This is a genomic window from Rothia sp. HMSC072B04 (assembly GCF_001813725.1).
Classification (GTDB): domain Bacteria; phylum Actinomycetota; class Actinomycetes; order Actinomycetales; family Micrococcaceae; genus Rothia; species Rothia mucilaginosa.
This window is the reverse complement of record NZ_KV813802.1, coordinates 90,562-148,232: the sequence shown is the minus strand read 5'-3', so window position 1 is coordinate 148,232 and position 57,671 is coordinate 90,562. Positions and strand designations below refer to the sequence as shown.

The window sequence follows — 57,671 nt, the reverse complement described above, 5'->3', positions numbered from 1 at the left end:
AGTGTTTAGTTGAATGCCTGAGTGCCGGTCAAGCCGGAAGCGGCAGAAGAGGTACTGCCGCGGGTGAAGGTTACTTGCCTTCGGACAGGATCTGAGTGAGCTGGTGCTCTGCCACGGAGAAGTCAATCGGTGCGTCGATGTCGACGCCCTCGACCTCGTCCAGCATGAACAAGTCAATGGTACCGCCGGGGTAGCCCGCCAGGCGGTTGTGGTGGTCCATGTACACGTGGGTCTTGGTGATGTACATCGAACCGTTCTCACGGTAGCGGAAGGTTTCCTTGGTCAGCTCCTGGCGGCGCGGACGGTGCATAATCTCGAAGGCTGCGGTGGGTTCCCCATCGGCGTGCCAGGTCCAAATGAACGGACCGATCGGGATCACGCCGACCATGGAGTCCTTGTCGTTCTCCGCGAACTGGCGGACCGCACGAGCCAGAGTACCGGGCAGACGCACCGGGCTGGTTGCCTGCAGCAGCATGACAGCCTCGGGTTCCCAACCGTTTTCGGTGTAGAACTCGATGGCGTGCTCGATGACCGGCTCGGTTGCGGTGGTGTCTTCAGCCAGGTGTGCCGGGCGCATGAACGGCACCTCAGCACCGTACTCGCGGGCGATATCAGCCAGTTCAGCATCGTCGGTGGAGACGACAACACGTAGCTCGTGCTCACCAGCTACTTCTTCCTTAGCAGCCAGTGCCTGCTCGATGGTCCATGCGACCAGCGGCTTACCCGCAATGGGGCGCAGGTTCTTACGCGGAATGCCCTTTGAGCCACCGCGCACGGGGATGACGCAGAGAATACGCATTATGCCTCCAAAGTTTCAATCATTAGTTCAGCGATACGCTGTGCCGGTTCCTTCTTCGGCTGAACAGGCGCCGGGGTCGGTTCCTGACCCCACTGGTTCATGCCGTAGCGGCCCCAAAATTCCACCAGCCATGCCGGCGGTGCCGGGTGGTAAACCCAGGCCGGGATACCGCGGATTGCAGCCTCCAGAACGCCGGTAGAGAAGATGGACACCACCGGGTTCGGTACCTCGTTCAGCGGGGTACCGGAGCGGTCAATGCGGATACCTTCCTTCTCCCACAGCTTGTGGGTCAGCACCGACAGCTTATCCTTCTCGCTCGGGTGCGGGCGGTAGGTTCCACCAAACTTCTTCAAGAAGGAGTGCGAAGCGTACGCGAAGGATGCGCGCGGCAGTTCCGCACCGTGCATCTGTCCCAGGAAGATCGGTTCCAGGTCGTTCTGCTTCTGTGCCTCAGCACCGGCAGCCTTCTGCGCCGCGAGGTAGAGCAGCTGCGAACCCACCGCGTGAGTGGTGACATCGCGGCGACCCGATGCCCAAAATTCTGCGTCAGCTTCGCTGAAAGCCAGCAGGGTGCATCCGACCGGTAGCGGCGGCGCCTGAGGCACCAGCAGGCCGTGCTGAACCACCCAGTACTCAGCGCCAATCGCGCGAGAGAACTCGTAGGCTGCCGCACCGCGTGCCAGGTAGTGGCCCAGGGAGAGAACTACGCGCACACCGGGCAGGAGCTCCTGCAACTGGTCTCCTGTCGCTTCCTGCTCGCTCCAGGCATCGCGGTCGTAACGTTCAGTGGCGTACTGGCCGTTGAGGTACTCCGAAGCGTCCTCAGGGACCCACAGGGCCACACCCACGTTTTCGAGGTACTTGAGCGGCTCCAATAGGGAGTTACGGCTCGTCGGCGTGAACGAATCGAGCACGATGAGCACGCGGGGTACGGCACCGCGGGTGTACAGCACGCCGCCGACGGGGCCTTCCTGTTCAGCCGCGCCTGCGCGCAGACGTCCCACAAGAGCGCGAGCCTCGCTCTTAGCCCAGCGCAGGGTGTTTTGACGCTTCTGCCAGGCAGCCCATGCATCAATATCAACGGGATAGGTTAGGCCCATAGCTGCTCCAAAATCTTGACACGCTGATCGAAGGTGTGCTCAGCCAGAGTACGCTTCTGACCGGCTTCACGAATCTGACGAGCCCACTTCGGCTCACGGAAAATACGGGTACAGATCTCAATGAGCTCATCAATGCTCTCGTAGACCAGAACCTCTTCGCCAGGGATGTAGTAGCGATCCACATCAGCACGGTCAATCACCTGCAGAGCGCCCACACCGGGAGCCTCAAAGGTACGCATGGTGAAACCATCCTGATTATTGTGGATGTTCAGCGTTGCCGGGGAGGACGCCATAATGCCATACGCCTCAGAGCGGTCAATATCGCGGCCTGCGGGCACGCCGGAATCCTTGAACTGCTTAGTGCGCAGAATATCGTAGGGGTGACGCGACCAAGCACGACCGTAGGCACGCACCGGCAGACCGGCAGCGACCAGCGCCTGCAGGGTCTCCTCACGGTTGGGGTACTTAGCGCCGACAAAGTTGATGGAGTCCTCGCGCATGGGGACAACCGGGCAGTGGGTGTCGTAGGCGTTAGGCATGTCGAGCACCTCGAAGCCCTGCTCACGCAGGTGCTGTGCATCCAGCGGGCTGTAGCTTGCCAGCGCGCCCAGGTGGTGCAGGTCCTCTTCGGTGTAGCTCATGCGGCGCATTTCGTCGTAGAGCCAGGTGCCGTAGCGAACGCCGGAAGTCTCCAGCAGGTCCCACCATTCGCGGGAGAGCATATCGCCCTTAATGACCAGCACAATATCGGGGCGGAATTCGTTGAAAGCGTCAATAGCCTTACGGGTTGCCTGCGCTGCGAAGCTTTCGGGGCGGTACTTCTCGGGCAGTTCGTGGGCAAGCTTGTTGAGGATGCGCTCGGGCAGAGTACCCGGGGCATCGTAAATGTGGGTGCGCACTTCGTATCCGTGCACTTCCAGGGATGCCTGAATTGCCTTCCAGTACCCGTGGAACGCGGGTGAGAGCAGTAGAAGTTTGGGCTGAGTCATATGAGGATTGAATCCTGTCGGCGTTTGCTATATGAACCCGCAGGGTAGAACCGTGCGGTGCTATGTGTTGGAGTGAAGAGGAACGGAAAGTTTCACCTGCTACTTAGAGGCAAAACATACCTATTGAAATTTTACAACGAAAGCAGGAGACGACACACTCGAGTGCACTGTGTCGCCTCCTACGTTCTATGTGAGCCTTCTTATGAAGAGTGCTAGAAATCTTGCGGAACTACCGCTGTAGATTCCGCACGTTTCGCGCCTAGTTCTCGCGGCGCTCTGCCTTGGCGATACGATCCAGCTCGGTGGCGAGGAATCCACGAGCGTCCACATCCTTATTGCGCAGGCCGCGCACCGAGTTCACCAGGAAGTTCGCGTAGCTGGTAGCACGCAGAGCAACAGCAAGCTTCTTCTCCCAGCCCCACTTATCCGCATAAATGAAACGAGCAGTGGTCAGCCACTGTACACGGCGCTCGGAGGGTGAAGACCCGCCTCCCTCGTGGGTGACGGTTACCGAAGGAATCAGGTAACGATCCACACCAGCGTTCGAGAGGCGGTACTGGAAATCCACCTCTTCGCTGTTCATGTAGAAACGCTCATCCATGCCACCAATGCGGTTGAAGGTCGCACGAGGAACGACCATGCATGCGCCCATAACCCAGTCGACCTTCGCGTCCGAGGTGCCGGTGCATGCCTCAACGTCGTGGCCAACGCCGCGGTGCCACCAGTTAGTCGGCTTGAAACGAGCCAGCGGAGTGAACCATTCCCACGCAATATGCGCTGCGGTGGGGAACTTGCGTGCGACCCACTGCTGCTTGCCGTCGTGGCCAATAATCTGCGGGCTAGCCAGCACCTCGCCGTGGCGTTCCACGGCTGCGAGCATGCGCGAGACGAAGGTGTTATCCAGTTCCAGGTCGCTGTTGAGGATGAAAACCCATTCACCGGTCGCGGCAGCAACACCGGAGTTCACAGCTTTACCGAAACCACCGTTAACAGGGCGGCGAACCACGGTCACGCCCTCAACCTCGGGGAAGGGGGTGGGCGAAACGTCATCCGAGACGACGATTTCAATATCGGCGGGGTCAACACCCTGCTGAGCACGCAGAGTGTCAATAATGGCAAGAACCGGCTCCGGCTCGCCGTAGAAAGGAATAACCGCAGATACGCGGGGGGTATGAGTCACAATATGTCCTTTTGAGTGAGGTGCCTGAAAACACAAGCTATAGAAGGCTAAATATGGGGGCGACCGTATCTATATCTCTATACGATCACCCCCATAGTTACAATTAGTCGGGCAGCTGGCCCAGGCGAACGAGGTTCGCAAATTCTTCGTTTGCAGCCTGAACTTCCTTGAAAGTTCCCTTATTCGCGATGCGTCCCTGGGAGAGGTACACCAGCTGATCAACGTTACGCACCGTGGAAAGACGGTGAGCAACAATAATCACGGTTATCTCCTTGGAGATGCGGTTAATGGTCTGAGTAATCTTGTGCTCAGTCTCATTGTCCAGTGCACTGGTTGCCTCATCCATAACCAACAGGCTCGGGTTGCGGTACATCGCACGCGCAATACCCACACGCTGACGCTGACCACCGGAAAGGCGGTTACCATTCTCACCAATCGAGGTGTTGATGCCGTCTTCCAGGGTCTCGACGACGGGCATCAGCTCCGCCAGCTCGAGGCAGTAGATCACACGGTCATCATCAATGTGCTTTGCGGGGATACCGAAGGCAACTGCCTCACGCAGCGTGCCGTTACCCAGGTAGGGGTCCTGAGGGACATAACCAATCTTCTGGTACCAGGAATGCAGGTCAGTATGGATGTCCTTACCCTGGCTAGAGATCGTACCGTTCGTCGGGGTCAACAGACCAAGAATCAAGTCAACCAGAGTAGTCTTACCCGAGCCGGAACCACCCACGAAAGCAACCGAGGTACCAGCCGGCACATCCAGCTGAATGTCCTTGAGAACGTCCTTATCACCGTCCGGGTAACGGTAGACCAGGTTATCGATCTGAACATCCACGGGCTCAATACCCGAGTTAATGATGGTTGCCGGATCAATTTCATCCTTGAACTCAACCATCTGCAAACGCTGCTCTTCCGGGCTCATCGAGCGAATAACCTTAGCAACCTCTTCACTAGCGAACTCGTTCGCGCGAATACCACCCAGGGAAGCAATCATACGGGTCGCATTCGGAAGGATGCGGATACATGCGGTTGCGAAAAGCATGAGGAAAGGAAGACCATCAGCACCCTGAGTTGCGGTCACCAGAGCCAACAGACCTGCGATACCCACAATGAAAATAACTTCAAGGGAGTACTTGGGGAAGTCATTCAGGAACGAGAGGTTAACGTCGCTTTTAACGCTTCGTGCTGCGGGCCCGCGGTACTGCTCGATAGCAGCCTTGTGTGCATTCGTAATACGAATTTCGCGGAAGCCCCTGATGTCATCCAAGAGGAAGCGCAAAGCGTCTCGACCCGCACGTGCCGTTATCTCACCATACTTCGCGTTACCGCGGCGCAAGAAGAACTGCATGACAGCAATGGTGATGCCGAAGTATGCGAAAGCAATCAGCGCCGGAACCGGCATGACGCAAAGAATCATGATGAGCAACACAATGATAGACAGGAAATCGCCCACAAAGTTAATAATCGATCCCACAAAACCGCGGTATGCAAACACCACGTAGGTGCTAATCAGGAATGCGGTTTCTTCAGGCTGAGACTTCCTGTGGTTAAAGTAGCTATCCTTCATGTAATGATTGAGGATTGTCGTCGACGTCGCCAACTGCTGGTAACCCGTAAATTTCAGGCTCCAGCGCTTAAAGAGGAGTGCAGCAATACCTTTAATAACAAAGGCGAGCACCAGAACGATACCCAGATAGACCACCAAATCAGAACGCTGAGGGTTGCCGAAGATATCGGAAAGTACAGCCAGGTAACCGGTAAGTTCCGCACCCATCGCAATATTCACAATGGGAAGAATTGCAGCAACACCAACCATCTCCATCAAAGATAGGAGGAACAGGCCGATCAGGTTAAAGACAAGCAGCGTAAAGCTTCGTCCCGGGAAAAGCAGGCGAAGCTTAGTATAAATACTCTTCATTGGTCCTCGTTGGTGGGTGTACTCGCTGGCTCCTGAGTGAGAAGAAGACCAGCATTTCACGCCAATTTTAGCACGCACCCTCTAAACATTTTCGGCATCAAGCTTGTACTTTTGGTCATCTTTAGTCGAAAGAAGAACCTCTACTTCATAGCTAAAACATAAGACATTTATGGGTATTCGCCACACACAGGAAAAGGAACCGCTGAAGGTGCAAGTAACTCGGTATGATAGATACTATTCATTCAACCAACCCGACACTTCCGGCTTCCCTGTTCACTGTTGGGTACGTCAATTAGAAAAGGCTTTTTGATGGGCATCTTCAACATTAAGTCCCTCAAGGACAAGTACGCGTGGGGCTCCTCCGAGGACAAAACCAACTCCGCAGAAACCGCTGAGGAGCACCCGGCGACCGTTGCTTCTTCCTCCGCAAATATTGCCGACGGAGTCCGTTCCCTCATTAAGAGCAACCCCGAACTGGCGGGCAAGAACCGCCGCGGGGTAGCCAGCCGTACCATCACCCCCGACGGTTCGCTCCGCGAAGCCATCGAAGACTACGAAGTCCGTTCCCCCGCCGAGGTAGCCAGCCAGGAAGTCACTCCCGAGGAAGAGCTCAGTGCCGACGGCACTGCAACCGTCTCCGCACAGCCCCTCACCCACACCAACATCGAGGCCACCCCCGGCGACATCCTCGACGTAGACGGCAAGACCACCGGCCCCAGCATCATCCGCGTGGGCCACCACAACGCGCCCACGGTCGATGCCGAAGAGCTCGCCGACCCCGAAGAAGCCAACAACCAGAGCGCAGGAAACGTACAGTCCTCCCCCGCTACTGACTCCCGAGGCGAGCGCACCCCGCTGTTCAAGCTCTCCCCCAAAACCCTCAACCGTACCGGCAGCACGAGCGGCGACGGCCCCTTCGAAGCTGTCTTCGTCTGCACCGGCAACATCGCCCGCAGCGCATCCGGCGAGGTCATCTCCAAGCACCTTGCCGCCGAGTACGGTCTGGAAGACAAGTGGATCTTCTCCAGCGCAGGAACCGGCGCCCTCGTCGGCCACGGCGTCTACGAACACGTAGCTAACGAGCTCATCAAGCGAGGCTACAACCCGGAGGGCTTCGCATCTCGCCAGCTCAACGAGCAAATTATTGAGAACGCCACCATCATCCTGGTCGCTGAGAAGGTACACGCCGACTGGATCGTGCGCGAGTGGCCCCAGCACCACTCCAAGATCAAGTTGCTCAAGCAGACCGCACGTATCCGTGAGGAAGCGCGCCGCGCCGAGCCGCTTTCCTACCTCCACTCCTACGGTGCCCGCCCGCTCGATATCGACAGGTTGGAAGACCCCTACCGTCGCGGCCCCGCAGCAGCAAAGGTTGCAGTGGATGAAGTGGAACAGTCCCTGCGTGTGATTCTGCCCTGGCTCGCACAGGCACACCGCTAAGCACGCGGCGCTAAATACAGCACTAACCCGGCAGGAACAGATATCTATTCCTGCCGGGTTAGCTTTAGCCTCATACAACAGAAAGTCCCCCACCGACCTAACGGTCAGCGGGGGACTTTCTTTAGGCTTTAGAAGCTTAGTGCTCGAAAATCTCGGTCACAGAGCCCTCATCGAAGACCTCGCGAATAGCACGAGCAATCAACGGAGCGATGGAGAGAATAGTCAGGTTATCGAACTGCTTATCTTCCGGCACGGGCAGGGTGTTGGTCACAACGACCTCCACGGCACCGCACTGGGACAGACGCTCAGCAGCCGGATCGGAAAGAACCGGGTGAGTTGCCGCAATGATAACTTCCTTCGCTCCCTTATCCATGAGAACCTTCACCGCACCAGCAATGGTGCCGCCGGTGTCAATCATGTCATCAATCAGCACGCAGGTACGACCCTCAATGTTACCCACAACAGTCTTAGAAACAGCCTGGTTGGGGACGTTAATGTCGCGGGTCTTGTGCACGAACGCCAGAGGCGCGCCGCCCAGCAGATCAGCCCAGTGCTCAGCCACACGCACACGACCGGTATCCGGGGACACAACGGTCACGTTGGACAGGTCATCCACGCGCTCACGGATGTGCTTAGCCAGAACCGGAATCGCGAAGAGGTGATCCAGCGGACCGTCGAAGAAGCCCTGAATCTGCGAAGTGTGCAGGTCCACGCACATTAGGCGGTCAGCACCTGCAGTCTTGTACAGGTCCGAAATCAGACGTGCCGAGATAGGCTCACGACCCTTGTGCTTCTTGTCCTGACGAGCATAGGGGTAGAAAGGAGACACCACGGTAATAGAGCGAGCAGATGCACGCTTAAGTGCATCAATCATAATGAGCTGCTCCATGAGCCATTCGTTGATGGGTGCCGGGTGCGACTGAATCACGAAAGCGTCCGCACCGCGCACCGACTCCTCAAAACGGACGTAGGTCTCGCCATTGGCGAAGGTGTATGCGGAGGTGGGCAGCAGGTCGTGGTCAAGAGCCTGTGCGATCTCCTCGGCAAGCTTGGGGTGTGCTCGACCGGAGACCACTACAAGCTTGCGCTCACCGGGGTTGGTAATCTCGCTACTCATGGTGTTGTTCTTTCCTCGAATTAGGATTCTGCCGGTTCCTGAGCGCCAGCAGCCTTGGCGGCTTCGGCGGGTTCGGTACCAGCACGGTTCTTCAGGACCCAGCCTTCGATGGTGCGCTGGGAAGTCTCAGAGTAGGCGAGGGCGCCCGCAGGAACATCCTTACGGATGAGCGCGCCCGCGCCAGAGTAGGCACCGTCACCAACGGTAACAGGTGCGACGTAAATACCCGCGGATCCCATGCGGGCATGTGCTCCAATAACGGAGCGGTTCTTCACCAGACCGTTATAGTTCGCAAAAATAGAGCCTGCACCAATGTTTGCGCCTTCACCGATGGTGGCGTCACCAACGTAGGACAGGTGCGGGACCTTGGCACCATCACCAATCTGCGAGTTCTTAGCCTCGCAGAAAGTGCCAAGCTTAGCGCCCTTGCCCAGGGCGGTACCGGGGCGCAGGTATGCGAAGGGTCCAACAGTTGCACCTTCGCCGATGACAGCACCGAAACCGTGAGCGCGGATGACAGTAGCGTCAGCCTCAACGGTCATATCGGTCAGGGTGGTGTCCGGGCCAATGGTGGCACCGGTAGCAACGGTGGTGGAGCCATGCAGTTGTACGCCGGGTAGCAGGGTCACATCGTTCTCAATGGTGACGGTAACGTCAATCCAGGTGTTCTGCGGATCAACGATGGTCACGCCGTTGCGCATGTGTGCCTCAAGGATACGGTTGTTGAGCATACGGCCCAGCTGAGCCAGCTGCACGCGGTCGTTAGCGCCTTCAACCTCCCAGCGGTCCTCAATAGCCAGAGCGGAGGTACGGTGGCCCTTCGAACGGGCAATGGACAGCACATCGGTAATGTACTTCTCGCCCTGTGCGTTGTTGGTGGTCACCTCGAGCAGTGCCTCACGCAGAACAGCGGCGTCAAAAGCGTAAATACCGGAGTTGATCTCGGTAATTTCGAGCTCTTCGGGGGAAGCGTCCTTCGCCTCAACAATAGCGGTCACTTCGCCAGCCTGGTTACGGACAATACGACCGTAGGCGCCGGGCTCATCAATGTGGGTGGTCAGGACGGTTACGGAGTTCTTGTCTTCCTCGTGGAAGGCAATCAGTTCGCGCAGAGTCTCGGGGCGCAGCAGAGGAACATCGCCGTAGGTCACCAGGACGGTGCCAGAGACGGGTGCCTGCGCATCCAGAGCGTTCAGACCGACCTCAACAGCGCGGCCGGTACCCGGAATCTCATCCTGATCAACGATGGTTACCTCAGGGTCAAACGCAAGCACATGCTCAGCGACCTTATCGCGCTGGTGGCGTACCACAACAGCGAGGCGCGCAGGGTTCAGATTGCGTGCAGCAGCGACAGCGTGCTCAACCATGGAACGACCACCAATGCCGTGCATGACCTTGGGGGTCGCGGACTTCATGCGCGTACCAGCGCCTGCGGCGAGAACGATCACTGCAGAGGGTGCCAGTTCAGTGTTCACTGGGAAGACTCCTTAGACGAGGTTGTAAGAGTGAGGAGTGAGCGCGGACCGCCAACTCTCTATCAACGGTGCCGTTGAGTGCTTACGCTCCGCCACTAGGACTCGAACCTAGACAAACGGCTCCAAAGGCCGCTGTGCTGCCATTACACCATGGCGGATTATCCATACATTCATATGAGTTCCCAGCTACGGGCCCCCATTGTCATTGACCGCCATTTTGGGCACAGAACAGCGCAATGCAGGAAATGCTTTCCTCAGTTTATCAAATATCTGTGCTCAACTTAGCCGCGCACCCCGCAATCCCCACAGCTTTTCTCAGCACCGCCAAGTACCCCCTCATCAAAGCTTGGAGCGCTACTTGAACTGAAGGCTCACCCTGTACCCTAGAAGGCGTGGCACATCTACTTGGCGGCGAATCGCTGCACCTCGAATTCCCTACCCGAACCATCTTTGAGGGCATCACGGTCGGTCTGAACGAAGGCGACCGCATCGGCATTGTCGGTCGCAACGGCGACGGCAAGTCCACCCTCATGAAGATCCTTGCTGGCCGGCTCGAACCGGACTCCGGCCGCGTCACCGTGCGCGGCGGCACCCGCATCGGCTACCTTGACCAGTCCGATGTTCTTGACGACGACCACACGGTTGGCTACGCGATTGTGGGCGACACCCCCGAGTACGAGTGGGCCTCGCAACCCCGTATCCGCGACGTCATCTCGGGCCTGGTTTCCGATCTGCCCTGGGATGCACCCGTCTCTTCGCTCTCTGGCGGTCAGCGTCGACGCGTAGCGCTCGCCTCCCTGCTCGCGCAGGAGTGGGACGTGCTCATGCTCGACGAGCCCACCAACCACCTGGATGTTGAAGCCATCACCTGGCTCGCTAACCACCTGAAGTCCCGCTGGTCCAAGAATGCTGGCGGACTCATGGTCGTCACCCACGACCGCTGGTTCCTCGACGAAATCTGTACCGACACCTGGGAAGTGCACGACCGCATCGTCGAACCCTTCGAGGGCGGCTACGCGGCGTATATTCTGCAGCGTGTGGAGCGTGACCGCCAGGCAGCCGCAGCGGAGGCGAAGCGTCAGAACCTGATGCGCAAGGAGCTCGCCTGGCTGCGCCGCGGTGCGCCCGCGCGTACCTCTAAGCCGAAGTTCCGCATTGATGCCGCCAACGCCCTCATTGCGGATGTCCCGCCGGTGCGTGACACCGTGGAGCTGAAGAAGATGGCAGTCTCCCGCCTCGGCAAGGACGTGGTCGACCTCGAAAATGTCTCCGTCGTCTACGACGACCCCTCGATGCCCGACGGCAAGCGCCCCGTGCTGAAGAAGGTCACCTGGCGTATTGCTCCCGGCGAGCGCACCGGCATCCTGGGCGTGAACGGCGCGGGTAAGTCGACTCTGCTGTCGCTGGTGACCGGCGACCTGAAGCCGACCGAGGGCCGCGTCAAGCACGGTAAGACCGTGAAGATCGCGACCCTGACCCAGCAGCTCGACGAGCTCAACGAGGTCGCTAACGACCGTGTCTCGGATGTGATTGGCCGCAAGAAGCGTAGCTACATTGCAGACGGCAAGGAGCTGTCCCCCTCGCAGATGCTGGAGCGTCTGGGCTTTACCAGTGCGCAGCTGTCTACCCCGGTCAAGGACCTTTCGGGTGGCCAGAAGCGTCGCCTGCAGCTCATGCTGATTCTGCTGGATGAACCGAACGTGCTGATTCTCGACGAGCCGTCCAACGACCTGGATACCGATATGCTCGCCGCGATGGAGGATCTGCTGGACACCTGGCCGGGTACCCTGCTGGTGGTCAGCCACGACCGTTACCTCATGGAGCGCGTGACCGATCATCAGTACGCCGTGATTGACGGTTCATTCCGACATCTGCCCGGTGGTGTGGACGAGTATCTGGCGCTCTCGGCGGCAGGTGCTGGTGGCTCCGCGGCAGGTTCCGCGCAGGCGCGTTCCGCCTCCCCGACGCAGAAAGCTTCAGCGCAGGAGGCTGAAGCATCCGCTAAGCCGAAGGTTTCTGGTGCCGAGCAGCGTGCGGCGCAGAAGGAATCTGGCGCGATTGAGCGCCGCCTGGCGAAGCTCGCCACGGAGCAGGAGAAGCTCTCCGAACAGATGAGCGCCCACGACGCCTCGGACTACGCCGGTTTGGCGGCACTCGGTGAGCAACAGCAGGCGCTTCAGAACGAGATTGACGAGCTAGAAATGCGCTGGCTCGAGCTCTCCGAGATACTGGGCTAACGTCTACTTTATGTGCTATATATAACAGTGGGTTTCTTATCTACTTCTGCGGGATATCGCCTCGTCGGGGCGATATCCCGCTACCATTAGATAGTAACCTTTAATACTTATAGGGAGCATTTTTCCCTGCCCACCCTTATGAAGGTATTCATGCTCAACACTCTCAAACAGCTCAAGCATCAGCATTTTCTGAAGCAGAAGACTAAGCGCCGCGCGGCACGCATCGAAAAACTCCGCGCCGCCGGTGTCTCCATTGGTGATAGCACCTACGTGTGCCCCACCGCCGAGATTCTTCCAGGGGCTCGGATTGGCTCCGGTTGCTGGATCAACCGTGATATCTTTATCGACTGCGCAGTCCAGATAGGCGACCGCGTCTACCTGGGCCCGCGCGTCACCCTATGCACCGCAAGCCACGAGATGGGCCCCTCACGCCAGCGTGCAGGAAAAAATGTTGAGGCTCCCATCGTGATTGGTGACGGTTCCTGGCTCGGCCAGAACGTGTCCGTCATTGCTGGCGTCACCATCGGCGCGGGATGCATGATTGCCGCAGGTGCTGTGGTGGTCTCCGACTGCGAGCCGAATGGCCTGTACGCCGGTGTCCCCGCCCGCCGCGTCAGGGAACTCGGTGAATAACATGAGCGAACAGTACGCGTACGAAGCCTCCGTCGTGATTCCTGTCTACAACGGCGCCGCATTCATTGAAAAGCAGCTACAAGCCCTGGCTGAACAGCAAACTAGCCGCTCTTTCGAGGTGCTGGTCAGCGACAACGGTAGCACTGATAATACCCGCGCACTGGTAGAGAGGTTCAACGCCCCCTACCCGTTGCGTTGGGTAGATTCCAGCAACATTAAGGGCCCCGCTAATGCCCGTAACGTTGGTGCGTTGGAAGCCCGAGGCAAGATTCTTGTCTACTGTGACTCGGACGACTACGTGGAAACCGGATGGTTGGAAGGCCACCTAGCGGTACACGACAGGCACAGCCCCGCGCTCGTTTCGGGAGCTAACCTGCACAATACCAATCCCACTGAGGTGCTCAAAGCCTACGGCGTGCCCCTCGATTCTGACGAGAAGGTCTTAGAGAACAGCTCCCTCGTGGAGACCGAAGACCAGGTACCTCCCTTCGCGGGTTTCCTGCCCTCAATTACCGGTTGCAATTTCTCCGTCCCGCGCGATGTATACATACGTAACGGCGGCATGGATTGTAGCTACATCGCGGGGTCCGAAGAGACTGATTTCTCCTGGCGCGTGAGCCTAAGCGGCGTGCCCTTCTATAAGACCTACGCCTCGCTGGTACGCTACCGTCTTCGCTCCACCCCAAAGCAGATTTTCCGTCAGCAACGTAACTACCAGCACTACCGCATGCTCCTCTGGGCTCGTTTCAAGGACCGGGGTATGACCGGCCCGAGCATCAAGTACTCGGTTATTGCCCTGGCGAAGTCCCTACCGCTGCTACTCTTCCCTGCTACTCGTTTGGTGGGTGCACGAGAAGCCGGTGCAAACCTAGGCGCTCTCAAGGGGATGCTCCAATACCGTTTCCATGCGGTCCCGGAACGTCAGCTCATGGGATAATAACGTATCTTTCGATGCACCTCTAATGGTTAGCCTGCAGAGGATATAGAAGAATGCCGGTTCTAGATTAAATCTAGAACCGGCATTCTTCTATATAAGCATTCCTCGGTGCTTACAGCTAACGGTGGATAGAGCCAAAAACCTTCTCCCAACACTGAACAATATATTCGGGAGAGAAAATAGAGGACTTCTCAACACACAAAGCAGATTTTTTAGCTCTCAATTCATCATCACCTATAGCCAGGCGTAGCTGCTTCGTCAGCGCCTCAACGCTACGTTCTTCAGCGAGATAGCCGAATTCAGGCAAATAGTCCAACAATAGATAGCTGGAGGGATAAGAAACCAAAGGCGTACCAACGCGCATGCCCTCTTGCAAAGACATGGGGCCACCCTCAAAATCAGAGGCACAAATGGTCAATGATGCTTCAGCATAGGCTTCAAGCACCTGCTCGGAGCTCAGGGGTCCACCCACCACGATACGCTCGGCGAGGGCAGGTTCAAGGGTCTCGAGAAGTTCATGCATCTGACGCTCAGTCTCGTCATTTCCGCTGCCGTTGAGCTTCAAAGTCCATTCAGGGAACTCCGGCGCACACGCAATGAAGCTCTCCAGAATGCGCATGAGACCCTTCTCAGCCCCATAGCGGCCAATATACTGAATAACTGGCTTCTTCTGCTGAGCTATGCCCATAATCTTCTGCTGAATCTCAGGGGTGATATAAACGTTAGGGTTAAAGACAGCGTCAACCGGGCGGTTCAGCCATTCAGCAAAGAGGCGCGCGTCTCCTTCAGAAAGCGCGATGAAGGAGTCGTAGTAGCGCCCAATATCCTTAAGGGTCTTTTCACGAGTTGTGCGGTGAAAGCTGTCGAAAGCGCTGTGGAATTCGTAGAGATACCCGATCCCCTGCTTCCGCCCCTGTCGCGCATAGTCCACCAGATACTCAGCAATGTCGGTCATCGAGGTCAGAACAACGGTATCTTTGCCCAGCGACTGCAGGTAACGGCGGGTGCGCACTGCGTTATAGCGGTCCCACAGGACGGTAAATGCCTTCTTAGCCGCCAGCACGGCACCCAGCGGTCCGGGGTTGTTGTACACCAGCTTATTATGGGTGGTCTTCGAGACAAGCGAACCGGCGCGGATCACAAAATCCGGGGTCACAGCGTCAGGGTTATCTCCCGTATTGTCGTAGAGCGCCAGATAGCTAACGTTGTACCCGGCTTCTTTAAAGGCCCTGCCCAGGATCCTGTTAACGGTCGTAATACCGCCAAGAAGGCTAAAACGGTCCTGGGCGATAACAATATTTTTAACCTTCATAAGATTCTCCCTTTCCGCCAGAGAATAATAGAAGTCAGTGAGTGATAAATCGTTATCTAGTGTGACAGATATATGAGCTACGCACTAGTAACTTCGGCAGCTACGGCGTGGTGGCCCTCAACACGGAGAGAGGTAGCGAGAGCCTCTGCTCGTGCTTGAGAAGAGGCCAGTAGCAGCACGGTCGGACCGGAGCCAGACACCAGAGATGCGTGCACTGCCCCGTCATTGCGCAGGGCCAGGGTTTCAGCCAGCTGCGGGGCGCACGAGACTGCGGGTGCCTGCAGGTCGTTACGCAACAGGGCCGCTAGGGAGGCGAGCGCCGCCTCCGAACCGTCATAAGAGTTCAGGGCTTCCAGAAGCTCTAGGGGTTCCACCAGCTCGCCGGAGGCGGGATACTCACCGGCGGCACGGCCCGCGTCCAGCTGCTTGAATACGCTGGGGGTGGAGAGGCCAAACTGCGCGGCAACAATCACCAGGTGCAGAGGTTCCCGAGGCGCCGCAATATTCTGCAGCTCGGTACCGGTCCCCTGCCCCAGTGCGAGGGCCTGCCCGAGCGCGGCACGCACGCTAAAGGGAATATCGGCGCCCAGTTGCGCGGCAAGACGTTCATAATCCGTCTGGGTCAGGAGCGCACCGGTGCGGCCGGTTGCGTGCAGATAGCGGTCCGTAGCAATGAGGGCGGCAGCCGCGTCCGCTGAACCGCCCGCCATGCCACCGGCCACGGGTACAGCCTTCGCAATGTGCAGGTGCAGCGCCGGCGCGGATTCAACGCCGTGCCCAGAAATACCGTGTTCGGCAAGAATCAGCTCGGCGGCACGGTATACGAGGTTCCGCTCGTCCATCGGCACGTCGGCGGGATCGAACTGGCCAGCCTGCATCTGCTGATCCACCAGGGAACCGGGCACAATATCCATGCTCAGGCTCAGGCCCTGAGTCTGCCCTTCAGAGACGGTGACGGTCTCGGTCAGAGAAACCGCAGCAAAAAGCGTGGTCAGCGGATGGTAGCCGTCCGGGCGAACGTCCCCCACAGCAAGGTACAGGTTTACCTTTCCGGGGGCATCAACCGAAATAGCAGTCTGGGAGGCGGTACTCATCAACGCATACACCTTTCGCGCGGAAACTCGCTTAAGAACATCAATGAAAAATTCGGTGCAGGAGGAAACTACTCTGCGGCAGGCTCAGCCGGGACGGTCAGCGAAGCCTCCGCGATACGGATAAAGCCGTGGATGTCCAGCTTCTCACCGCGCTCGGTCGGGGCGATACCGGCAGCCACCAAAATCTGCTCCGCACGCGCACCCGAGCCCGCCCAGGAGCTCAACGCAGCGCGCAGGGTCTTACGGCGCTGGGCGAAGGCCGCATCGATAATCGTGAACACCAGGTCACGGTCCACGGTTGAGAGAGGCTCCTCGCGCATGCGGAAGCCCACCAAACCGGAGTTAATCTTCGGGGCCGGCCAGAACACATTCTTGCCGATAACACCCGCCTTGTACACCTCGGCGTACCAATTGGCCTTGACCGAGGGAACACCGTAAATCTTCGAACCCGGAGTCGCCGAAAGACGGTCGGCAACCTCGTCCTGAACCATCACCAGCGCGTGACGGATGCTCGGGAACTGCCCGAACAGGTGCAGGAGCACCGGCACCGCCACGTTGTAGGGCAGGTTCGCTACCAGGGCGGCCGGGGTGCGGGGAAGCTCGGTCACCTTCAGCGCATCCATCAGCACCACATCGATATCACCCGCCTTCTCGGGACGGAACTTCTCAATGGTGTGCGGGAGTTGCCGAGCCAGCGGCGGATCGATCTCCACCGCGACCATGTCCTTCGCCGCGTCCAGAATACCGAGGGTCAACGAGCCCAGACCCGGGCCGACCTCCAGCACCGTCTCCTCAGATGAAATCTCCGCGGCATTGACAATACGACGAATCGTATTGGGGTCAATCACAAAGTTCTGCCCAAGAGTCTTCGTGGGTCGAATGTCGAGGCTCTCAGCGAGCTCGCGAATCTCGGCCGGTCCGAGCAGGGGCAGATTGTTCACAGTATTCCTTCGGTTAGGTGGAGGGTGCTACCTTCCAGGTTACCGTGCCAGGCGGTGCTTCACATCTTCAACGGTAGACAACCAAGCGGTCTTAGCTATGGCCGTACGTACCTTCAGAGCCAGCAGGACACGCGGGAAATCAACGATATTGTTCGTCTATAGACCTTAGACGGCGTTTCAATATGGCGAATATTTGAGGTCGGTGATGAGGCGCGGGATTATTCCCAGCCGCGCAGATTGGGCTACGCGTAGCGCACATCCGCGCCCAATGCTGAATACAACATGCACCAATCTCAGATGTTCCAAGAATAAGACGCCATATGTTGCAGCTCTACTGGTGCCTAACAAACGAGTACCCCCTCCCTATCGTGTGTGCGATAGGGAGGGGGTAAAAGTCAGGCAGAAGCCCCACATATCAATTTTTATGTGATAGCAGTAGCCCATTCCGTCTCTGGGTTACCGTCCCAGGTGCCGCTTCAAATCCTCAAAAGTTGCCTCCAGGACATTCTTTGCATTCTGCAAACGCTTCCTCGGCGCCAGGGCGATGCGCAACCGGTCGATAAAACCGGTACCATACTGCGTGCTCTTGAGACTTTCCAAGTGACGAACGCCAGAAGTTTGAATGAGGCTAGTACCTTCCCAACCGCATAGACCGGGCTGCACCAAATATACGTCTACTCCCCATTCTCGGTAGAGAGAATAATCGTCAGCGACAACGCCGGGAACCGTCTCGCCATAACATTCTACGAGTCGTTCAGCCCCAGAACGCGAAAGAAGATACAAGGCAGCACCATACAGAGGCTTTGAACCATAGGCACGACCCATACGGTACTTGCCGTACACAAAAGGAGCAAGCAACGAAAGACGGGGATAATCAACCTGCGGGTTGAGCTTGCCAGCTTCAGAAGCGTAGATATCGCCCAGGTTAACCATCTGCACGTGAGGATACTTTTCGATAATCCTCTCCACTACAGGCTGCAGGTCAGGGGAAATGAGGACATCGTCCTCTGCTAGCAAAGCCCAGTCGGCATCTGAAGCGAGGAAGTCCTTCCACATGTGGTAGTGGCTCAAAGCGCAACCCTTTTCGGCAGGCCTCGGCTCTTTACCGTAACGAGTCAAGAACAGCTTGCTATCGAATTGTGCATCAGTGAGGTGATCATCACGGTTATCCACCGCAGAATAACGCTGGAAATCTTGAGCAGGTGCCCCCACCGAGAAGAAAGAATCAAACCGGTTAGCGCCGTCCAGTCCCAGAACGTATTTCAGAATTTTTGCCATGAATTTCCCCTTTACTCCGCCTTACCCAGGCGGTGCTTCACCTCATCAAAAGTGGCTTCCAGAGCATTCTTAGCATTTGTAATACGCTTCTTAGGCGCCAAAGCAATACGCAAACGGTCAAGAGGGCCAGTACCGTGTTGGAGACTATTCACCTTATCCAGATGACGCTTACCGGATTCCAGAATAACGCTACTACCCTCCCAGCCGCACAGACCAGGCTGCACAAAACGCACATCCACGCCCCACTGCTGGTACAGCTTATAGTCATCAGCCACAGTACCCGGAACCTTACTCTCGAACTGCTTGAGCAACAGCTCAGCACCCGATCGGGAAATCAGATACAGGCCAGTACAAACCAAAGGCCAGCTACCGTACGGCTTACCCATACGGTACTTGCCGTATACGAAGGGAGACAACAACGACAAGCGAATATACTCCACGTGCGGATTCAATTTGCCAGCGTCATTCGCAAAAGAATCACAAAGGTTCACCAGTTGTACCTGCGGGTACTTCGTGATAATTGCGTTCACCACCGCCTCAGCGTCAGGAGAAATAAGGATGTCGTCTTCAGCAATCAGCGCCCAATCAGCGTCACTAGCGACGAAGTCACGCCACATCTTCACGTGGCTGAGCATACACCCCTTCTCAGCGGGGTTAGGGTCACAATGCCAACGACTACGGAAAAACTCTACGTCAAACTCTTCATCGGTGACGTGGTTATCGCGGTTGTCCACCGCGGAGTAACGGACAAACCCCTGTGCGGGAGCGCCCACAGAATAGAACGAGTCAAAACGGTTAGCACCATCCAGGCCCAGAACATATTTAGTAATTCTCATCAAAAGAATTCTCCGATTTCATGATGACGTCGCATGGGGAGCACATAGTGCTTAGAGGGGAACCCGGACATGGCACATGTCGTGCAAACGTCAGGTGGTTGGGGTATCTCTGTCTACGACTTCCGGAAGAGAATATTTATTATGAGAGTGAATAATATGAAACTATCACAGAAACATGCACATTCGCTAATAAAAAGATAATGCACAATTGCAACTGTCATAGAACATCGTACTGAAAAATACACTCGCCTCATAACCTAGCAGACTGATCAGCCTACCACTGACCGTACACACGCTCCGAATTTTCGCGAATGCGGCGGCACAACGCCTCCAGCTCCTCACCGCGGTGAGCCGCCATAAAACGCACTGTGTAATTTGTCATATAAGACGCATTCGGGCGACCACGGAACGGATGCGGGGTCAAGAACGGCGCATCCGTCTCAGCCAGAATCAACTCGGGACGAGCCATCGCCAGCGATTCCTGAATACCCTTCGAGTTCTTGAAGGTAACCGTACCCGAAAAGCTCATGTACCAGCCGCGCTCGTTACAGATTGTGGCCAGCTCGGGCCCACCCGAGTAGCAGTGGAACACGGTACGTTCCGGCGCACCCTCTTCATCCAGGATCCGCACAACGTCCTCGTGCGCGTCACGGTCGTGAATCTGCAGCGCCAGGTTGTGCTTCTTCGCAATGCGAATATGCTCGCGGAAGCTGTAGTGCTGTGCTTCCTTACCCTCCTCGCCGGTGCGGAAATAGTCCAGGCCGGTCTCACCAATAGCGCGTACACGGTCGGCGGTGGCGAGCTCGTCGAGGGTGGCTAGCGCCGCCCCCAGCTGACCGGCTGTAGCCAGCTCGGGGGCGGTATTGGGGTGAATCGCAATGGCGGCGAGGACACGCTCATCAGCCTGCGCGGCGGCGACCGCGTACAGGGAGGAGGGGATATCATATCCGACCTGCACAATGGCGGCGATGCCGAGCTTTTCGCCGGCGTCGAGTGCATCGCGGGCGCTGATTTCCACTTCGCCGTCGAGCAGGTCCATGTGGGTGTGGTTATCCACGATGGGGTACGGCAGCGGCTCGGGGGCGGGAGGGAAGACCAGATTGCGGCTGCGGCCGTTCTCGCCGGTGGTGGAGCGACGGCGGGTGCCTTCTCCCCCTTCGGCGTCGCTGATGCCGGTGTAGAGTTCCGCCTTATAGGGTGCGGGGACTTCACCGGGGACAGGCGCCCAGCCGTTAGGCAGGGCGGTTGCCTGAAGTGCCGCGGGGGTGGGCAGGGTGTAGTTCGCCAGGGCGGCGAGGGAGTTCAGGTACTCCTGGGTGATTTCAGGACCGGGATAGCTCTGACACATTGATAAATCCTCGGGATAAAACAGCGGGGTAAAACTTAGGGGGTAAAATTGCGCGGTGATTCTGGGCTATTCGGAGCGGGCAGCCAGTGCCGCCTCATACAGGTCGCGCTTGGAGGTGCCGGTCTCAGCGGCAACCGCGGCGCAGGCGCTCTTGAGGCGCTCGCCGCCAGCCACGCGGTCGAGGACCAGTTGCACTACGTCCTGCGCTTCGGGGGTTTCGGGGGCTTGTGCGCCCTCAACAATAATGACGATTTCGCCGCGGACGCGCTCAGACTCAGCCCATTCGGCAAGCTCTGCCAGGGTACCGCGTCGAACCTCTTCGTGGAGCTTGGTTAGCTCACGGCTGACAGTTCCACGGCGGTCGGCGCCGAAGGTTTGCACAAAGTCCGCCAGGGTTGCGGCAGTGCGGTGCGGGGATTCGTAGAAGATCATGGTGCGTTCCTCCGCCGCTAGCGATGCGAGGCGGCGGGTGCGCTCGGAGCCCTTGCGGGCGAGGAAGCCTTCGAAAGTGAATCGTCCGGTGGGCAAACCGGAGAGCGCGAGCGCGGTCAACGCCGCGGAGGGGCCGGGCACCACGGTGACGGGCAGGTCGGCTTCCGCGACGGCTGCGGCGGCAACGTAGCCGGGGTCGGAGATGGTGGGCATGCCCGCATCCGAGAGCAACAGCACGCGCTGGCCGTCCTGTACCGCCTGCACGATGGTTTCGCTACGTTCGGTTTCGTTGTGGTCGTGGTTGACGATGACGCGACCGCGGGTGCGCACGCCAAGCCCGGAGGCGAGGGTGCGTAGCTTGCGGGTGTCTTCAACGGCGATGAGGTCTGCGGTGGCGAGGGCTGAGCGCAGTCGATCGGAGGCGTCAGCGAGGTTGCCGATGGGGGTGCCGCCGAGGATGAGCACGCCGCCTTCTTCGGAGGTGACAGCGACGTCAGCGGTGTCAGCCTGGGGTGCCTCGACCGTTTCTGAGGGGTCGGTGGTTTCTTCGGTGTATTCTGCGGGTGCGGTCATGGCAGGCCTCGTGTCTGTGTCTGGTCTTCGTGTACCCACTAAGTGTAACGCCCGCGCTCAATCCGGTGCCGGGTGGGGTGGCGGGTAATAGGTGGCTGGTGTGGGTGGGCTTCCGGATGCGTCATATATGCCGTTCACGGGCTGAAATGGTGCATCGTGCGTTCTGACCCTTTAGGATTGATGGGGTGAAGATACCTAAGCTACTTTCTCCCGCATCTGCTGCTCCGGTTGGTTCGGCCCGTTCTTCGTCTGAACGCGGTCGTTACGGCCTCGATTCTCTGCTGGATGCGCTCGCTGTTGCCTATATTCGTGCCCCGCGTTGGGGTTGGTTGGCGCCTGCATTGATTGTGCTGGTTGCCGGTATTCTGCGTTTTTATAATTTGGCGCATCCGAATGCCATTGTTTTTGATGAGACGTACTACGCCAAGGACGCCTACTCATATGTGCATTATGGCTATGAGTTGAGCTGGTCGAAGGACGCTAATGCCTCTTTCGCGGCGGGTCACCCGTCGGGTCTGTTGACGGATTCGCCGGAGTATGTGGTGCATCCGCCGTTGGGTAAGTGGATGATTGCCGCGGGCATGGCAATTTTTGGTGATAATAATCCCTTTGGTTGGCGTGTTTCTGCTGCGGTGATTGGCACCCTGTCGGTGGCGTTGATTGCGTATGCTGGTTGGTTGCTGTTCCGTTCGATGACGGTGGCGACTATTGCGGCGCTGCTGGCTGCGGTAGATGGTCTGATGCTGGTGGAGTCTCGTCTGGCGCTACTGGATATTTTCCAGATGTTCTGGATTCTCGCGACTTTTGTGTGTCTGGTACTTGACCGTATTCAGGCGCGGCGCGTGTTGGCGCGCAATATTGCGGAGGCGGCACGCCAGAATAGCGGTGTGCTTCCGCCGATGCCGTGGGGTCCGAGCATGGGTCTGCGCCTGTGGCGTTTCGCTGCCGGTGTATGTGCCGGTGCCGCGGTGGGTGTGAAGTGGAATTCGCTGTTCTTTATTGCGGCGATGGGTCTGCTGACGGTGTTCTGGGATATTAATGCTCGCCGTATTGTGGGCCTGGACAAGTGGGGTTTGACGGCGCTGGTGCGTGACGGCATCCCCGCGTTCTTCCAGATGATTGGTGTGGGTCTGCTGGTGTATTTGAGCACCTGGGCAGGCTGGTTCCAGTCGTCGAATGCGTATTTCCGCCGTTGGGCTGTTGAAAACCCGGGCAAGGGTGTCATGTGGCTTCCTGAGGATCTGCGTTCCCTGTGGGAGTACCATGTGTCGGCGTTTAAGTTCCATTCTGGTTTGAGTAGCCCGCATACGTATGCTTCGCAGGCGTGGCAGTGGCTGGTTTTGGGTCGCCCGACCTCGTACTACTATGAGTCGCCGAAGCTGGGTTCTTCGGGTTGTACCGTGAAGTCCTGTTCCGAGGCTATTTTGAATATCGGTAACCCGGCGATTTGGTGGGCGTTTATTCCGGCGATTATTGTGGCGCTTCTGGTCCTGCTGTTGAAGCGTGATTGGCGTTTTGGTGCGCTGCTGGTTGTGTTCGGTGCGGGCTATTTCCCGTGGTTTATGTACCCGACCCGCACGATGTTCTACTTCTACGCACTGTCCTTTGAGCCGTTTCTGATCCTGCTGTTGGCGGGTGTTTTGGGTCTGGCGCTGTCGGGTGCTCGCGGTTCGGTGTTGCGTGCCCGTTTGGGCGTGACGCTGGTGGCGATTTACCTGGTGGGCGTGTTGGTGTTGAGCGCGTACTTTATGCCGCTGTGGACTGCTCAGGTGATTCCGTATGAGCAGTGGTATTCGCATATGTGGTTTAAGTCCTGGATTTAGGCTCGGATGATGCAAGCCGGATGATACGTGCTTGGGTATAGCAAAGGGGGCTGGGTTCTACCGTATGGGTAGATGCCCAGCCCCCTTTGTTGTGCCCTCTGCGCTCTAACGCGGGGAGCGAGAAGGCTTATGGAATTTAGTTCTCGCCGACTCGTGCGGAGGCGAGCTTGACGCGCAGTTCCTGGCGCTCCTGGCGGCGGCGTTCTGCCTTGAGCTTGCGGTATTTGGTGGGCCAGGTGGTCACGAGCAGGAGGGTAATCTGCGCTGCCACGAGGACCGCTACGGCGATTGCCGCATCAATCCAGAACTGCGGCGGGTAGAGGCGGATTAGGGAGCTTCGTACGGAGAATTCCCAGTTGCCCTGCGGGAAGAACACCTGATGGAAGGTGGTGAACAGCCATTCCCAACCGAAGGCGCCCACAACGCCGAGCACCACGATGAGTCCCAGGGTAATCCAGGTGCCGGCAAAGAGGCTGCGGCGGATGGTTCCGGGGGCGCGCTCGCGCAGGGAGATGCTGCTGAAGAGCGTCACGAGGAAGAGCACGGCTACAGCTACGGTTGCGATGAGCAGCACCCACTTCACGTCGTGCATGTGGTTCACTTCTGCCTCGGTGAAGGCGAGGGTGTTGTCGGCACCGGTGGTAACGCGGGCGAGGTATTCTCGCGGCGCGAAGTTGTTGATGTAGTCCACGCCGTAGGAGCCCAGGCGCATCCTCTCGACGAGGTAGTAGCCGTAGCTGTCTTCGGGGAATCCGGGGCGGTGGTATTCGAGCCAGAGGAAGGGCGCGGAGGCTACAGCGCGGATTGCGATCATGAGTACGGTCAGCGGTACGGTGAGCGCGATGAGGGTTGCGCGGAGCTTGAGGAAGCGCGGGGTGTCTTCCACAGCGTCTTCGCGTGCCGCGGCGCGTTCTGCGGCTTCGGGCGAGGCCGCCAGGGAGGACAGCGGCGCGTTGGGGTCTGCGACCGCGTGGGTGTGACCGGTGCGGGTGGTTTCGGTGCGGTACTTGCGTCCGGCGGTGGAGGCGCTTGCCGCCTCCGCTGTGGCGACGGTTTCTGCTTCAGCGGCTTTTTCGGCTTCTGCTGCTGCTGCTTCTGCTTCTGCTGCCCTCTGCATGGTTTCGCGGTTGAGGTCGCTGAGGGTCGGGTTTTTGGGGGTGCTTTGCGAGTCGCGAACGAGGGGCACGAAGCCGGTGGAGACGTTGGTGCGGGTGCGCACGCGGGTGCCGACGCCCTGTTCGCGTAGTTTGCTGCGTGCGGGTACGACGGGTACGGAGCCGGTAGGCAGGTCGGGTTCTTCGGCGACGGTGGGTACGTCTGCTGCGATGCGCCCGAAGGCGCCGGTGTGCGGTGCCGGTTCGCTGGTTTTAGTTTCGGTGCGTCGGGCGTGGAGTAGTTCTTCGGCACTGGTGCGGCGGATGGCCGGGCGCAGTGCGCCCCACATTCCTCGGTGTGTTTCTTTGCTCATGGATCTCGCGTTCTTTTCGAGTGAATGGTGTTTGAGTGAGTTGCGGGTGTCTGTACTATCTGCCAGTTTCTCATACGCAAAGAACCTTCCGTGTGAATTCACGGAAGGTTCTTTGCATTCGGGTGTTTAAATCTTGGGTCCGAATTCTAGGATTCGATGGTGTCCGCACCCTGGACGGGTACCTTGTAGACCACTCGCCAGCCCTGAGGTGCCGTCAGTCGTGCGGCGTGATCGTCGCAGAGGTCGTAGGCGTGGGGTTCGCGGAATTCAGAGAGTGCATCAATGAGTGCCGTGGAATCTGCGTAGGAGTAGTGGAGAGTAACAGTCGCCTCTCGCTGGCAGGTCTGGCGGGAGCACAGTCGTGCGGTCTGCATGTAGATGGTACCTTCCTGGCTTAGCTCGCCTGCTTGCGCAGTCGGCGGCGTTCACGTTCTGACAGCCCGCCCCAGATTCCGAAGCGCTCGTCATTGTCCATTGCATATTGTAGACATTCTTCGCGCACGGGGCATACACCGCATACCCTTTTGGCGTCTCGGGTGGAGCCGCCCTTCTCGGGGAAGAAGGCTTCGGGGTCGGTCTGGGCGCAGAGTGCTTCAGCTTGCCAGGCGAGTTCTCCGTCTTCGCCTTCGGTTCCGTAGAGTCCTGCCGCTGCGGTCCATACGTCGGTGCAGGCAGGCATGTTTCGTTCTGCGTCTGCGAGAAAGGCGTCGGTGGCTTTTTCGAGAGATTGAGTGGGATTCATGCTACGGTGCTGAGCGCCTGATGCGCGCGCGGCCGCGATGGAGCGGTCCGATGCAATGTAGGAGCCCATGGGTTTTCCTTCCGTGTTCTCATTGTGAGCTTAATGAGTCTGCGGATCCGTCGTCGACGGAATCTTAGTGTGTATGGTGTGGCATGGTTCGCTTTGGCCTCTACGGTCCCTCCAAGGCAAACACGCTTATATATCTATTAGACGTGCGACACGCCGTTTCGTCAAACTAGACTTAAACAATATTTAGATGTATGTGTTAGGGGCGTCATATTTAATGTAAATTTGACCTTTATATATTTTCCCACGCACCACTTACCCTCGCTCACACCTAAGGGACACCCAGGTTTTCCCTTCTCCAGGAGTGGTTTCCATCGCCCGCAAATTCCGCATCCTGACTGCAAATATAAGGGTTCATGACGACCATCCCACACGCCCCATCTCGAGTATAGGGAAAGATTCTAATAATTAGATAAGAAAAACTTATCTTTTTCACCATGCGGTTTCTGAATATTTTTCGAGGCATTGCGAACCATTTACATTTCCAATTTATATTTATGCCACATTCCAAAATGAGACATTAGGGCTGTCAAACATTTTGAGCCATTAGATTTTTTAAGGCATCCTTAGGCGTTTTTACTTTACCCCTGTATCTTTTACTCCCGCGTCGGCTTCTCCACGCGCCCCACCACACGGTGCGGTAGAGTAAAACCCATGGTTACTCTCTCCCCCACCGGCGCCTCCGTGCCCACAACTCTGAACCGCTTCTTTGAGAAGCTCAGCAGCCAGCAGACTCCCGCCCTCATCTGGTATTCGGTAAATGGCGAGCGCATCGAGCTCTCCGGCAGGGTCCTCATGAATTGGGTTGATAAGAGCGCAAACCTGCTGGTTGAAGAATGCGAACTGGAGCCTGGTGAGGACTTTGACCTTCAGGCTCCCCTGCACTGGCGCACTATTGTTCTGGGCTTGGCGGCGCTGCGTGTGGGCGCTCTGCTGAACCAGGATGAGCCGTTGGTTGCCGCAGTCTGCACCGAGCAGGAGGCTGGCTACACGAACGACCCCGCGTACCTTCTGGCGGTTGATCGTGCCCCGCTGGCGCTTTCTTACACCGGTGACCTGCAGGCGCTGTCCTCCTATGCCGATGAGGTGCTCGATTATTGCGCGCTGGTGCGTAGCTTTGGCGACCAGTACTCGGGTCTACTTCCCGATGATTCGGTAGAAATCATTGAGGGTTTCAGCTACGCGGAAGCCTACGAGCAGGCTCTCACGCAGGCACAGGCCTATCGTACGGCGGGCTATACGCTACCTTCGGGGCAGCGTGCGCTCGCTTTGGAGTTGAGCCCCGACTACGGTTTTGATGCCTCGGAGGCGACCTTGAGCGCCCTGCTGGAGGTTCTGGCGATTTTGCTCTCCGGTCATGCGGTGTTTGTGGCTGACCCGAGTGTGGACTGGCAAGGTGAGCAGCTTGCATCCCTGATGGCGTCCGAGCGTGCGGCGGAGATTCCCCGCGGCGAGTGATTCTTCCAAGTTTCCTGGATTTTAAAAAACTTATCCCCCGATACGCGCCGTATCGGGGGATAAGTTTTTAGAACACGTCTTAGCTGATGGTCGGTGTTAGGCGGGGTCTAGGATTTCTGCGAACCGGGCTTCGCCTGCGACTCGGGTGCGGCTGCTTCAGAGGTAGCCTTACGTGCTGCAGGCTCTTCGCCGTCGAGAATGGCGGCAGCTTCGTCAAACATTCGGCCGAGCTCTTCGTGGTCAGTGCCTTCACCTTCGTCAACCTTCTGGCGGTGCGAACCGTAGACCCAGAAGCGGTAGAGGAAGTAGCGAAGAATGGTACCCAGGATGGTACCGATAATCGTACCGGAGATGAAGGACGCCTCGGGGGTGCGCAGGTTCAGCACGTAGGTACTGAATGCCACACAGCCTGCCTCAACGAGGATGCCGAGCAGGTTCACCAGGCCAAATTCGATGGCTTCGCGCTTCCAGTTTTCGGAGCGGGAGTCGCGGAAGGTCCACAGACGGTTCATGAGCCAGGAGAAAATAGTTGCGACAACACTCGCTACAACCTTCGCCTTGGTGTGGGATTCCGACATGATGGTCATCATCAGCACCCACACCGTCACAGAGTTCACGATGAAGGCGGCGCCGCCCACGGTACCGAATTTGAGAACCTCAATACCGTAGCTGTCCCAGAGGGATTTCAAGCGTTCGGTGAGGGTCGGTTTCGTCTGTGCGCTCATGCGGGACCTATCTAGCAGAGATTTATTGGGAAAAAGGGAAGATTAGCGCCGGTTGGCGTTGGAAACGCAATGTCCGACGGTTGTTTCCCCCTCTTTTACAAGCTCTTATATGTTATTACAGTCCCGGTTGGTTGTTTGTACCTTTGAGAGTTTTTCCACAGACCTCCCAGCTAACGAGACATTCCCTTTCATCTCACGTTGACTGGGCAGAAGGCAGGTTTTTACGATTTCTTCCGGCTTTTACGCCCAAATATTGGGCTCTGCCGCCCAGTTAAACCCATTCTGTGACCTTAATGTGGTCTTGCTCCCACAGGCTCTCCAAACCCGGTACACTTAGGTGCTGTGACTTACCCTGTGACTGGACCCGTAATTGGCGTCATCGGCGGAGGCCAGCTGGCCCGCATGATGGCACCCGCAGCAACTAACCTTGGCCTGAACCTGCAGATTCTCGCGGAGGCGCCCACCGTCGGCGCCGTGGCAGCGGTACGTACCGCCCCCGTCGGGGACTACAAAGATCTGGACACCCTCCGCGAATTTGCTCGCGGCAAGGATGTCATCACTTTCGACCATGAGCATGTGCCCACCGAATTTCTGCGCACCCTCATGGCGGAGGGCGTGAATGTTCAGCCCCGTCCCGAAGCTCTCCAGTACGCTCAGGACAAGCTCCTGATGCGCGCCGCTATTGAGCGTCTGGGCCTGCCGAACCCCCGCTGGGCTAAGGTTTCTACCCTGGACGAGCTGCTCGCCTTCGGCGATGAAATCGGCTGGCCCGTTGTGCTGAAGACCCCGCGCGGCGGCTACGACGGCAAGGGCGTACTCGTTCTGGATTCCCCCGAGGAGGCTCGCGAGCGCAGCGCCGAGTGGTTCGAGCAGCTGCCTTCCCGCACTGATTTCTCCGCTCTACTTGCCGAGGAGAAAGTGCCCTTCACCCGTGAGCTCTCCGCTCTAGTGGCTCGCCGTGAAAGCGGCGAAGTGCGCCCCTGGCCGGTTGTTGAGACCATCCAGGTGAACTCCATCTGTGATGAGGTTATTGCACCCGCGCAGGACCTGGACCCCGAGATTGCTGAGGCTGCCGCAGCCGCTGCGGTGACCATTGCCTCCGAGCTGGGCGTGACCGGTGTAATGGCGGCTGAGCTTTTCGAGGTTCCCGGCTCCCCCGCCGGCTTCTACATCAACGAGCTGGCGATGCGCCCGCACAATACCGGCCACTGGACTCAGGACGGCTCGGTGACCAGCCAGTTCGAGCAGCACCTGCGTGCGGTACTGGATCTGCCGCTGGGTGATACCTCCGTGCTGGAGGGTGTTGCCGTGATGAAGAACTACCTGGGCGGTGAGAACGAAGATATTTTCGGTGTCTACCCGCTGGCGCTTTCGGCTGAGCCGCGCGCAAAGATCCACTTCTACGGCAAGGAAACCCGTCCGGGCCGCAAGATTGGTCACGTGAATATTTCTGGCACGGTGGCTGAGCTTGAGGCGTTGCGTCATAGCGCCGCGAATGCCGCCTCCATTTTGCGTGACGGCCGCCCCCTGTAGCCCCTGTTTTAGCCGGTGCGTGGGGTGAGAGCATCCTGCGTATCCGACGCACCCTATTGATGGTGGTTCGCCACCGCATCCTGAAAGGATATGAGGATTATGTCTCAGTCTCCCTATAATTCTTCCCAGCCCATTGTTGGCATTGTGATGGGTTCGGATTCGGATTGGTCGGTCATGGAGGCCGCCGCCGAGGTTCTGGACGAGTTCGGCATCCCTTACGAGGCTGATGTTGTTTCTGCACACCGCATGCCCGAGGACATGATTGAGTACGGCAAGAAGGCTCACAGCCGCGGTATTCGCGTGATTATTGCCGGTGCCGGCGGCGCCGCTCACCTGCCCGGTATGCTCGCTTCCGTCACCGCTCTGCCCGTGATTGGTGTTCCGGTGCGTCTGAAGAACCTCGAGGGCATGGACTCGCTACTGTCGATTGTTCAGATGCCCGCCGGTGTTCCGGTAGCTACCGTCTCCATTAACGGTGCTCGCAATGCGGGTCTGCTGGCTCTGCGTATTTTGGGTTCGGGTACCGATGCGTTTGCTCAGCAGGTTCACGCTGATTTGCGTCAGTTCTCTCAGGATTTGCGCCAGACCGCAATGGACAAGGGCGCGGCTCTGCGCACCCGCGTTGCCGAGGCGAAGGCAAAGGCAGCGGCCGAGCGCGAGGCGGAGGAGAGCTCCTCCGCACCCCGCCCCGCTTCTGCTCCCGAGGCCTCGTCGGAGCCCCAGGCTTACGTTCCCTAAGCTCGGATACACTAGAAGAATGAGCAATATTCTTCAGTCCGATATTTGGGCACGTTTTCAGGAATCTAATGGTCACACCGTGATCCGTAAGAGCGGTAACGGCTGGTCGTACCTTGCGACCGTTGAGGGCGGCGCTACCGGCCGCTACCTGTACAGCCCGTACGGACCGGTCGCCTCCAGCGCTGTGGCTTTTGATGAGGCTCTCGCGTCGTTGAAGGAAGAAGCTGCAAAGCATCGTTGCCTGTTTGTGCGCATTGAGCCGACTGAATCCGCTATTTGGGGCGATCAGGATGCGGCTGCTTTCTTGGCTCGTCGCGGTGCAGTTCTGGCTCCTCGCCAGGTGCAGCCTTCGCACACTCAGATTATTGATCTTTCGGGCTCTGAGGACGAGATCCTCAAGGGCATGAAGTCCAATAACCGCAACCTACACCGCAACATCCACAAGAAGGGCGTGACCATTGAGGTGTCGACGAATCCTGAGGATTTGTCGATTCTGTTCGCGTTCTTGGATGAGACTGCGGACCGTAACGGTTTTAACCGTCAGCAGGATGAGTACCTGATGCAGGTTGCTCGCGTGCTGATGCCCGCCGGTGCGGCGTCCCTGTACATTGCGAAGCTGACCGATGAGAACGGTGAGAGCACCCCGATTGCGGCGGCGTTTGTGTACGATTCGGATGACACCCGCACTTACGCGCATGCGGCGGCTTCTTTTGAGCATCGTCGCCTGTCCGCGGGTATTCCGGTGGTTACGAACTTCATCCTGGACGCTAAGCGTAAGGGTCTGAAGTACGTTGACCTCTTCGGTATTGCGCCGGAGAATCAGCCGGATCACGAGTGGGCTGGTTTCACGAAGTTCAAGAAGTCCTTCGGTGGCGAGTCTGTGGAGTACCCGGGTACCTGGGATGTTCCGGTGACCTCGCTGGGTTACCGCGCCTACACCCTGGCGTACAAGGCTCGTCCGGCGGTTCGTGATGCTGTGTCGAAGGCGAAGGCGAAGGTTCAGTCTTTCCGCTCTCGCTAACGGGTTCAGGCGCACCGCTACTGGGGCCTATCCTGAGAACTAAAAGCTAAATATACGAGGGAGCCGCCCTCACCGAGTTCTTCGGTGGGGGCGGCTCCCTGTGTATGTATGTGCAATGTTTGAGGAGTCTCGCTAAGACTCCTCAGCCCTTGCGGGGGCGAAGATTACTGCCCTTCGAAGACTACTGCTCTTCGGGGCTCTTGGTGTGCGAGAGAATCTCGCGCAGGCGGGAGAGACGGTGCTCTGCCTCAACGGTACGCACGGTGCCCGAGGAGGAACGCATAACCAGCGACTGGGTGGTCACAACGTTCTTGCTGTAACGCACGCCGCGCAGCAGCTTGCCGTCGGTGATACCGGTTGCGGCGAAGAAGCAGTTGTCGCTGGTGACCAGGTCGTTGGTGGTCAGCACGCGGTCGAGGTCGTGGCCGGCTTCCAGTGCCTTTTCACGTTCTGCCTCGTCGGTCGGTGCCAGGCGGCCCTGGATGACGCCACCGGTTGCCTTGATAGCGCATGCTGCGACAACGCCTTCGGGGGTGCCGCCGGTGCCGAGCATGAGGTCCACGCCGGTGTTTTCGCGGCAGGCTGCGATAGCGCCGGCGACGTCACCGTCGAGGATGATGCGGGTACGGGCGCCTGCCTCGCGAATCTCCTGGATCAGCTTGGCGTGGCGAGGGCGGTCCAGCACGCATACGGTCAGCTCGCTGACCTTCTTGCCCTTAGCCTTAGCGACCAGGTGCAGGTTCTGCTTGACGGGCAGGCGCAGGTCGACGAACTCTGCGGCTTCGGGGCCGGTGACCAGCTTCTCCATGTAGAACACTGCGGAGGGGTCGAACATGGTGCCGCCGTCTGCCACAGCAATCACGGAGAGGGCGTTGTCCATGCCGAGTGCGGTCAGGCGGGTACCGTCGATGGGGTCAACCGCGACGTCGAGGGAGGGACCGGAGCCGTCGCCGACGTTCTCGCCGTTGTACAGCATGGGAGCCTTGTCCTTCTCGCCTTCGCCGATGACGACGGTGCCGTTGAAGTTGACGGTGGAGAGGCGGTAACGCATTGCGTCTACGGCTGCACCATCTGCGAGGTTCTTTTCGCCTGCACCGACCCAGGGGCCTGCAGCAATTGCTGCAGCTTCAGTCGCGCGGACCAGTTCCATTGCGAGGTTGCGATCGCCGTGGTTGTTGTTCGTAGTCATAGACTCACCTTCGAGATTTCTGAATACACCGTCGGCTGGCTGGTTCTTTCCAGCACGAAGTCGCCGACGCAGTAGTGCTCCTTTCAGGATAGCGCGCGCAGGCTTCGTTTTTCTTGTTCTGAACGAGTTTGCGTGCGTGTTGACTTTAAGGTGAGCAGATGCGGCAAATTGGTGAGGGCTGCGTCTCTCTTCGGCACTTCATACGCTCTGAGGCGCTGATTTTGGGTGTTGTGAAGGCGTGCCAAACTAGCTATTTTTCGCATATTTAAGGCATATTTGAGGTAGGTTCTTTCTCCGGGAGGCTCCCGGCAAGGAGCTGAGCTTCAGTGCGAGCGCCTGAAGCCCCACATACCCGTTCGCAGATTCGTTGCCTCCGACGGCACGCGTTATCTGTATTTGTCCGCTAAGGAGCATCACATGGCTGGCATCCAACCGACTCCCGCAGAAGCATGGAAGCGTCTGAAGGACGGTAACCGCCGTTTTGTTGAGGGTAGCAATGAGCACCCCAATCAGGACACGATTCGCCGTACCGACCTGGCATCGGGTCAGTTCCCGTTCGCCTCGATTTTCGGTTGCGGTGACTCTCGCCTCGCGGCAGAGATTATTTTTGATCTGGGCCTGGGCGACGCGTTCGTGGTGCGTACCGCCGGCCACGTCTTGGAGAATGCCGCGCTCGGCTCGCTGGAGTACGCGGTTGATGAGTTTGAGACCCCTATCGTGATGGTTCTCGGTCACGACTCCTGCGGTGCTGTGACTGCGGCCAGCAAGTCCCTGGAGTCCGGTGAGATGCCGCACGGCTTCATCCGTAACCTGGTGCAGCACATCCTGCCTTCGGTGATGTCCCCGAAGCTGCCGGAGAACCCGGTCGTCAACGACATGGTGCGTGAGCACACCCGCCAGACCGCCATCCGCATTATTGAGCAGTCCCACATCATTTCGGATGCGGTGGTTGAGGGTAAGGTCGCCGTGATTGGTGTCTTCTACCATCTGAAGGAGGGTAAGGCGGAGCTGGTGTTCAGTTCGCAGGATCTGACCCTGCCGGAGGAGAAGAACGACGCGCAGAACCCGCCGACTCAGACGCTTCCGGTGGTCGTGAAGACTCCCCCGCGCGTTGTGGTTGCCGAGAACCTGGACTAGGTTTCCTCTTCTCCGCTCATTACGAGCCTTAGCGCGAGAACCCACATGCTCGCACTTAACAACAGATTTTTCTATGGGATACCCCCGCCACGGTAGCGTGTTCGCACATCTACCGGGGCGGGGTTTTTACGCGCCTTCTCACGCCTCAAAATTTATGAGCGTTTTTCCTCTTTTGACACCTTTTCGAGGCGACGTAAGCCACTTTGAACGCCTATCCTAGAGGTATGGCTGAAAACATTGAATACCGCATTGAACATGACACCATGGGCGAAGTTCGCGTTCCGGCTGATGCACTCTACCGTGCACAGACCCAGCGCGCAGTCGAGAACTTCCCGATTTCGGGTCAGACCCTCGAATCCGCCCATATTCGTGCGCTTGCCCTCGTGAAGAAGGCAGCCGCGACCGCCAATGAGGAACTCAAGGTGCTCGACGCTGAGCGCGCCCAGGCTATCCGCGACGCAGCGGATCTGGTAGCAACCGGTAAGTACGACGCCCACTTCCCCATTGACGTCTTCCAGACCGGTTCCGGTACCTCCTCGAACATGAACGCGAACGAGGTTCTGGCAACCCTGGCAACCCGTTCCCTGGAGTCCAAGGGCATTGAGGTTCACCCCAATGACCACGTGAACGCTTCCCAGTCCTCCAACGACGTCTTCCCCACCTCCGTGCACGTTGCTGTGACCGAGGCTCTGGTGAAGGACCTGATTCCCGCTCTCGAGGTGCTCGCTGAGTCCCTGGAGCGCAAGTCCGCAGAGTTCAAGGACGTTGTGAAGTCCGGTCGTACCCACCTGATGGACGCAACCCCCATCACCCTGGGCCAGGAGTTCTCCGGCTACGCCGCAACCGTACGTTACGGCATTGAGCGTGTGAACGCTTCCCTGCCCCGCGTGGCTGAGGTTCCCCTGGGCGGTACCGCTGTGGGTACCGGCATTAACACCCCGGACGGCTTCTCCGCTCGCGTGATTGAGCTGCTCGCTGAGGAGACCGGCCTGCCCCTGACCGAGGCTCGTAACCACTTCGAGGCTCAGGCTAACCGTGACGGCCTGATCGAGGTTTCCGGTCAGCTGCGCACCCTGGCGTACGGCCTGATGAAGATCAGCAACGACATCCGCTGGATGGGTTCGGGCCCGAACACCGGCCTGGGCGAGCTGCACATCCCCGATCTGCAGCCCGGCTCCTCGATTATGCCCGGTAAGGTCAACCCCGTGATTTGTGAGGCTACCATTATGGTTGCCGCTCAGGTCATCGGTAACGACGCAACCATTGCTCTGTCTTCCACTAACGGCGCGTTTGAGCTGAACGTGGGTATCCCGGTGATGGCTGCTAACCTGCTGCAGTCGATTCGCCTGCTCGCTAATGTTTCTCGCGTTTCGGCTGAGAAGATGATTGACGGTCTGACCGCTAACGTTGACCGTTGCCGCTTCCTGGCTGAGGCTTCGCCGTCGACCGTGACCCCGCTGAACAAGCTGATTGGTTACGAGGCTGCTGCGAAGATCGCTAAGTACTCGGTGGCTCACAAGGTGACTGTCCGCGAGGCAGTTGTGGCTCTGGGTTACGTGGAGCGCGGCGAAGTGACTGAGGAGCAGCTGGACGCGGCTCTGGACGTCACCAAGATGCTGGGCAACTTCTAATCTCACCCGCCTGAACCTCGCCTGAGGTTCGCGGCTTAACCATAGAGGGAGGGGCGACTCGCCATGACGGCGGGTCGCCCCTCCCTCTGTATGTGTTCTCTGCTCCGTCAATGAGTTGGTAGCGGGTTCTCGCTATTGTTCAACGATATTAAACACTTTGAACTGTTTATAGTGGACCAGCGTGTAGATGAGGCAGAGTACAGCCGGGATACTAACGACAAGCGCAGCGTTGAAGGAGCCGAGATGGTCAAGCATCAGTGCTACCGCGCCCATGGAGTACAGCGTTCCTAATCCAAACACGGCACCGTCAAGGGAGCTGGCACGCCCCAGTAGCTCATTCGGTGTAATGCAGTCACGCAGATTGTTGGAGAAGATGAAAGCTGATGCCCATCCTACGTCCAGGATGAAGAGCAGGGCGCCGAGCACTACGGGGTTATTGCTGACGGTGACGAGCGGTATTCCAAGCAGGGATACGACGTTGGCAACCAGTAGCATTCCTCGTGTGTTCTCGAAAGAGAGGAAACGATCGATGATGAGCGCCGCGACGATACCACCGATACCGCTGCAGGCCATAATCATGCCTACCACTGAGGCTTCAAAAGTGAGTTCCTCATACAGGCGGTAAATAATGATGAGTGAATACGATGCCGTAGCTGCCGCCAAGAAGAACGTGTAGACAAGGATAAGTCTCTGCGGGGCGCCGGAGAACATGTATTGGATACCGTCAAACATGCGGTGAATAAATCCACGTTGTGCGGTTTCGCGTTGCTCAGTTTTAGTTTCCATCTCTACGGATGGCAACGTTGCGTATGAAATAGTTGCCGCTCCGAAAAGGAGCACCGGGACGATAAGACCGACCGTTGCACCCGCGACAAGAACAATAAATCCTGCTGTAGGGGGCGCAACGATTGCGGATATTCCCTCGCAAATTTCACGACGTGCATTGTACGAAAGAAGGTTTTCTCGTCCGAGAAGCTGCGGAATATATCCTGCTTCTGAGGCAGCAGCCAGCTCGGAGAAGACGCCGCTCACAAATCCTAGTGCGGCGATGGCGAACCATGACAGCATATGCTGCTCAATCATCAACGCCAAGGTAAGGATGCTGAGGATGTTTACTGCCCCGGCAATCACAATCATAGGTTTTCGAGGCAGACTATCAGATAGGGTTGCTAGTGGATATGCCAAGGCGATATTGGGGATTTGCATGGCTACCGCCATTACGCCAGCCAACCCAATTTCGCCTGTACTAGCGAGAATCGCGATGGGTAGGGCGAAGGAATATATTCCTGTACCTACCAGAGAGCCAATAAGGGCTACGTAGATTCTCCAGGGTATTTTATGTGTTGTCATGCTTTGTTCCTTCCAGGACGCATCAAAATAGCGACCAAGAATTGCGATGAACACAATGAGCCTAGTTCACAGAAAAATGGCATGCCTTAAAGATTTATAGGCAGAGTAAAAGGAAAGCGACTACGCTCACCAGAACATCACGTGAACGAATCTTTCTCGGGTTACTGACTAATACGGGGCCGTCACTCCCAATGTAACCCATGTCATATATAAAGCATCTCATGTACACCACTCATAGCTCGATACGCAGGTACAACTTAAGGTAAAAAAGACAAAAACAAAATAAAACCATGGCAACCTTTAGGCTTCCAGTCCCCCACTCCCACAGAAAAACAGGAAGAACCACCCAATAACATGTAACAAACTGTCATAAAAATGCTGGGGGGGCGACTCGCCATGACGGCGGGTCGCCCCTCCTTCTGTATGTGCAGGTTTAGTTCGGCAGCTTTTACTCAGCCCCAGCAGCCGGTCTAGTACTCTTCCGGCGGCACCGACTCCAAACCAAAACGGCAGTGACCGTCATAGTTCAGCGCCGCATCAATACGGTCCAGCATCCGCTCCGAAAGCAACGCACGCTCCGCCGGGTCAGACACATCCACCCAACGCACCTGCGAAGACTCTTCATCGTTCACCTTCGCCTCACCAGAAACCCAGCGGCACAAGAACGTATGATCCAAGAACTGGCAGCGGTCACCATTACCGAACTGCATGGCAGGGTCAGCCTTCACCTGCGCCAACTCCAGCACCTCAATCTGCACGTTCGCTTCCTCCTGCGCCTCACGCAGGCAGGTCAGTGCGGGGCTCTCCCCCGGGTCCACAATGCCCGTAATCGGGGTCCACGCCCCGTTATCGCTACGGCGCACCAGTAGCACCTTAGAATCCTGCTCACGGTACACCACAGCCGTCGCACCGGACAGCCACAGGTAATCCGATCCAATCTGCTCACGCAGCTTACGGATATAGGGAGGAGTAGGCATAACATCAACCTTTCAAAAGCCCCGGCAAGTCTATCGGGAATAGGTGCTAGAGAGCAGAGCAAACAGCCGCGAGCCGCACACAGAACAAGCCCGCCACTTAGCCGGACGGTCACCCTACTTCGAAATCTACCACAGAGAATACGCCGGAGCAGCCAACGCCACCAGCGCCCCCAAAAGCATAAACGGACCGAAAGCAATGCGGGTGCTACCGCGCGCCTTCGTAAACAGCACCAGAGCCAAAGACACCAGACCACCGGCAAGGAACGTCACCAGCGACGCCCAGCCCAGATTCGCCCAGGACAGGTACCCGAGCACGCCGCCCAGAATACCGGCAAGCTTCACATCCCCGCGGCCCAGCGCGCCAAAAGACAGGATACGCAGAAGCAGGTAGCAGAACCACAGCACCAGACCGGCACCAATCACACGCCAAATATCGGCGGGGCGACCGGCAAAAAGCAAAGACACCGGCAGCGCCGTATAGGTGGCAATAGCCAAAGGAATCAGGATGCGGTGCGGCAGACGGTGCTCCCGCACATCAATACGCCACAGCCGCAGGGCGCACCACAGAAAATACAGCAGGTAGCTGCCGAGCACCAGAGCGGCAATTGTGGAGGCGCCTCCAGCGTTGTAGAGGCGGGAAAGCTCAGCGAGCATAGAACGTCCATTCTGTATTGCTGGAGGCTGTACTACCGGAGGCTGCTAGCCAGGAACCAGCCAGCCAGCCGGCCGAGAAACACGCGCCGGCGGCGCTAGAACGCATAGGTTCTAGGAACCGAAGCGGCGGGAACGGTTCGCGTAATCCCGCAGGGCACGCAGAAAATCAACGCGTGTGAAATCCGGCCACAGGGCGCGGCAGAAGTAAAACTCAGAATACGCACTCTGCCAGGTCATGAAACCGGACAGGCGCTGCTCGCCCGAAGTGCGAATCAGCAGGTCCGGGTCGGGCATATCGGCGGTGTACAGGTGCGAAGAAATATCCTCCACGCTCAGCTGTTCGGCAAGCGAGTCCAAGGATGCCCCCTCAGCGGCAGCCTCGCGCAGAACCGAGCGGACCGCGTCCACAATCTCCTGGCGGCCGCCGTAACCGACCGCAATGTTCACGCGAACACCGGGCAGGTGCGCAGTCTGCTCAATCGCCCAGTCCAGGCGCTCGTGCAGCTGGCGAGGAATCAGGTCAATATTGCCGATAGCGCGCACCGGACCGCAGGCGGACTCCACCAGACGCACCAAGAACGCATCAATCACAGCGACCAGACCGGTCAGTTCCTTCTCGGGGCGTTTCAGGTTCTCGGTGGAGAGCATGTACAGGCTCACCTGCGGAATCGACAGCTCAGTACACCAGGCCAGAAAATCAATAATTCGCTCCGCACCGGCGGCGTGGCCCTCACGGGTGCTCAAGCCGCGCTGAGCCGCCCAGCGGCGGTTACCGTCCACCAGCACTCCAATATGTGCCGGCAGGGATGCGGGGCTCAGCGAGCGCGCCAGAGCCTGCTCATAGACGGTAGGCTCAGTGACAGTGCCGGGGTTGCTGGCGTGGCCGTGCACAGTAATCACGGGCAGGGCGTTGGCGCTCATAGCTCATACCTCATTCGGCTGTCGTGGCAGATAATTCAGCGGGCTCTAACGAAAGAGTCCAAGCTCTTATTCTACGCCGCCGCGCCGTACCTTCGCGGCAATCGGCATCGCGGTTGGGCTGAGAATCGGCTCAAAATTTGTGGCGGCTGGTGGCGGCATTCAGGGTTGCGTACAGGGGCTGCACGCATCGCGCGCCTAAGAATGGTTGATGCCCTTCACCTACGACTCATATCGTGGGTGAAGGGCATCATTGTAACGCGCGGGGCGCTGCGCCCCAGCCTAGATAACGTAGTAGTCGCTCAGGCCCTCGTCCAGGCTAGATTCGGGCAGCTGAACCTCAGCGTGCGAGGCGGCCAGCGTGTAGTCCTCCCAGGGCCAAATGTCCTTCAGCTGTTCGCTGGGAACGGCGAAGAACACGCCGTTCGGGTCCACCTGCGAGGCGTGCGCGCGCAAAGCCTGATCGCGCTGCTCAAAGTGATCGGTCACCAGGATGCGGGTCGTAGTCTCGTGGCGAGGCGCCTCACCCGAGGAGGCGCGGTGCGCGAGGTTCTCAATCCAGCCGCTCAGCAGGCTCTCACCGTGCGTATCGAGCAGATGCTCGTGCAGGGCGAGGGTGCGTTCGGGGTTGAATGCGCGGTCGTAGTAGAGCTTCAGTGGGGTCCAGGGCTCACCCTCACCCACGTAGGCTTCCGGGTCGCCTGCCTTCTCGAATGCTTCCACGGCAACCTTGTGGGTCATGATGTGGTCGGGGTGCGGGTAACCGCCGATCTCGTCATAGGTGATGATGATGTGGGGGCGGTACTCACGCACCAGACGCACGAGCGGCGCGGCGGCACGGTCCAGGGGCATGGTGCCAAAGCTACCGAAGGGAAGCGGCGACATGGGGTCGCCCTCGGGCAGACCCGAGTCGAAGAAGCCAATCCAGCGGTGCTCAATACCCATAATCTCGCGGGCAGCCGCCATCTCAGCACGGCGCAGACCCGGCAGGTCGCGGTGCGCACGCGGGCTCTTATCGATCTCCTCGTTCAGGATGTCACCGCGCTCGCCGCCGGTCATCGTCGCCACCATGAAGCGGGCGCCACGGGCAATATACGCCGAGGCGGTACCGGCGCCCTTGGAAGACTCGTCGTCCGGGTGGGCGTGCACCGCGAGGATGCGCAGACCGGTGTAGTCCTCCTCCAGGGGTTTGAGGGAGTCCACGGGAGGGTGAGACGGCAGGTTTGCCTTCAGCTGTTCAATGGCTTCGCTCACGGTGGTCTCCTTTAGATGATGCGCCAGGGGGTCGATGATGTGTCTGTGACTCGCGAATACGAGCGCTACACGGCAGAAATTTTACGGTTGTAGCTTCTCGTATGATACCCAAGGATAGCGCCGGTACACTAGCGCAGATGACGCCGTGTGACATCGTGAAACATGCCGTCATATCAGCAGATTCTTGGGCATGAAACAGGCTGATGCTGGCGGAGCGTTCAGCTACAGGCGTGCGTACCGACGAAGATGCGCTCAGAGGGGAAGATACGACCGGCATAACAGCCGAAAATCCTCCGGTGCTCTAGAATAGGTCTGTTGATTCATTCCGTTACCGGTACCGCCGCGCATTGAACGCGGCACGCGGTAGCGGGTTTATTCGTTTCGCACCGGCAGAGCCGGCGCATAAGCAAAGGACACGCATGGCTGAAAACACCGGTGCATGGCTCACTCAGGACGCCTTCGACCGCCTCACCCAGGAGCTGGAGTACCTCTCCGGCCCGTACCGCCAGGAAATCGTTGACCGCATCGCGCAGGCACGCGATGAGGGTGACCTCCGCGAGAACGGCGGCTACCACGCAGCACGCGACGAGCAGGCGAAGAACGAGGCGCGCATCAAGCAGCTCAAGCACCTGCTGGAAACCGCGCACATCGGCGACACTCCCGCTGACGACGGCGTGGTAGAACACGGCATGGTTATCGAAGCTGAGGTTGCCGGCCGCACTCTGAAGTTCCTGCTCGGCTCCCGCGAAATTGAGGACACTCTGCCGGCAGGTAGCGACCTGAAGGTCTTCTCCGAGAAGTCCCCGCTGGGCGCAGCAATTATGGGCGCTAAGCAGGGTGACGAGGTCACCTACCAGGCACCCAACGGCAACGATCTGGTGGCTAAGATCATTTCAGTCACCCCGTTCCAGGGCTAAGCTCTGGGCGCAAAAGGTTTCAGGTGAAAACTCGGGCTACTCGTATAGTCCGGGTTTTTATGTAACCGTTATAGCCCACCTTCAAGTGCCCGCTCCCCTGGCCGTTTCGGGCGTATCCCTTGCAATATCCCCTCTTAAGGAAAACTATGGAACCTGTAGATTTTGACGATATTCCCCTCGAGATTTTTCTGGAGGATATTATGGACCTCACCCGGCTGTTTCCGGAGGATTTTCCTGCGGAATTCGCTAAAATGGCCGCACGTATCGGGGTGGAGAAACAGCACCTGTTCATTACAGACTTCATCGAAGACACCCGGGAACATGTGGTAGAGCACTATCTGGGGTATGTCTTTGATGCGCTCAACCGCAGAATGTACCAGTACGAGATTCGGGGCGGGAACAAGCTCTATCTTAAGGAAGTCCCGGTGGAGGACCTCACTGTACGCGATACGTACAGTGTGAAGGTTCTTGACCTGCTCTAGTACGGCGGCACCCGGGCAGGATGCAAGCCCCGCCCCGTTGCAGCACCGACAGGGTCACAACGGTACCGGTTGGTATAGTGCGGGGGCTGCCCACGTTCTGGTCTTTAGTAGACGATGATGGGCTTGAAACCCTCATCCTCCAGGGCAGAAATAACCTGGCGGCAGTGCTCCACACCCTTGGTCTCCATGTCGATCGTAATCGACACGTCACCCATGGAGAGCGAGCCACCCACGCGGGTGTGGTCCACACCGGTGACGTTCGCGTCGTTCTCGGAAATAATGCGGGAGATGGTCGCCAGCTCACCCGGACGGTCAGACAGCATCATCTTCACGGTCATGTAGCGGCCAGCAGCAGACAGACCGCGCTGAATCACCTTCAGCATCAGCATCGGGTCAATATTGCCGCCGGAGAGCACGCACACGACCGTACCCAGATCGCCGTACTCTTCCTTCAGCTTGCCGTTCATCAGCGCCGCCACGGGTACCGAACCGGCAGGCTCCACCACAAGCTTGTTACGTTCCATCAGGAAAATCAGGGCGCGAGCAATGTCGTCTTCGCTCACGGTCGCCACATCGTCCACCAGTTCCTTGATGATGGAGAAAGGCATCTGACCGGGGCGGCCCACCGCAATACCGTCAGCGATGGTAGAAACCTTCTTCAGCGGCACCAGAGCATCCGCGGCAAGGGACAGCGGGTACGCCGCCGCGTGCTCCGCCTGAACACCGATAATCTTGATCTTCTTGCCGAGCTTCTGCTCCTTCGCGCGGATAGCAGCGGACAGACCGGCCAGCAGACCGCCGCCGCCAACACCCACGATCACCGTGTCAACGTCCGGAACCTGCTCCAGAATCTCCAGACCGATAGTGCCCTGACCGGCAATAATGTCTTCATTGTCGAAGGGGTGCACAAACACAGCGCCGGTCTCTTCGGCGTAGCGCTTCGCCTCCGCCAGAGCCTCATCCACGGTCACACCGTACAGTTCAACCTCAGCACCGTGATCACGGGTCGCAGTAATCTTCGGCAGCGCCGCACCCAGCGGCATGTAAATACGAGCCTTAATGCCCAGACGGTCAGCCGCCAGAGCCACACCCTGAGCGTGGTTACCCGCGCTCGCCGCCACGACGCCGCGCTTCTTCTCCTCCTCGGAAAGCTTCGCCATGCGCACGTACGCGCCGCGCACCTTGAAGGAACCGGCACGCTGCAGGTTCTCACACTTAAAGAAAACCTCGGAACCGAGGCGCTGGCTCAGCGCACGCGAATGAGCGACGGGGGTGCGTTCAATAACGCCTTCGAGCAGCTCTGCGGCACGTTCAATGTCGGTGAGGGTCACGGGCAGGGAGTCGAGATCTACGCTCACGAGGTTTCCATTCTGATGGTACGTATTCTGGCGGCATCTAGCCCCACACGCAGAAGGGCGCGCGGTGGCACAGTGCACACTCCATTTTAGAGGATGCGCCGACATAAAGCAGGGGGCGTCCCCGCACTCTCAACAGGTAGTGCAAGAACGGCCCCCGATCTAGGTTATGTGCGAGCGTCTAGCCCGCGGTTAGTCACAATGAACTGAGTTCTAAGCCTTCTCAGATTCCTGAGATTCTTCAGAGCCTTCGGAGTCTTTAGCTTCCTTCACCTTTTCAGCCTCTTCAGCCTTCTTACGTCGCTCCAGCTCATGCGGGAAGAGGAACTCCTCCTCACGAGGCGCTTCCTTCTCCCAGCCGCGGCCCGCCAGGTAACGCACCACCGCGTTGACCACAGCCAGAGTCGGTACGGCGAACAGAGCACCCACCGCACCAAAAATCATGGAGCCACCAGCCACCGAGAAAATAACCGCCAGCGGGTGCAGGGAGACAGCCTTACCCATAATGAGCGGCTGCAGAATGTGGGATTCGAGCTGCTGAACCAGCAGAACAATACCGAGCATAATCAGCGCCTGTACCGGGCCCAGAGCAACCAGCGCCAGCAGCACAGCCACAGCACCGGAAATGAGGGCACCAATCACCGGAACGAAAGAGCCGAGGAAGACCAACACGCCCAGCGGGATAGCCAGCGGAACACCCAGAATTGCGGCACCAATACCGATGCCGATAGCGTCAATAGCCGCCACCAGAATCTGAACGCGCACGTACGCACCCAGGGACTTCCAGCCCGCGCGACCCGCACCGTTGACCGCGGCACGCGCATCCTTCGGGAAGAGGCGGGTGACGAACAGCCAGATACGCTCGCCCTCCATCAGGAAGAAGACCAGGGTAAACAGGGTCAGCAGGGTACCGGTCGCAACCTCAGCCGCAGTCGAACCCACCTGAGACACACCGTGCAGCACGGAGCTGGGGTTATTGGTTACAGCGCTCTCCATCTGATCCAACAGCTGGTTCATCTGGTCGGCACCGAACTCGTAGCCGAGGTTCTTCAACCAACCAATCAGCTGCTGGTAGCCCTGCACCGCTTTATCCGCCATGGACACAAAACCACGCAGAATCTGCTGACCGGTCAGCGAAATAATACCGGCGAGCACCAGAATCATACCGATTTCGGCAATAGCCGCCGCGCCACCGGCACGAACACCCTTCTTACGCAGAAGCATCACGGCGGGGCTCAACAGAGCCGCCAGAAGCAAAGCCACCAGAAGAGAAATAACCAGCAGGGAGACGTGCCCCAGACCCTTCCAAAGGATCCAGCCGGCACCGGCAATCATAATGATGCGCCACGCCCAAGCACCGGCAACTTCCATGGCAAAAGGAACCCGGTAGCCGCGCTCCTCCTCGGCTACATGTTCTTCTGCAACAGGTGTAATTTTCACGGTGTCTCCAAATCGTTATCGGTGTCGCACTCGTGCGGGGTAGCTTCAGCTACCCCATCGGAGGCGGTGTGTGGTGTTGTTATTGTGTGCTCTCCCCGCGCCTCGATGCACCGGGGAAGTAAAGCGGCAAAGGCGGCGGCACCATCACGGTACCGCCGCCTCAAAGTGAGCTTTAGTCGTTGCTAAAGATGCTTGCCAGGTACATGAGAACGCGCAGAATCTCAACGTACAGCCAGACCAGAGAAGCGGTCAGGCCGAAAGCAAGGCGCCAGGACTCACGCTCGGGCAGGCCCGCCTCCACAGCCTCGGAGGTGGTGGTGAAGTCCAGCAGCAGCGAGTAGGTTGCCAGCGCAACAGCGAACAGACCAACAACCAGACCCAGCGGAATACCGCCGATGGAGAAGCTGTTCAGCGAGGAACCGAAGATACCCGCACCCAGAATCGAGATGAGGCCGTACGCCATGTAACCGATAGCGCCAATCATGAAGATCTTGTTCAGCTTGGGGGTTGCGCGCAACTTACCGTTCGCAAACAGAGCCAGGGTGGTACCTGCAACCACGAGGGTTGCCAGAACCGCCTGAATTGCCACGCCGGGGTAGCGCATATCCACAACTGCGGACAGGCCGCCGAGCAGCAGGCCTTCCATGAGCGCGTAGGTCATGACCAGGACCGGGGAAACCTTCTTCTTGAAGGAGTTCACCAGACCCAGCACCAGGCCGCCAACCATGCCCAGGAGCAGCAGCACCGGTGCATGCCATGCAACGGCGGCACCGACAGCGACCAGACCCAGGTTGATACCGGTCTTGACCATGACATCGTTCATGGTCAGACGCTCACCTGCGGAAATGGGCTCCGAGTAGGTGGGAGCCGCTACGCCGTAGTCAGCCTCACCGTACGGCTGGCCGTACTGTGCCTGCTGGTCATACTGGGGCTGGCCGTACTGCTGACCATAGGGCTGCTGACCGTACTGGGGCTGACCGTATGCGTTCTGACCGTAGCCCTGCTGGCCGTACTGGCCGTAGGACTGCTGACCGTACTGACCGTAAGTCTGCTGGCCGTAGCCCTGCTGCTGACCGTACGCCTGCTGGTTGTTCTGCTGAGACTGCGCACCAAAGCGACCGAAACGAGAGTCACCCTGAGTGGCATTCTTCGTCATTGAATTCAGAAGCGGATTTCCCGCCATCATTCTCTCCTTCATACGGGGACAAAACTAATTCTTGTTAATTCTATCGGATAGATTCTGCGCTCACGGGCGCTGTTCGTTACCAGCAAGCGCATCTGGCGACCTTGCCAGAATATTTCAGGGCGGTGTTTACCTGAGGTTCACCCAAGTCCACACCGCCCCGCACGCAAACGCTTCTGTGTGCCTCTTCGTGAAGTCTCTATTGCGAAGCTTCCAAACGATCCAGGAGCTGCTCCAGATAATCCAGAACTGCTTGCTCCTCGTTCGAGCCAATCACCTCATCGGCAGCATTTCGCACAACCTCCGGGGCGTTAGACATGGCGACACCCCAGCCCGCGTAGCGGAGCATCTCCATGTCGTTCTCGCCGTCACCGAAGGCAAGAATGCCCGCCGGGTCAGCATCCAGACGCTCGCACAGGTCCTTCAGACCGGTCGCCTTGTTGACACCGGTACGCACCAGGTCAATGGCACCGAAGCCGCTAACCATCGGAGTGACGGTCTGCGGCAGAGCCTCACGCAGGTAAACGCTCAGTTGCTGCGTCTGCTTAGGCGGAGTCAGCAGCGGGAACTTAATGGGTGCACCCTCAAAATCTTCAATAGAGTCAACCATGACCGAGCCGGGGAAGAAGAACGCCGCAAAGTCCTCCAGGGTGAGGGTTTCGGGAAGCTCCTGACCGGTGTCTTCAAAATAGCAGCGAATCATGTGCACAATCTGATCGCAACGATCCTTGGGCAGGTAAATACCCTCGGTGGTGCACACCAGCAGACCGATCTGGTCCAGCCCCTGCACTACCTCAATAATGCGCGGGATATCCTCTTCCTCAAAGGGATGCACGGCAAGCTGACCGCTGTCATCGGCGAGGTACGCGCCGTTCTCAGCAATGTAGGTGAGGCCCTGGTCCTCGAAACCGCGCATATAGTCCTGTAGCTTGGCATGGGTATTTCCGCTCGCCACGACGAAGTGGATTCCATGCGCCTGCAGGCGGGGCAGGATGCGCGCGAACCGTTCGGTGTCGAAGGTTTTGGAGTCGGTGAGGAAGGTGCCGTCCATATCGACGGCAATGATGGAGGGTTTAGTCTGCATGCTGTGCCTTTCTGACTCTGCTCCCCCGTTCAGGCAGGGGTGCGTCTGTGGCTGTGTCTCTTTATAGGGTCTCACGTTTTTTGAGCTCCGGAAGACGGTTCGCGGGTGTTTTAGGGCGTGGAGCCCCGTCACAAAACGTCATCTAAACCCCCTGTTTTGCACTCTTTTTCTCCACAAACTAGACTTACTTGAAGTGTAAAACTTTACTTGTCAAGCTTAAAGGCATGAACAACACCACGAAATACAGCGGCGCAGGCAAGTTCTCCATCGACGCGCTCGTGACCGCGCGCCGCAAGTAAGCTTTGAACCGCCTCCTGCCTCCACACATGACCGAGGCAGGCAATCACCTGCAGGTTCACCAGACTTCACCGCCAGCCGTCCTGATTCCGGCAGAGGACGAGCTCTTCTATCCGCGGTGAAGAGAGTGCGCGGAATGCCATAGCCCGCACCGCCACTCCACGATGCCCCCGATAGTATGGGTCGGGGGCATCGCCTTTTCACCCCCACAAAACCCCAGATATGTAAACCTTCAGATACGCAAGCGGCGGCCCCTCCCCCACGGGAAGAGCCGCCGCCCATCTATACCGCACATCTACGCGCGTCTATGCTGTGCCCCCACTGGGACTCGAACCCAGAACACAAGGATTTTAAGTCCTCTGTCTCTGCCAATTGGACTATGAGGGCGTATCCCGAACAGTCCGGGACACAAGTAATTATTATTCCACGAAAACGCACTCGAACCTAAGCGGAAACACATTTCAAGCAGTTCCCCGCACCCTGCCTCAGCAAGCATCATGCAAAAGCACCGGTGGGCGGCTAAGCTAGACAGCTCGCAAGCACCCAGGCGCAGAATAGGCGGTGCAGAAGACTAAGGTCTTCCACACCGCCCATTGCTTTATCTCAAATGCGCTATCTCAGGGGCATACCCCTAAGTCAGGCTATTTTAGAGCTTTGCCTTCTGGCGTGCCGGTGCAGTACCGGTTGCTTCCTGGAATGCCAGGCGCGGGGAGCGCTGGTGGCGAATCGAGGAGGTGTCGCGACCGAAAATCTGGTTCAGAGCCCAGGTGGTCATAACGCGAACGGTACGCTCGGTGGTGGGGATTGCAGAGCCGTGGTAGCCGCGGTGCATGATCCATGCCAGCGGGCCGCCAATGGTCTTGCCCTTGAAGTTTGCAACGCCCTTCCACAGACCCAGACCTGCCACAACACCGATGGTCTCGTGGTAGTAGTCGGTCAGGGGCTCGCCGCGGCGAGCAGCCAGCAGGTTCTTAGCCAGAACAACAGCCTGGCGGGAAGCGTGCTGAGCGTTGGGAACGCAGAAGCCACCCACGCCGCCACCGGAGAGATCCGGAACAGCTGCGTTGTCGCCTGCTGCCCAAGCGCCCTCGACCACACCGTCGTCGCCGGTGACGCGCAGGTCTGCGCTCACGCGAACGCGGCCGCGCTCGTCAATCGGGAAGTCGGTGTTCTTCAGCATCGGGGATGCTGCCACACCTGCGGTCCAAATCAGGGTGTCGGTCTTAATCTCGCCTGCGGGGGACTTGTCAGCCATGTTGATCAGCTGCAGGTTGCCGTCGGTTGCGTCAGAGAGGGAGGTGTTCAGCAGGATCTCGATGCCGCGTGCACGCAACTCTGCAACAACCTTCTCTGCACGGTCTGCGGGGACCTCGGGCATGATGCGCGGTGCAGCCTCGACCATGACGAAGTGCAGGTCGGAAACGGAGAGACGCTCGTTGCGCTCGACAGCAACGCGTGCCATGTCCTCGAGCTCGGAGATGGTCTCAACGCCAGCGAAGCCACCACCAACGATGACGAAGGTCAGGGCGCGGCGGCGTGCCTCAGCGTCGGACAGCATGGATGCGACCTCGATGCGGTCCAGAACCCAGTTACGAACGGAGACTGCCTCTTCAATGGTCTTCAGACCGATAGCAACCTCTGCCAGACCCGGAATCGGGAATGCACGGGTCACTGCGCCTGCACCGAGTACAATCTCGTCGTACTTCAGCTCGAAGGGCTCACCGTTGTCGGTGGGCTCAACTACAGCGGTGCGCTCTGCGTGGTCGATGGAGACAACGCGGCCGGGAATCAGCTCGGTGTCGCGCAGGTGCTGACGCAGCGGCACAGTTGCGTTACGACCTTCCATGGAACCTGCCGCAACCTCGGGGAGGAAGGGCTGGTAAGTCATGTAGGGGTTCGGCTCAACGATGGTGACAACGCCACCGGTCTCCTTGATAGCCTTCTGGATCTTCTTAGCAACGGTGAAGCCGACGTAGCCGCCACCGACGATCAGGACGCGAGGACGGTCCTGTGCCACCTTAGTGAATGCCATTTTGTTACTTCCTAGTCTTTAGGTACCGAGGTTCGGTAGCCCCGGTAGGGTGGTATGTGCAACTTTCGGGTCGTTCCGAAAGCTCCCCTGACGAACAAAGCGGCCCGCTCTGGAAGTCCTTGCGCAACGCGAAGTGGCTAGCAGCACGAGCCTGTCTATCACATACCTGTTATCTTCTATTTTACGCCTTTGTTTAGGTAATTTCGCACCTATGGTCCCTTTGAGCTGAGCCTAAGTTAAAAGTTTTGAAGATATGAACAGAGTTCATCTCGTGATGCGGGTTACAGTCAAAAATACCCTTTCCGTTTTTTGCGCAACATATTCGATATTTTCGTTTATTGGGGTGTTCCGCCGTCTCAAGCCAGATCTCAAAGAACAAAGCCCGGGACCAGCTCAAAAGTCAGCCCCGGGCGAACAGGAGAAGTCTCCGCAGAGAAGAAAAACACCGGCACCCCAGACTCACAAGAACCCTAACGAGTCCCCCTCCGGGCACCCCGCTGCGACCCCTTTGAAACACGACTCTTTCCGTGATGAGCACCCGGATGATGCGCCATCTCACGAGCCATCCGCGCAGCCTGCCCCGCGCTCACATGCATCCTATGCAAACGATGCACCGAACCAGCCGTAATAATCGTCAGCCACAACGTCAGCGCCGCCAAAATTACCGGCGGCAACCAGCCACGATCCTCCGGAGGACGACGCGCATCCGGCGCAGCCGCCTTCACAATGCTCTCGCCCTCCTCATGGACCGGCGCAGCATCACTCGGAATCGGCTCACTCACCTGCTGCTTACGGTGCACCGCAATCCACTCAGAAATCGAACCCAACGGATTCGCCGTCACCGTAGGCGCCGCCAAAGCCATCGCATCCTGCGGATTGAAAATACCGTAACCATACAAAGGGTCACGGCCCGTCACACCAGCATCATCAGCCGAAGCAATCAAACGTTGGACCAGCTGAGCCGCCGACTCCTTCGGATACTTCTGCTTCAACAAAGCAGCAACACCCGTCACCAACGGAGCAGCAGCCGAAGAACCCGACCAAATCATGTACCCATTACCCGGAGCAGCCGCAATCATATCCGTACTCGGAGCAACCACAGCAATCGAAATACCCTGAGTCGACGAGCCCTCAGAAACCTGTTTATTCCGGTCAATACCGCCCACCGTCAACACGCCAGGAATCGTCGCCGGAGCACCAACCTGCGTCAAGCCGCTACCGCGGTTACCCGCAGCCGCAACAATCAGCACGCCCTTCTGCTCCGCATAGGCAAACGCCTCATCCCAGCTCTGCGGCCAGCTCGTCTTATTCGAGCCAATCGACATGTTAATAATCTGAGCCCCGTGGTCGACTGCATAACGCACCGCCGCCGGGATCTGCTCATCAATACTCTTACCGCCGGTCGTACCCATATTCAGCGAAATCGGCAGAATCTTCGCCTCGGGAGCCACACCAATCACACCGGTCGGCTTACCCGGCTGACCCGCAATCGCAGAATAGCCCTGCGTATCGTGGCCGTGACCTGCAATGAGAGAAGCGACCTCCGTGCCGTGCATCGGCTCAGCACCCAGGCCCTTCCAGCCGTCCTCGCTGCCCACGCCCGAGGCATCATAACCACGCAGAACATTACCCTCAAGATCCGGGTGGGTACCGTCCACGCCCGTATCAATCACAGCAACCGTCACGCCCTTACCCGTAGCCTGCGACCACAAGGACGTAATACCGTACTCGTTCAGCCAATACTCACGCTGACGAACATCATCACCATTCGTGGTCGACGTGCCCTTACTCGGAGTTGCGGAAGTCTTCGGCACCGCAGTAGCCGACGGTGAAGGAGTCGCCGTCACCTCCCTCTTCGGGCTCGGCGAAGCAGAAGGGGTCGGGTCCGTCGCCCAGGCAACAGGCGCCATCGGAGTCCACAACGGCAGAAGAGTCAACGCGGCACTGGCACCCAAAGCTGCAACCTTACGAATGCGGCGAGTAGCGCCTCGGTCAGAACCAACCGAGGCGCGCACACCAAATACACGAGACGCACAGGCGAAAGACGGCGCAAAAGACCAGCCGGTCAGGGGCATACCTCGCCGACGCTCAGAACGAACCATTAAAACTCCTCAAGCTGAGCCGCGCCGTGAATCACCGTTGGTTCACGGCGCGAGCGCTCAAGCCTACAGCTGGGACAGAGCGATACCGTCCAGAATGTCGTGCTCACTGACGGTCACCGAATCCACGGCGCCATCAGTCATCTCATTCAGACGGGTCAGGATACGGGCGTAAATCGTCGCGCCGGCACCAATCACATCCACCCGACCGGGGTGCATGTAGCCGAGCTCCTCACGCTCAGTACGGCTCAGCGAAGCCAACCAGCGGGCAGTCTTCTGAACGGTCTCTACGGAGAAGCTCTGAGCGTTAATAGCTTCAGAGTCATAACGGTCCAGACCCAGCGCGGCAGCAGCCACAGTGGTTGCGGTACCAGCCACAGCCACCACGCGGCGCGCATCCTGCAGGGGCACAGTCTTACGTGCCACCTCGAGAGCCTCGTCAGTATCAGCCTCAACGCGGGCAATCTGCGAGTCAGTGGACGGGGCGCTCATCATGTGACGCTCAGTCAGGCGCACACAACCAATATTGACGCTGCGGGAAGCCTTCACACCCGACTCGTCGCCGAGCACGAACTCAGTCGAACCGCCGCCCAGGTCAAACACCAGGGTGTCACCGTCGCCGTAACCGACAGCGCGCACCGCACCAGCGAAGGACAGAGCAGCTTCCTCATCACCGCTGATCACCTCGGGCTCAATACCCAGAATCTCGCGGATACCATCCACGAACACCTGACGGTTACCCGCATCGCGAGTCGCACTGGTCGCCACAAAACGCACCGAATCAGCGCCGTGCTCCTTCAGCAGCTGCGCATACTCACGAGCCGCAGCGAAAGTACGGTCCAGCGCCTCCTGCGCCAGCCAGCCGGTCGCGTCCACGCCCTGACCCAGACGCACAATGCGCATCTCACGCACAACGTCCTTCAGGACGGTCTTCTCGACCCCGTCCACCACCTCAGTAGTGGAATCAGCAATCAGCAGGCGAATAGAGTTCGTACCGCAGTCAATCGCACCAACGCGCACGGTGGGTTCCTTTCAGGTCTTCAATACCAATCAGTGCCAAAGGCAACGCGAGCGCCGCAGGCGAAAAATTTTCGCTTTTCGGCGCTCTTTCTTCTATCTATTATGCGCCCGCACCGTCGCTGACGACGATGCGGGCGCACCAGAATCAATATTTAGGCTTCTTCACGCCACGCAGGGTCGCAGGAGCAGACCTCGGGGGTCCACCACTCGGCGATAGCGTCCAGACCGCGGTCACCCATCGGGTTCACGCCGCGACCCACCGACAGGGTGTGGCCGATAACGGCGTGCAGGCACTTCACGCGGGTCGGCATGCCGCCGGCAGAGATGCCGTCAATCTCCGGGACCTCTTCGGTGCCGCTGATCAGGCGGATGCGCTCACGCTCAGCCAGGTAGTTCTCGTGTGCAGCAGCGTACTGTGCCGCCAGGTCCGCATCCTCAGCGAGCGAGTCGGTCATCTCGTACATCAGACCGCCCGCCTCCAGACGGGAAGCCGCAGCGGTAATCACCGGATGCGCCAGGTAGAACACGGTCGGGAAGGGGGTGCCGTTGCTCAGGCGCGGCGCGGTAGCAGCCACGAGCGGGTTACCGCACACGCAACGCGCCGGAATCTCGACCACGTCGCGGACCTTACGGCCCAGCTGCGCGGAAAGAACGCGGACGTCCTGCTCGGTGGGGGTCAGAGTTTCAACAGTTACGCCGAAGCCGCCGGGGGTGCGTGCCTTCAGCTCTTCAATGGTGTTTTCGGTGCTCATAATCCTAAGTTTCTGGAACGAGGGGTCGCCTCGTCCACTTGTGCCGGGTGTCTGCATGTGCAGGGTTGCTGCCGGCAGCTGGGGCTAGTTCTTCTCGAGAGAATTCCAAACCTTAGTAGTCCAGGCTTCCTCGGGGGCGTTCTTCGCATTCGCAGAAGTACCGTCCGCCTTCGTAGAGTCCTCGGTAATGCCGGTGACCACGTAGGGGGTGTCGCCGGGGTTCACATAGTAGAGGCGGCTACGTGCCTGCTGGCGAACATAGTTGTCGTCATTCCACCAGGTCTGCTCCGCCTTCAGCTGGGCGTTCTCCTGCTGCAGCTGAGAAATATGCGTGTTAATTCGCTTGATTTCCCGGTCCTGGTCAAAGTAGGTGACCACCGGGTATGCGGTACCGAGCGCAATCACGCCCACCACAACAGCGGTCAGGAAGCTACGGCCGGAGAACATGTGAGCCGCCACGGGGGCGTCGTATCCGTCCTCTTCACGGCCCTGCTGGGCAGCGGCGCGGCGGCGGGCACGCTCCTCACGGCGAGCCTGCGCCTGACGTTCACGCTCAGGGTGACGCTGGTTCAAACCCACGCCGAAGAAAAGGGCACTAGCCTTTTTCATCAGGGAAGTGCGGGCTTCCTTTGCGGCGCCTCGCGATTCTTCGGAGGCGGTAGCACCCTGAGCGGGTGCAGTGGAACTCGTAGAGTGCGACCGGGTCTGCTGGCTTGCTCGCTGGCTCATTGCTCTATCCTTCGTTCCGTTCTGTACCGCTAAACGCTTCCTTCATATTCTACCCGGGTTTGTACACTCACCTGAGCGTTCCCTCTGGAGCTACTTCCGGGGCCGTTTTGAAAGACCTTCGGGCTTTTTCGCTATGTGTTCGGGTGGGGTGCTGACACCCACCCAGGTAGAGCAAAAGGCGACGCTACCCCCAACGGAGATAGCGTCGCCTCTCGTTAAAAGCACCCCTGAATTGAAGGGGAGAACCCATCATTATCCGCGCTGGATGGCATCCAGAGCATCAATGAGCTGGGCAGATGCCTGGGGCTCAACCTTACGCGTAAACCATTTTCCTGATTCGAGGATGACAGGGAGATCTTTCTCGGTAAGCACCTCAGGGTGGGCGCCATTCCCGCTCCAGTCAATGTAATGGTGATTTGCATGGTTCTCCGAATGCTTTGTGCCCGGTGCCAACTGGCCGTCGGTCTCCCAGGCCTCAGCATTCTCACGAGCGGGTATATTGAGGAGTATACTCTGCATCCACATCTCGTCAGGCATAGGGGCAGAACGGAAAATCTTGGTGACCTCTCGGCCCGTCGGAGTTTTCAAAAAGTCCATCACCTGAAGTGCAGTCGAACGGGACACCGTCCAATAAGCCGACCCCTGATAAAACTGAATCGGCAAATTCTTGCGGGGGAACAGTCGTGAAATCTTATAACACACTTTGTGTACGCCCCTGCGGATAATCCCTTCAGGCAGTAGGCCTTCAAAGTCCTTATATTCCCGGTACAGCACCAGGACGTAGTTACGCATTCCGGGGGCTAACGCATAGAAGCTTACCCAAGAATGCTCCAGATTTTCGGGTCGAGCAAGATAATCAGCGTATTCGCGGAGAGGACGTACAGGGTAGCACTGCCCTGTAATGGACGCGTAATGAGTTGCTTCCGGATATTCTTTCAATGCCTGGGCTAGCATTTTTTGAGTTGCCTTCACAGCAGAGTAACCTGCCCAACGCACGTTTTCGCGTTCGCGGACATAAGATACGCCCTCGACGTAGAAATCATCGATATCTGCTTTCTTATCAATGTGGGCAACGCAGACACCGCCCGAGTTCAAAATATGCTGAGCAATTTTTTTGAACAGCTCCGGGTACTTATGGGCGAGGATGAGATAACAAACAGTCATGATTTTCCTATGTGATGCGTGAGTGAACGTATATGACTGATTATATGGCGCTGACAAGGAAAAACCGGGCCGACCCACAATACATGACGTGATGAATTACATCACTATGTATCGGGTTCGACCCGGCCTGTTCAGGGACGTTCAGCAGAACATCCCGCAACCTTCAAGCGTCATTATGCCTTGAAGCGGGGGAATGCGGACTTGCCAGCGTAAACAGCTGCCTCGCCCAGCTCTTCCTCAATGCGCAGCAGCTGGTTGTACTTAGCAACGCGCTCGGAACGTGCGGGAGCACCGGTCTTGATCTGGCCAGCGTTGGTTGCAACAGCCAGGTCAGCGATGGTGACGTCCTCGGTCTCACCGGAACGGTGAGAAACCATGCAACGGTACTCGTGGCGCTGTGCCAGCTCCATTGCATCGAGGGTCTCGGTCAGCGAACCGATCTGGTTCACCTTCACGAGCAGAGCGTTAGCTGCGCCCTCTTCGATACCGCGAGCCAGACGCTCGGGGTTGGTCACGAACAGGTCGTCACCGACGATCTGGACCTTGTCACCGATCTGCTCGGTCAGGGTCTTGTAGCCCTCCCAGTCGTTCTCGTCCAGGGGATCCTCGATGGAAACCAGGGGGTACTTTGCAACGAGGTCAGCGTAGTATGCGCTCATCTCAGCTGCGGACTTCTTCTGGCCCTCGAACTCGTATGCGCCGTCGTTGTAGAACTCGGAGGATGCAACGTCCAGTGCCAGTGCAACCTGCTCGCCCGGCTTGTAGCCAGCCTTCTCGATTGCCTCAACGATCAGGTCCAGTGCGGCTGCGTTGGACTCCAGGTTGGGTGCGAAACCACCCTCGTCGCCCAGGCCGGTTGCCAGGCCGCGGTCGTGCAGCACGGACTTCAGGGAGTGGTAAACCTCAACACCTGCGCGCAGAGCGTCAGAGTAGTTGTCGAAGCCGATGGGAGCAATCATGAACTCCTGGATGTCAACGTTGGAGTCTGCGTGAGAACCACCGTTGAGGATGTTCATCATGGGGACGGGCAGAACGTGAGCGTTCGGGCCGCCGAGGTACTTGTACAGGGGCAGATCAGCGGACTCAGCAGCTGCCTTAGCAACAGCCAGGGAGACACCCAGGATTGCGTTTGCGCCCAGCTTGCCCTTGTTGTTGGTTGCATCCAGAGCAATCATGGCTGCGTCAACAGCGCGCTGGTCGGAAGCCTCAATGCCGATGACCTCTTCAGCGATTTCTTCGATAACAGACTTCACTGCGCCCAGAACACCCTTGCCCAGGTATACGGACTTGTCGCCATCGCGGCGCTCAACAGCTTCCCACTCACCGGTGGATGCGCCCGAGGGCACAGCTGCGCGTGCGAAAGCACCGTCTTCGAGCAGAACCTCAACCTCAACGGTCGGGTTGCCACGGGAATCCAGGATCTGGCGTGCGTGAACTGCGGTAATAACAGCCATGAATTGTTCTCCTTATGAGATGTCAAGGATGTGAACGGCTCACCCGGTAGTGGACAAGTCGCGTCCCCTAAATTCTAGCAAAACTCCCACACAAACACACTAGTTGCCACCGCTTTTTTATTGCCTTATTGAAGGTCTAAATAACCCTTAGTCAGGCGCTACAAAGCGGAACAAGACCCACACTCCCCCACATTGGGAGGGTGTGGGTACTCGACCAAAGCACAACATGAGCCCAAATGCCGGGGCATGTGCCACGAGCATCCTCACGGCCACCCAACACAACCCCAAACAAACAGAAGGCGCTTTGAAACCTCTTATTCCCTCAGAGAACAGATTTCAAAGCGCCTCACAGAAGAACTCAACCACCGTTTCTAATAGCTCGGCTCATCATGCGTATGCTGAGCAATATAGCGACGAGTGTACGAACGTAGGGCACGCTCCGGATCCAAACCATTACGCTGTGCGCGGCTCACCAACGCAAAGAGCAGCTCGCCGAACTCCTCTTCAGTGTGCATATAGCGCAGGTCGTCCTCCATGCTCGTAGGCTCCGGCGGCAGAATAATACCCGCCTTACGTGCCTTCACAGCAGTCTTCTCAGCCATAGCGAGCGCCGGCAGATGCGGCGGAATACCGTCCAGCGCGCCACGGTCACTCTTCTCCTTCTTCTTCAACGCATCCCACGCCGCCTGCTGCTCAGCTGCGGTGCGGGGCGCCTCCGAAGAGCTCTCAGACTCAGCTGCGAACACATCGGGGTGGCGCGAACGAAGCTTCTGCACAAGGCCCTCAACCACCTGCACAATGTCGAAGCCCTGCGGGTTTGCCGCAGCAATATCGGAATGGAACACCACCTGCAGCAGCACGTCGCCCAACTCCTCACGCAACAGCGGCATATTCGGCGCGCCACCGGTTTCTACCGCCTCGACAACCTCGTAGGCTTCCTCCACCAGGTAGCGGATTAGGGAGGCGTGAGTCTGCTCAGCATCCCACGGGCAACCGCCCGGTGCGCGCAACAGCGCCATGGTTTCCACCAGGGTGCCAAAGGCTTCAGCCGCGCGGGCGGCAGTGTCCTGAACGTTCTGCGCCGCAGAAGCCTCAGGAGTATTAGGGGTATCAGTCATAACAATCTTCCTCGTCGAAAAAAATGACAAACATAGCGCGCCGCGCCGACCCCCACACGGGGAGCCGGCGCGGCGCACCTTACAAGGTTTTAGAGGTTCCAGTGCGAAAGCGCGCTCGTCATATGAGCCGGGATCTTCGAACCCAGACGCGGGAACATGCGCAGCTCCTCAACGTAACGCTCAGCATCCAGCGGACGCGGGTAGGTGACAAACGCCTGC

The 57,671-nt window shown here is 58.3% G+C and carries 50 protein-coding genes and 2 tRNA genes (1 of these 52 running past the window's edge); 13 read left to right on the top strand and 39 right to left on the bottom strand.

Annotated elements, in window-relative coordinates; translation table 11 throughout:
- Positions 1–70 precede the first annotated feature (70 nt).
- From HMPREF2928_RS04245 to HMPREF2928_RS04225, 5 genes are all read right to left on the bottom strand, one after another.
- Positions 71–799 (bottom strand): acylneuraminate cytidylyltransferase family protein, encoded by a 729-nt coding sequence (locus tag HMPREF2928_RS04245; protein ID WP_070687451.1) that lies wholly within the window; start codon positions 797–799, stop codon positions 71–73.
- A complete protein-coding gene (locus HMPREF2928_RS04240; protein WP_070687450.1) occupies positions 799–1,899 on the bottom strand; it encodes an RNA-binding protein in 1,101 nt (366 codons plus the stop codon). The genes HMPREF2928_RS04245 and HMPREF2928_RS04240 overlap by 1 nt, the downstream gene beginning before the upstream one ends.
- Positions 1,890–2,888, bottom strand: a complete 999-nt coding sequence (locus HMPREF2928_RS04235; protein ID WP_049327938.1) for a CgeB family protein — start codon at positions 2,886–2,888, stop codon at positions 1,890–1,892. The genes HMPREF2928_RS04240 and HMPREF2928_RS04235 overlap by 10 nt, the downstream gene beginning before the upstream one ends.
- A 259-nt stretch (positions 2,889–3,147) precedes the next feature.
- Positions 3,148–4,068 carry a glycosyltransferase family 2 protein gene (locus HMPREF2928_RS04230; protein WP_070616729.1) on the bottom strand — a complete coding sequence of 307 codons (921 nt, stop codon included), beginning with the start codon at positions 4,066–4,068 and terminating at the stop codon, positions 3,148–3,150.
- Positions 4,069–4,171: 103 nt separating this feature from the next.
- A complete protein-coding gene (locus tag HMPREF2928_RS04225) occupies positions 4,172–5,989 on the bottom strand; it encodes an ABC transporter ATP-binding protein (RefSeq protein WP_070687449.1) in 1,818 nt (605 codons plus the stop codon).
- Positions 5,990–6,298: 309 nt separating this feature from the next.
- Between HMPREF2928_RS04225 and HMPREF2928_RS04220 the strand changes: the two genes are divergently transcribed.
- Complete coding sequence (locus HMPREF2928_RS04220; protein WP_070687448.1) at positions 6,299–7,429, top strand: arsenate reductase/protein-tyrosine-phosphatase family protein; 1,131 nt, start codon at positions 6,299–6,301, stop codon at positions 7,427–7,429.
- 136 nt (positions 7,430–7,565) lie between these two features.
- Here HMPREF2928_RS04220 and HMPREF2928_RS04215 read toward each other — a convergent pair whose 3' ends face one another.
- The 3 genes from HMPREF2928_RS04215 to HMPREF2928_RS04205 form a co-directional block, all read right to left on the bottom strand.
- Positions 7,566–8,546 carry a ribose-phosphate diphosphokinase gene (locus tag HMPREF2928_RS04215; protein ID WP_070616722.1) on the bottom strand — a complete coding sequence of 327 codons (981 nt, stop codon included), beginning with the start codon at positions 8,544–8,546 and terminating at the stop codon, positions 7,566–7,568.
- A 20-nt stretch (positions 8,547–8,566) separates the two neighbouring features.
- The gene (glmU, locus tag HMPREF2928_RS04210; RefSeq protein WP_070687447.1) at positions 8,567–10,021 is read right to left on the bottom strand and encodes a bifunctional UDP-N-acetylglucosamine diphosphorylase/glucosamine-1-phosphate N-acetyltransferase GlmU; all 1,455 of its coding nucleotides are present in this window, start codon (positions 10,019–10,021) and stop codon (positions 8,567–8,569) included.
- An 87-nt stretch (positions 10,022–10,108) separates the two neighbouring features.
- Positions 10,109–10,179: transfer RNA gene (locus HMPREF2928_RS04205), tRNA-Gln, on the bottom strand.
- Positions 10,180–10,413: 234 nt separating this feature from the next.
- On the opposite strand from HMPREF2928_RS04205, the gene HMPREF2928_RS04200 reads away from it, so the two are divergent.
- The 3 genes from HMPREF2928_RS04200 (at position 10,414) to HMPREF2928_RS04190 (ending at position 13,828) form a co-directional block, all read left to right on the top strand.
- A complete protein-coding gene (locus HMPREF2928_RS04200) occupies positions 10,414–12,258 on the top strand; it encodes an ABC-F family ATP-binding cassette domain-containing protein (RefSeq protein ID WP_070687446.1) in 1,845 nt (614 codons plus the stop codon).
- A gap of 150 nt (positions 12,259–12,408) precedes the next feature.
- Positions 12,409–12,891, top strand: coding sequence for an acyltransferase (locus tag HMPREF2928_RS04195; protein ID WP_070629036.1), 483 nt, complete (start codon positions 12,409–12,411; stop codon positions 12,889–12,891).
- 1 nt (position 12,892) lies between these two features.
- On the top strand, positions 12,893–13,828 hold the full coding sequence (locus tag HMPREF2928_RS04190) for a glycosyltransferase family 2 protein (protein WP_070614633.1): 936 nt from the start codon (positions 12,893–12,895) through the stop codon (positions 13,826–13,828).
- A gap of 118 nt (positions 13,829–13,946) precedes the next feature.
- On the opposite strand, the gene HMPREF2928_RS04185 is transcribed toward HMPREF2928_RS04190, so the two are convergent.
- The 7 genes from HMPREF2928_RS04185 to rsmI all read right to left on the bottom strand — a co-directional run bounded on the left by HMPREF2928_RS04185 (position 13,947) and on the right by rsmI (position 21,642).
- Complete coding sequence (locus HMPREF2928_RS04185) at positions 13,947–15,140, bottom strand: glycosyltransferase (RefSeq protein ID WP_070614635.1); 1,194 nt, start codon at positions 15,138–15,140, stop codon at positions 13,947–13,949.
- A 77-nt stretch (positions 15,141–15,217) separates the two neighbouring features.
- Entirely contained in the window at positions 15,218–16,234 is a 1,017-nt protein-coding gene (locus HMPREF2928_RS04180; protein WP_070687445.1) for a 4-(cytidine 5'-diphospho)-2-C-methyl-D-erythritol kinase, read from the bottom strand.
- A 68-nt stretch (positions 16,235–16,302) separates the two neighbouring features.
- On the bottom strand, positions 16,303–17,175 hold the full coding sequence (gene rsmA / locus HMPREF2928_RS04175; protein WP_070614637.1) for a 16S rRNA (adenine(1518)-N(6)/adenine(1519)-N(6))-dimethyltransferase RsmA: 873 nt from the start codon (positions 17,173–17,175) through the stop codon (positions 16,303–16,305).
- A 456-nt stretch (positions 17,176–17,631) separates the two neighbouring features.
- Positions 17,632–18,453, bottom strand: coding sequence for a glycosyltransferase family 25 protein (locus HMPREF2928_RS04170; protein ID WP_070687444.1), 822 nt, complete (start codon positions 18,451–18,453; stop codon positions 17,632–17,634).
- Positions 18,454–18,464: 11 nt separating this feature from the next.
- Positions 18,465–19,289 (bottom strand): glycosyltransferase family 25 protein, encoded by an 825-nt coding sequence (locus HMPREF2928_RS04165; protein WP_236146153.1) that lies wholly within the window; start codon positions 19,287–19,289, stop codon positions 18,465–18,467.
- Positions 19,290–19,563: 274 nt separating this feature from the next.
- On the bottom strand, positions 19,564–20,637 hold the full coding sequence (locus tag HMPREF2928_RS04160) for a TatD family hydrolase (protein ID WP_070687443.1): 1,074 nt from the start codon (positions 20,635–20,637) through the stop codon (positions 19,564–19,566).
- 66 nt (positions 20,638–20,703) lie between these two features.
- Entirely contained in the window at positions 20,704–21,642 is a 939-nt protein-coding gene (gene rsmI, locus HMPREF2928_RS04155; RefSeq protein WP_070687442.1) for a 16S rRNA (cytidine(1402)-2'-O)-methyltransferase, read from the bottom strand.
- A gap of 185 nt (positions 21,643–21,827) precedes the next feature.
- On the opposite strand from rsmI, the gene HMPREF2928_RS04150 reads away from it, so the two are divergent.
- The gene (locus tag HMPREF2928_RS04150) at positions 21,828–23,465 is read left to right on the top strand and encodes a dolichyl-phosphate-mannose--protein mannosyltransferase (RefSeq protein WP_070687441.1); all 1,638 of its coding nucleotides are present in this window, start codon (positions 21,828–21,830) and stop codon (positions 23,463–23,465) included.
- 136 nt (positions 23,466–23,601) lie between these two features.
- Here the strand turns inward: HMPREF2928_RS04150 and HMPREF2928_RS04145 are convergent, their stop codons facing one another.
- The 3 genes from HMPREF2928_RS04145 to HMPREF2928_RS04135 all read right to left on the bottom strand — a co-directional run bounded on the left by HMPREF2928_RS04145 (position 23,602) and on the right by HMPREF2928_RS04135 (position 25,744).
- Positions 23,602–24,933 carry a TIGR01906 family membrane protein gene (locus HMPREF2928_RS04145; RefSeq protein ID WP_070687440.1) on the bottom strand — a complete coding sequence of 444 codons (1,332 nt, stop codon included), beginning with the start codon at positions 24,931–24,933 and terminating at the stop codon, positions 23,602–23,604.
- Between the two features lie 146 nt (positions 24,934–25,079).
- The gene (locus HMPREF2928_RS04140) at positions 25,080–25,307 is read right to left on the bottom strand and encodes a DUF3499 family protein (protein ID WP_070634168.1); all 228 of its coding nucleotides are present in this window, start codon (positions 25,305–25,307) and stop codon (positions 25,080–25,082) included.
- Between the two features lie 20 nt (positions 25,308–25,327).
- The gene (locus tag HMPREF2928_RS04135; RefSeq protein WP_005506882.1) at positions 25,328–25,744 is read right to left on the bottom strand and encodes a WhiB family transcriptional regulator; all 417 of its coding nucleotides are present in this window, start codon (positions 25,742–25,744) and stop codon (positions 25,328–25,330) included.
- 651 nt (positions 25,745–26,395) lie between these two features.
- Between HMPREF2928_RS04135 and HMPREF2928_RS04130 the strand changes: the two genes are divergently transcribed.
- The gene (locus tag HMPREF2928_RS04130; RefSeq protein WP_070687439.1) at positions 26,396–27,199 is read left to right on the top strand and encodes a TIGR03089 family protein; all 804 of its coding nucleotides are present in this window, start codon (positions 26,396–26,398) and stop codon (positions 27,197–27,199) included.
- A 107-nt stretch (positions 27,200–27,306) separates the two neighbouring features.
- On the opposite strand, the gene HMPREF2928_RS04125 is transcribed toward HMPREF2928_RS04130, so the two are convergent.
- Positions 27,307–27,924 carry a GtrA family protein gene (locus HMPREF2928_RS04125; protein ID WP_070687438.1) on the bottom strand — a complete coding sequence of 206 codons (618 nt, stop codon included), beginning with the start codon at positions 27,922–27,924 and terminating at the stop codon, positions 27,307–27,309.
- Positions 27,925–28,326: 402 nt separating this feature from the next.
- Here HMPREF2928_RS04125 and HMPREF2928_RS04120 point away from each other — a divergent pair, with 402 nt between their 5' ends.
- The 3 genes from HMPREF2928_RS04120 (at position 28,327) to HMPREF2928_RS04110 (ending at position 31,216) form a co-directional block, all read left to right on the top strand.
- Positions 28,327–29,457: a 5-(carboxyamino)imidazole ribonucleotide synthase gene (locus HMPREF2928_RS04120; protein WP_246823560.1), complete on the top strand. Its 1,131-nt coding sequence runs from the start codon at positions 28,327–28,329 to the stop codon at positions 29,455–29,457.
- Between the two features lie 99 nt (positions 29,458–29,556).
- On the top strand, positions 29,557–30,195 hold the full coding sequence (purE, locus tag HMPREF2928_RS04115; RefSeq protein ID WP_005506874.1) for a 5-(carboxyamino)imidazole ribonucleotide mutase: 639 nt from the start codon (positions 29,557–29,559) through the stop codon (positions 30,193–30,195).
- 19 nt (positions 30,196–30,214) lie between these two features.
- A complete protein-coding gene (locus HMPREF2928_RS04110; RefSeq protein ID WP_070687437.1) occupies positions 30,215–31,216 on the top strand; it encodes a lipid II:glycine glycyltransferase FemX in 1,002 nt (333 codons plus the stop codon).
- 181 nt (positions 31,217–31,397) lie between these two features.
- Here the strand turns inward: HMPREF2928_RS04110 and glpX are convergent, their stop codons facing one another.
- The gene (gene glpX / locus HMPREF2928_RS04105; protein ID WP_049327916.1) at positions 31,398–32,405 is read right to left on the bottom strand and encodes a class II fructose-bisphosphatase; all 1,008 of its coding nucleotides are present in this window, start codon (positions 32,403–32,405) and stop codon (positions 31,398–31,400) included.
- Positions 32,406–32,822: 417 nt separating this feature from the next.
- Here glpX and HMPREF2928_RS04100 point away from each other — a divergent pair, with 417 nt between their 5' ends.
- Positions 32,823–33,542: a carbonic anhydrase gene (locus HMPREF2928_RS04100; RefSeq protein ID WP_005508935.1), complete on the top strand. Its 720-nt coding sequence runs from the start codon at positions 32,823–32,825 to the stop codon at positions 33,540–33,542.
- Positions 33,543–33,766: 224 nt separating this feature from the next.
- Positions 33,767–35,173, top strand: a complete 1,407-nt coding sequence (locus HMPREF2928_RS04095) for a class II fumarate hydratase (RefSeq protein ID WP_049338717.1) — start codon at positions 33,767–33,769, stop codon at positions 35,171–35,173.
- 132 nt (positions 35,174–35,305) lie between these two features.
- Here the strand turns inward: HMPREF2928_RS04095 and HMPREF2928_RS04090 are convergent, their stop codons facing one another.
- The 5 genes from HMPREF2928_RS04090 to mca form a co-directional block, all read right to left on the bottom strand.
- Positions 35,306–36,577, bottom strand: coding sequence for an MFS transporter (locus HMPREF2928_RS04090; RefSeq protein WP_246823240.1), 1,272 nt, complete (start codon positions 36,575–36,577; stop codon positions 35,306–35,308).
- Positions 36,578–36,993: 416 nt separating this feature from the next.
- The gene (locus HMPREF2928_RS04085) at positions 36,994–37,500 is read right to left on the bottom strand and encodes an NUDIX hydrolase (protein WP_070687436.1); all 507 of its coding nucleotides are present in this window, start codon (positions 37,498–37,500) and stop codon (positions 36,994–36,996) included.
- A gap of 126 nt (positions 37,501–37,626) precedes the next feature.
- A complete protein-coding gene (locus tag HMPREF2928_RS04080; protein WP_049346792.1) occupies positions 37,627–38,154 on the bottom strand; it encodes a prepilin peptidase in 528 nt (175 codons plus the stop codon).
- A gap of 111 nt (positions 38,155–38,265) precedes the next feature.
- Positions 38,266–39,075, bottom strand: coding sequence for a polyprenyl diphosphate synthase (gene uppS, locus HMPREF2928_RS04075; protein WP_070687435.1), 810 nt, complete (start codon positions 39,073–39,075; stop codon positions 38,266–38,268).
- Positions 39,076–39,354: 279 nt separating this feature from the next.
- Positions 39,355–40,326, bottom strand: coding sequence for a mycothiol conjugate amidase Mca (gene mca, locus HMPREF2928_RS04070; RefSeq protein ID WP_070687434.1), 972 nt, complete (start codon positions 40,324–40,326; stop codon positions 39,355–39,357).
- A 419-nt stretch (positions 40,327–40,745) separates the two neighbouring features.
- Here mca and greA point away from each other — a divergent pair, with 419 nt between their 5' ends.
- Both greA and HMPREF2928_RS04060 read left to right on the top strand, forming a co-directional pair.
- Positions 40,746–41,243: a transcription elongation factor GreA gene (gene greA / locus HMPREF2928_RS04065; RefSeq protein ID WP_070687433.1), complete on the top strand. Its 498-nt coding sequence runs from the start codon at positions 40,746–40,748 to the stop codon at positions 41,241–41,243.
- A 146-nt stretch (positions 41,244–41,389) separates the two neighbouring features.
- Positions 41,390–41,725, top strand: a complete 336-nt coding sequence (locus tag HMPREF2928_RS04060) for a hypothetical protein (protein WP_070687432.1) — start codon at positions 41,390–41,392, stop codon at positions 41,723–41,725.
- A 104-nt stretch (positions 41,726–41,829) separates the two neighbouring features.
- On the opposite strand, the gene ilvA is transcribed toward HMPREF2928_RS04060, so the two are convergent.
- The 14 genes from ilvA to HMPREF2928_RS03990 form a co-directional block, all read right to left on the bottom strand.
- Entirely contained in the window at positions 41,830–43,083 is a 1,254-nt protein-coding gene (gene ilvA, locus HMPREF2928_RS04055; RefSeq protein WP_070687431.1) for a threonine ammonia-lyase, read from the bottom strand.
- A gap of 210 nt (positions 43,084–43,293) precedes the next feature.
- Positions 43,294–44,520, bottom strand: a complete 1,227-nt coding sequence (locus HMPREF2928_RS04050) for an AI-2E family transporter (RefSeq protein ID WP_049354991.1) — start codon at positions 44,518–44,520, stop codon at positions 43,294–43,296.
- A 172-nt stretch (positions 44,521–44,692) separates the two neighbouring features.
- Entirely contained in the window at positions 44,693–45,703 is a 1,011-nt protein-coding gene (locus tag HMPREF2928_RS04045) for a Bax inhibitor-1/YccA family protein (protein WP_049355870.1), read from the bottom strand.
- Positions 45,704–45,902: 199 nt separating this feature from the next.
- Complete coding sequence (locus HMPREF2928_RS04040; protein WP_070687430.1) at positions 45,903–46,787, bottom strand: Cof-type HAD-IIB family hydrolase; 885 nt, start codon at positions 46,785–46,787, stop codon at positions 45,903–45,905.
- 610 nt (positions 46,788–47,397) lie between these two features.
- Positions 47,398–47,471, bottom strand: a tRNA-Leu gene (locus tag HMPREF2928_RS04035).
- Between the two features lie 259 nt (positions 47,472–47,730).
- The gene (locus HMPREF2928_RS04030; protein WP_070614686.1) at positions 47,731–49,116 is read right to left on the bottom strand and encodes an NAD(P)/FAD-dependent oxidoreductase; all 1,386 of its coding nucleotides are present in this window, start codon (positions 49,114–49,116) and stop codon (positions 47,731–47,733) included.
- A 470-nt stretch (positions 49,117–49,586) separates the two neighbouring features.
- Positions 49,587–51,218: a S8 family peptidase gene (locus HMPREF2928_RS04025; RefSeq protein WP_070614688.1), complete on the bottom strand. Its 1,632-nt coding sequence runs from the start codon at positions 51,216–51,218 to the stop codon at positions 49,587–49,589.
- Between the two features lie 63 nt (positions 51,219–51,281).
- A complete protein-coding gene (locus HMPREF2928_RS04020) occupies positions 51,282–52,235 on the bottom strand; it encodes a Ppx/GppA phosphatase family protein (protein WP_005508954.1) in 954 nt (317 codons plus the stop codon).
- A gap of 152 nt (positions 52,236–52,387) precedes the next feature.
- Positions 52,388–52,987 carry a DUF501 domain-containing protein gene (locus HMPREF2928_RS04015; protein ID WP_070614690.1) on the bottom strand — a complete coding sequence of 200 codons (600 nt, stop codon included), beginning with the start codon at positions 52,985–52,987 and terminating at the stop codon, positions 52,388–52,390.
- A gap of 84 nt (positions 52,988–53,071) precedes the next feature.
- Complete coding sequence (locus HMPREF2928_RS04010) at positions 53,072–53,716, bottom strand: septum formation initiator family protein (protein ID WP_070614693.1); 645 nt, start codon at positions 53,714–53,716, stop codon at positions 53,072–53,074.
- Positions 53,717–53,968: 252 nt separating this feature from the next.
- On the bottom strand, positions 53,969–54,880 hold the full coding sequence (locus HMPREF2928_RS04005; RefSeq protein ID WP_070614695.1) for a beta-1,6-N-acetylglucosaminyltransferase: 912 nt from the start codon (positions 54,878–54,880) through the stop codon (positions 53,969–53,971).
- A 173-nt stretch (positions 54,881–55,053) separates the two neighbouring features.
- Positions 55,054–56,334: a phosphopyruvate hydratase gene (gene eno, locus HMPREF2928_RS04000; protein ID WP_005506838.1), complete on the bottom strand. Its 1,281-nt coding sequence runs from the start codon at positions 56,332–56,334 to the stop codon at positions 55,054–55,056.
- Between the two features lie 371 nt (positions 56,335–56,705).
- A complete protein-coding gene (locus HMPREF2928_RS03995) occupies positions 56,706–57,452 on the bottom strand; it encodes a nucleoside triphosphate pyrophosphohydrolase (protein WP_070614696.1) in 747 nt (248 codons plus the stop codon).
- Between the two features lie 89 nt (positions 57,453–57,541).
- Positions 57,542–57,671: the end of an ornithinee aminotransferase gene (locus tag HMPREF2928_RS03990; protein WP_070687429.1), read on the bottom strand. It continues 3,569 nt past the right edge of the window; 130 of the gene's 3,699 nt are visible here — the last part of the coding sequence; its start codon lies off the right edge, out of view; the stop codon is at positions 57,542–57,544.

Excerpts from the sequence above, each read along its gene's own strand:
- HMPREF2928_RS04245 (WP_070687451.1), bottom strand. The coding sequence starts at position 799 with ATGCGTATTCTCTGCGTCATCCCCGTGCGCGGTGGCTCAAAGGGCATT.
- HMPREF2928_RS04240 (WP_070687450.1), bottom strand. The coding sequence starts at position 1,899 with ATGGGCCTAACCTATCCCGTTGATATTGATGCATGGGCTGCCTGGCAG.
- HMPREF2928_RS04235 (WP_049327938.1), bottom strand. The coding sequence starts at position 2,888 with ATGACTCAGCCCAAACTTCTACTGCTCTCACCCGCGTTCCACGGGTAC.
- HMPREF2928_RS04225 (WP_070687449.1), bottom strand. The coding sequence starts at position 5,989 with ATGAAGAGTATTTATACTAAGCTTCGCCTGCTTTTCCCGGGACGAAGC.
- HMPREF2928_RS04220 (WP_070687448.1), top strand. The coding sequence starts at position 6,299 with ATGGGCATCTTCAACATTAAGTCCCTCAAGGACAAGTACGCGTGGGGC.
- HMPREF2928_RS04215 (WP_070616722.1), bottom strand. The coding sequence starts at position 8,546 with ATGAGTAGCGAGATTACCAACCCCGGTGAGCGCAAGCTTGTAGTGGTC.
- HMPREF2928_RS04195 (WP_070629036.1), top strand. The coding sequence starts at position 12,409 with ATGCTCAACACTCTCAAACAGCTCAAGCATCAGCATTTTCTGAAGCAG.
- HMPREF2928_RS04190 (WP_070614633.1), top strand. The coding sequence starts at position 12,893 with ATGAGCGAACAGTACGCGTACGAAGCCTCCGTCGTGATTCCTGTCTAC.
- HMPREF2928_RS04185 (WP_070614635.1), bottom strand. The coding sequence starts at position 15,140 with ATGAAGGTTAAAAATATTGTTATCGCCCAGGACCGTTTTAGCCTTCTT.
- HMPREF2928_RS04180 (WP_070687445.1), bottom strand. The coding sequence starts at position 16,234 with ATGAGTACCGCCTCCCAGACTGCTATTTCGGTTGATGCCCCCGGAAAG.
- HMPREF2928_RS04170 (WP_070687444.1), bottom strand. The coding sequence starts at position 18,453 with ATGGCAAAAATTCTGAAATACGTTCTGGGACTGGACGGCGCTAACCGG.
- HMPREF2928_RS04165 (WP_236146153.1), bottom strand. The coding sequence starts at position 19,289 with ATGAGAATTACTAAATATGTTCTGGGCCTGGATGGTGCTAACCGTTTT.
- HMPREF2928_RS04160 (WP_070687443.1), bottom strand. The coding sequence starts at position 20,637 with ATGTGTCAGAGCTATCCCGGTCCTGAAATCACCCAGGAGTACCTGAAC.
- rsmI (WP_070687442.1), bottom strand. The coding sequence starts at position 21,642 with ATGACCGCACCCGCAGAATACACCGAAGAAACCACCGACCCCTCAGAA.
- HMPREF2928_RS04145 (WP_070687440.1), bottom strand. The coding sequence starts at position 24,933 with ATGAGCAAAGAAACACACCGAGGAATGTGGGGCGCACTGCGCCCGGCC.
- HMPREF2928_RS04140 (WP_070634168.1), bottom strand. The coding sequence starts at position 25,307 with ATGCAGACCGCACGACTGTGCTCCCGCCAGACCTGCCAGCGAGAGGCG.
- HMPREF2928_RS04135 (WP_005506882.1), bottom strand. The coding sequence starts at position 25,744 with ATGGGCTCCTACATTGCATCGGACCGCTCCATCGCGGCCGCGCGCGCA.
- HMPREF2928_RS04130 (WP_070687439.1), top strand. The coding sequence starts at position 26,396 with ATGGTTACTCTCTCCCCCACCGGCGCCTCCGTGCCCACAACTCTGAAC.
- HMPREF2928_RS04125 (WP_070687438.1), bottom strand. The coding sequence starts at position 27,924 with ATGAGCGCACAGACGAAACCGACCCTCACCGAACGCTTGAAATCCCTC.
- HMPREF2928_RS04120 (WP_246823560.1), top strand. The coding sequence starts at position 28,327 with ATGATGGCACCCGCAGCAACTAACCTTGGCCTGAACCTGCAGATTCTC.
- purE (WP_005506874.1), top strand. The coding sequence starts at position 29,557 with ATGTCTCAGTCTCCCTATAATTCTTCCCAGCCCATTGTTGGCATTGTG.
- HMPREF2928_RS04110 (WP_070687437.1), top strand. The coding sequence starts at position 30,215 with ATGAGCAATATTCTTCAGTCCGATATTTGGGCACGTTTTCAGGAATCT.
- glpX (WP_049327916.1), bottom strand. The coding sequence starts at position 32,405 with ATGACTACGAACAACAACCACGGCGATCGCAACCTCGCAATGGAACTG.
- HMPREF2928_RS04100 (WP_005508935.1), top strand. The coding sequence starts at position 32,823 with ATGGCTGGCATCCAACCGACTCCCGCAGAAGCATGGAAGCGTCTGAAG.
- HMPREF2928_RS04095 (WP_049338717.1), top strand. The coding sequence starts at position 33,767 with ATGGCTGAAAACATTGAATACCGCATTGAACATGACACCATGGGCGAA.
- HMPREF2928_RS04085 (WP_070687436.1), bottom strand. The coding sequence starts at position 37,500 with ATGCCTACTCCTCCCTATATCCGTAAGCTGCGTGAGCAGATTGGATCG.
- HMPREF2928_RS04080 (WP_049346792.1), bottom strand. The coding sequence starts at position 38,154 with ATGCTCGCTGAGCTTTCCCGCCTCTACAACGCTGGAGGCGCCTCCACA.
- uppS (WP_070687435.1), bottom strand. The coding sequence starts at position 39,075 with ATGAGCGCCAACGCCCTGCCCGTGATTACTGTGCACGGCCACGCCAGC.
- greA (WP_070687433.1), top strand. The coding sequence starts at position 40,746 with ATGGCTGAAAACACCGGTGCATGGCTCACTCAGGACGCCTTCGACCGC.
- HMPREF2928_RS04060 (WP_070687432.1), top strand. The coding sequence starts at position 41,390 with ATGGAACCTGTAGATTTTGACGATATTCCCCTCGAGATTTTTCTGGAG.
- HMPREF2928_RS04045 (WP_049355870.1), bottom strand. The coding sequence starts at position 45,703 with ATGGCGGGAAATCCGCTTCTGAATTCAATGACGAAGAATGCCACTCAG.
- HMPREF2928_RS04040 (WP_070687430.1), bottom strand. The coding sequence starts at position 46,787 with ATGCAGACTAAACCCTCCATCATTGCCGTCGATATGGACGGCACCTTC.
- HMPREF2928_RS04030 (WP_070614686.1), bottom strand. The coding sequence starts at position 49,116 with ATGGCATTCACTAAGGTGGCACAGGACCGTCCTCGCGTCCTGATCGTC.
- HMPREF2928_RS04025 (WP_070614688.1), bottom strand. The coding sequence starts at position 51,218 with ATGGTTCGTTCTGAGCGTCGGCGAGGTATGCCCCTGACCGGCTGGTCT.
- HMPREF2928_RS04015 (WP_070614690.1), bottom strand. The coding sequence starts at position 52,987 with ATGAGCACCGAAAACACCATTGAAGAGCTGAAGGCACGCACCCCCGGC.
- HMPREF2928_RS04010 (WP_070614693.1), bottom strand. The coding sequence starts at position 53,716 with ATGAGCCAGCGAGCAAGCCAGCAGACCCGGTCGCACTCTACGAGTTCC.
- HMPREF2928_RS04005 (WP_070614695.1), bottom strand. The coding sequence starts at position 54,880 with ATGACTGTTTGTTATCTCATCCTCGCCCATAAGTACCCGGAGCTGTTC.
- eno (WP_005506838.1), bottom strand. The coding sequence starts at position 56,334 with ATGGCTGTTATTACCGCAGTTCACGCACGCCAGATCCTGGATTCCCGT.
- HMPREF2928_RS03995 (WP_070614696.1), bottom strand. The coding sequence starts at position 57,452 with ATGACTGATACCCCTAATACTCCTGAGGCTTCTGCGGCGCAGAACGTT.